We start from the raw sequence: 54,632 nt of genomic DNA on the forward strand, positions 1-54,632 counted from the left end.
GCAAACTGCGCGGCCGATTGCTTGTAGCCAACCGTGTTGGCATTGGCGATGTTGTTGCCAATCACGTCCAGATTGGACGCGGCGGCGTTCAGGCCGCTTACCCCTTGACCGAAACCCATGATTGCTTCCTTTTGACTAGGCTGTCATTGAAGCCGGCCGGCGCCTGTGCGCTGCCGGCACCTGCGTTTTAGAGAATGCGCCGTACGTCGTCGACGTTCGCGGTCTGTCCGTCGCCCAGGTCCACCAGCACGCCGCTGGCGTCGCCGCTGATGCTCTGGACCTTGCCGTAGACCAGCGCCACCGGCTGCACCGAGGTGCCGTTGGCGGTGGCGGTCACCTTGAAGGTGTAGTCGCCGTCGGCCACGGCCGCGCCGGCGTTGTTCTTGCCGTCCCATGCGACGTTGTGCACGCCCGCGGTCTGCCCCTTCATGTCGATGGTGCGCACCACGTTGCCGTCCTTGTCGAGCACGTCGACGGTGACCGCATCCGCGGTCGACGGTAGGTCCAGGCCAAACTTGCCCGGTACGCCGCCTGCCACCGACACCTGCTTGCCCGGCACCATCACGGTATGGCCGATCAGCGCCGCGGAGTCCATGGCGCGGCTGGCGCTGACCTGCGACAGCAACTGCGACAGGGTGGCGTTCATGGTCTGCATGCCGCTGACCGTGCTGATCTGCGCCAGCTGCGAGGTCAGCTGCGCGTTGTCCATCGGGTTGAGCGGGTCCTGGTTGTTCATCTGCGTAACGAGCATGGTCAGGAAGTTGTTCTGCAGCTCGGACGCACTGGCGCTGCCGCTCTTGAGGGCATCGTTGATACCCTGGGTGTTGCTGTTGCTGCCTACCGCGGAGGTGGTTGTCATGTCGGTTCGTTGTCTGCGTGCGGGTGGAGGCGTTGCCGATACAGGCCGGGGCTTGTCACTGGCCGATCGTCAGCGTCTTGAGCATCATGTTCTTGGCGGTGTTGAGCACTTCCACGTTGGCCTGGTAGGAGCGCGAGGCCGAGATCATGTTGACCATCTCTTCCACCGGGTTGACGTTGGGCATCACCACATAGCCCTGGGCATTGGCCATGGGGTGCGTAGGGTTGTGCACCATGCGCGGCGGCGACGGGTCTTCCGACACGCCTCGCACCTGCACGCCGCCGATGTCCGTCTGCCCCGGCGTGGGCGCCATGCCGAACACGACCTGCTTGGCGCGATAGGCCTGGCCGTCGGGGCTGACCACGCTGTCGGCATTGGCCAGGTTGGAGGCGGTCACGTTCATGCGCTGCGACTGCGCGGCCATGGCCGAGCCCGCGACGTCGAAGATGTTCATTGCCGGCATGCGCTCTCTCCCTTACTGCTCGATTTATTGCTGGATCGCGGCCAGCATGGTCTTGATCTTCGAATTCATCACCGTCAGGCCGGACTCGAAGTGCACGGCGTTGTCGGCAAAGGCCACGCGCTCGGTATCCATTTCCACGGTGTTGCCGTCGACGCTGGACTGCAGCGGGATGCGGTAGGCCAGGTCGAATTCCTCGCGCCCCGGGGCCTGCGCGGGCAGATGGCGTATCGAGGTGGTGGACAGCGACATGCCTTCATTGCGGTGGCCGCGTTCGACGCTCTGCGCCAGCGTGCTGGAAAAATCAAAGTCGCGCGCCTTGTAGCCGGGCGTGTCCGCGTGCGCGATGTTGGAGGCAATCACCGACTGCCGCTGGTTGCGCAGGCTCAGCGCTTCCTGCTGGAAACGTAGTGCCGCGTCGAGTCTGTCAATCATCTGGCATCTCCCTGCTCACATGAACGGAGCGAACGACCTTCTTCAGGGTTGCCATCTTAGGCGGCGACCTGTCACGCCAATCGGATGAATAAGGACGGGAAATCCATGCATTTCGGCCTGCCCTCGCGCGAGGGGCTGCCTACAATGGGACCCCGATGACAGATGTAAACGGGCGCGCGGCCAGTCACGGGGCGGTGCGCCAGGCATGCCATCCATGCCGTGCCGTCCTTGCCGGGAAGTCCAGATGAAACAGAATCGCCGCAACGCCCGCAGCCTGGCGCAAGCCCTGCTGGCGGCCTGCCTGCTTGGGCCGGCCGCCGCCGGTGCCGCGCCGGCGCAGGTCATGCCCGTCGCCATGCAGGCGCCGGCCGCGCACGGCCAGCAGCAGGCTGCTTATGCAGGCAACCCCGCTGCCAGCCCCTTTGCCGAAGACCCCGCGCGCGTTGCCGTCGAACGCTTCCTGCTGCAGCAGACCGCCGGCCTGCCGGGCAAGGTCAGCGTGCAGGTGGCGCCGCCTTCGGGCGGCCGCGCGCCGGATTGCCTTGCGCCCGACCCGTTCCTGCCCGCCGGCACGTCGACGTGGGGCCGCGTCTCCGTCGGCGTGCGCTGCGGCGGCGAGCGGCCGTGGGTGCGCTACATGCAGGCGCGCGTGTCGGTGCTGACTGATTACTACGTCGCCGCACGCGCGCTGGGCCCGGGCGAGCCGGTCAGCCAGGCCGATATCGAAGTCCGCCAGGGCGACCTGGGCACGCTGCCACGCGCGGTGATCACCGATCCGGCGCAGCTTGCCGGCGCGGTCACCGCCAACCGTATTGCCGCGGGCTCGCCGATACGCGCCGACCTGCTGCGCAAGGGCATCGCCGTGCGCCAGGGCCAGACCGTCACCGTGGCCGTGGAGGGCGATGCCTTCCAGATCACCAGCGAAGGCAAGGTGCTGGCCGATGCCGCCACCGGCAACACCGTGCAGGTACGCCTGCGCAGCGGCCAGGTGGTCAACGGGCTGGTACGCAGCGGCGACACCGTGGTGCTGCAGTAGCCCACCGTAAGTGCCTTGATCGTGGCCAAAAGACTGGAAACCCGTGGCAAGCGGCATGCGAAAATGCCGCCGAAACCGCTGCGCGTCGAAATCGGGGCGAGCGCCCTAAAGAATTCGCCGGCGCGACCGTAATGCCATAGGAAACCAGCAAGGAACGCCCCGTGAAGATCAACCACACCGCCTCGTCCCGGCCCGCCGACGCCCCCGCGGGCGACGCCGCCGCCCGGCCCCAGGCCGCGCCGGCCAGCGCCGCGGCGCCGTCCGCCGGCCTGAGCGTCAGCCCGCTGGCCGCCCAGGTACGCGACATCAGCGCCCGCCTGATGCAGCCCACGGACGACGATATCGACACCGCCAAGGTCGAAGAGATCCGCCAGGCCATCGCCGAGGGCCGGATCAGGATCGACCCGGGCAAGATTGCCGACGGCCTGCTCGCGACCCTGCGCGAGCTTGGCCAGGCCGAACCCCGCTAGCCCAAATGAACCAGAGCCTGATCCAGTCCCTGCAGCGCGAAACCGAAGGCATCCAGGCCTTCGGCCAACTCCTCGCCGAAGAGCGCGACGCCCTCAAGCGGGGCGACTTCCAGTCCCTGAGCGGACTGCTGACGCGCAAGGTTGAACTGGGCCAGGCCCTGTCCCGCCAGCTCAAGGCCCGCGAAGCCCAGATGGGCACGCTGGGCCTGCGCGCCGGCCCCGAAGGCCAGCTGCTCGGCCGCCAGGTCGACCCGGCCGTGGCCGACGCCTGGCGCCAGCTGATCTTCGCCGCCCGCACCGCGCGCGACGGCAACGCCCTGAACGGCGCCGTCGTCAACGCCCACCTCGACTTCACCCGCGAAGCCATCCAGGCGCTGCGCCAGCATAGTGGCGGGGATGCGGGGTTGTATGGGAAGGATGGGAAGGCTGCGGCTGGAGCGGGTGGGGTGAGTCTGGCAGCGGGTTGAAGCTATCGCCTGATGTTCCGTTCTTTCCTACCGAAACCCCACCACCAACTCATTGCTGCGCCCCTGCAGCACCGGCACCAGGCTACCCTGCCCCGGCACCCGGAACGCGAATACAAAGCCCTTGGTGGCATCATCCCCGAAGAACGCATCGGTCTTGCCTTCCGCCTGCGGCAGCAGCACGCAGCGCTGGGCATTGCAGAGATAGGCTTGCAGTTCCAGGGGTGGGGTTTTGGCGAAGCTGTAGCGCCAGCGCACCGACGTGATGACCCCTTCTGACTGCGGCAAGACGCCGATGGGCAGGATCGGCGGCGACACAGCACGCTGTCCGCGGCCGTAGAGTGCCGGCCCGTTGACCGATCCGGTCCAGGCATGGCGGGTGCCGCCCTCGATGGCGGCCCAGGCGCAGGCCGATACGGCAGCCAGCAGGCAGCAAGCGCCGCGCGCGGCGCGGCCCATCCTCTGCATCACAGCAAGCCGCGCAACTGGTTGCGCAGCCGCGTGATCGCCTGGCCGCGGATCTGGCACACGCGCGACTCGGTCACATCGAGCACCGCGCCGATCTCGCGCAGGTTCAGCTCCTGGTCGTAGCACAGCGACAGCACCAGCTTCTCGCGCTCGGGCAGCCGGTCGATGGCGCGGATCAGCGCCTCGCGCATGCCGCTTTCCATCAGCACGGTCAGCGGGTTGCCGTCATCGCTGCCGCCAAGGTGCCGGTCCAGGAAGTCTTCTTCGCCGGAGCGCTCGAAATCCTCGTAGTGCAGTAGCTGGCAACCATAGACCTCATTGAGCAGCAACTGGTATTCGTCCAGCGCCATCTCCATGGCCTCGGCCACTTCGGAGTCGACCGGCGCGCGCCCGAGCTTCTGCTCCAGCCCTCGCTGCGTGCGCTCGATGCGCCGGGTGAACTGGCGCAGGCTGCGCGACTGCCAGTCGTTGGCGCGCACCTCGTCAAGCATGGCGCCGCGGATGCGCTGGCTGGCATAGGTCTCAAAGCGCGCGCCGTGGGTGTCTTCATAGCGCTTGGCGGCATCCAGCAGGCCGATCATGCCGGCCTGGATCAGGTCGTCGATCTGCACGCTGGCAGGCAGCCTGGCGGCCAGTTGCAGAGCGATGCGGCGCACCAGCTGTGCATGCGCCTTGACCACATCGGCCTGTTCGAGCTTTCCCTGGATCGTGTACATGGTGCAATTCTCGTGAATGCTGGATTGCTGGACCGCCACAACGTGGGCGGGGGCTGGCTCAGGGTCTGGTTCGGTGAGATGGCATGACTGGCAGGCTCACGCCATTGCGGCTGCGGGCACGGGGGCGGACGCGTCCGCGCGCAGCGGCCAGGCGCCGATGCCGCCGGCGGTGCGGCGCAGCGCGGTGGTGGCCGGCGCCGCCGGAAACGCCTCGACCACGCAGCGCCCCAGTTGCACGCCGCGCGCCACTAGCGGGTCGGATGGCAACCAGCCCGCGCACAACGCCTCGACGCCCAGGTACTGGCTGGCCGTGCGCGCTAGATTGCGCAGGATTGCCTGCACCGTGGCCTCGCTCGCCGCCATGTTGACGATCAGGTGGAACTGGCGCCAGGCATACAGGTGATGCAGGCGCTTGATGCAGGCGTAGGCGGCGGTGATCGACGCGAGCTCAGGCCGCATTACGATCAGCACATTGTGCGCGCCGCCCGCGAGCGGCGACAGCGCGCCGTCGGCATCGACGCCGGCATCCACCAGCACGCTGCGAAAGCCACTCGCGGCAGCAGCCGACAAGGCGCTGCCCGGCACAGGCCGGCCAGCCGGCAGTACCGACAGCACGCCACCGGGACCGGTGCCTGCAGCAGCTTCCAGCGGCAGGCGGCCTGCGCTGACATCGGCCAGGGTGCCGGCGGGCCTGGCGCCGGACAGCCGCGTGGCGCGCGCCGCGGCAGCGTCTTCGTCGACCAGCAGCACGCGTTCGCCCTGCATGGCCAGCGCGTGCGATAAGCCCAGGGCCACGGTGGTCGCGCCGGCACCGCCTTCGCTGGCGACCACGGCGATACGGCGCGTCGTGCGCGGCGCCAGCATCCGGCGCAGGCTCTCGGCCTGGTCCATGGCGAGGGCGCTCACTGCAGGACCTCCATGGCTTCAGCGGACACGGCGGTGCCGCGGCCCGGATAGTTTTCCAGCACGTCGAGCAATGCCAGCATGCGGCCCATGCCTTCATTGAGCACCGTGCCCGGCACCGGCGCGCCCTGGCGCGCCGTGCGGCCAGCCAGGCGCGCGAGGAAGGCGGGCGCGGCCGCGGTCGGCGCGTGTTCCAGGCGCAGCACCGAGAGGCCCAGTTGCAGCGCGGCCAGCGCAGCGCCGGCGGCGTGGCCGCTTTCGGCGTCCTGGGCGAAGTGGTCGATGGCGTGGCGCAGCGTGCGCAGGCGCGCATCGGCTGCGTCGGTCCACAAGGCCCAGCGCGCCACCTGCGCGGCCTCCTGCGCCAGCGCCGGGTCGCACAGCAGGTAACGGGTATCCAGCAGTTCGCCGGTGGCGCGGTCGGCCAGGCGGGCCACCACCAGGCAGGCATCGATGCCGCCTTCGGGGGTGCCCTTGCCGCGCACCGGGCTGTCCGGTACGCGCACTTCGGCGCTGGCCAGCCAGCGCACGGCTTCACGCTCGCGCACGGTGTCCTCGCCGACGGCGTGGAAGGTCAGCGTGTCGGCCAGCGCATCGAGCTTCCAGGCGGCGCCGGCGCTGACTACGCGCGCGGTCTTGCGAGCGCTGGCCACCCAGCGCTCGCCGGCCTGCTGCCAGCGTGCCAGCATGGCGGCGGACGGTATGGCATCAATCAGGTTGACCACCTTGCGCGCGGCGCTCATGGCGGCGCGCAGGCTGGCGGCATCGGACTCGGCTTCGCCCAGCGGTTGGCCGGCACGGCCGGTCGAGGTCACGGTGGCGGCCAGCGGCATGCCGTCGCGGTCGGCGAACCACAGCGTGTGCTGCATCGGCTGCGGCGTGCGGCGGCCGGGCACGGCCACTTGCAGCGTGGCGGCGCTGGCCAGCACGTATTGCTCGCACTGGCGGGTCACGTCGCGGCAGACCGCTTCGCGCACCTGCTGCGACATGGCGCGCAGGGCCGGGGCGTCGGCGCCGCGCTGTTGCCACAGCGAGCGGGCCAGGTCGAGGCCCAGGCCCGCGCCATTGAGTTCTGCCACGCACTGGCTCAGCGCGTCCGCGCTGTCGCTCAGCGAGCGCAGCACCTCGTCGGCGCCGCCACGCGCGGGCACCTCGTCATCGGTGCCGGCGCTGCGCCGGCGTGCGGCGTCCGCATCGGCAAATACCGAACCGCGGCGCGGCGTCAGGAAGGCGCGCTCCACCAGCGCGGTGCTGTTGGCCAGCTCAAGGTGCTCGGGCACGCGCTGGCCGGTGGAGGCGTAGAACACCGGCAGGCGATGGCGGATCACCACGTCCAGCACCGAGCCCAAGTGGGTGGCTTCGTCCAGCTTGCTGATGATGCAGCCGTCGATGCCGCCGCCATCGGGCGCGGCGTCATGGCGGTAGGCATGCACCACTTCATTGAGGGTATCGCCGTGGCTGGCGCCGTTGAGCAGCAGCACGCGCTGCACCGGCGCGGGCACGCCGGCCAGCATGGCGATCTGTTCCGACAGGCTGCGGTCGCGCTGGCTCATGCCGACGGTGTCGATGATCACCAGGTGCTTGTCCTTCATCGCCGCCAACGCGAAGCGCAGGTCGGCGGCATCCTTCACCGCATGCACCGGCACGCCGAGGATGTCGCCGTAGATGCGCAGCTGTTCGTGCGCGCCGATACGGAAGCTGTCGGTGGTCAGCAGCGCCAGCTTGTCGGCACCGTGGCGCAGCACGAAGCGCGCCGCCAGCTTGGCCGTGGTGGTGGTCTTGCCCACGCCGGTGGGGCCCACCAGCGCCAGCACGCCGCCTTGCGCGAACAGGCTGTCCTCGTCGCCCAGCACCGGCAGCTTGCTGGCCAGTTCGGTGCGGATCCAGCCCATGGCCGCGGGGCGGTCGTAGCCCAGTGGCAGCCGCGCCAGCAGCGTGCGCGCCAGTTGCCCGGAGAAGCCGGCGCCGACCATCCATTCAAACAGGGATTCGCGCAGCGGGTCGCTGGCGGCCACGCCGTGCGCTGCCGCGCTTGCAACCGCGCTTGGGGCAGGGTTGATCCCGGCCAGCTGGCGCTCCAGCATCGCGCGCATCGATTGCAGCTCACCGCGCAGGTCGCTGATGGCGGCGGGCTCAACCACCGGCGCGGGTGGCACGTAGACCTGCGCCGTGGCCTGCACGCTGCCCAGATCCGTATCGCGCATGGCGACAATCTCCACGCCGCCCTCGATGGTGCGGTTGGACAGCACCACGGCGTCCGGACCCATGGCTTCGCGCACCTGGCGCATGGCTTCGCGGCCGTTGGCCGCGACAAACTTGGCTACGCTCATCTATGACTCCTCACGCGCCGATCATGGCGGTGATGCGGATATTGCGGTTGTCCGGCACCTCGGCATGCGACAGCACCCTCAGCTGCGGCATGGTGCGCCGCAGGAAGCGCGCCATCAGCGGGCGCAGCTGCGACGGCACCAGCAGCACCGGGTCCATGCCCATCTGTTCCTGGCGCGTGACCGCGCCCTGGGTCTGCTGCAGCAACGCATCGGCCAGGCCCGGCTCGATCCCGCCACCATTGGTCAGAGCCTGCGACAGCACGCGCTCCAGGCCGGCATCCAGGCCGATCACCTGCAGGTCGGCGTTGTTCGGGAACAGCTGCTGCGTGATGGCGCGGCCCAGCGCCACGCGCACCATCGCGGTCAGCTCGTTCGGGTCGCTGATCTTGGGCGCATGCTCGGCCACCACATCCAGGATGGTGCGCATGTCACGGATGGGCACGCCTTCGTCCAGCAGGTTCTGCAGGATCTTCTGCAGCGCGGTCAGCGAAATGGCCTTCGGCACCAGGTCTTCGGTCAGCTTGGGCGAGTCCTTGGCGATGCGGTCCAGCAGCGCCTGCACTTCCTGGCGGCCCAGCAGCTCGGCGGCGTGCATGTGGATCAGGTGGTTCAGGTGCGTGGCCACCACCGTGCTGGCATCGACCACGGTATAGCCGTAGGACTGCGCCTGCTCCTTGATGCCCGCGTCGATCCAGACGGCCGGCAGGCCGAAGGCGGGGTCGCGCGTGGCCGCGCCCGGCAGCGTGCCGCTGACCTGCCCGGGGTTGATCGCCATCCACTGCCCCGGCATGGCTTCGCCGCGGCCGATCTCCACGCCCTTGAGCGTGATGCGGTAGGCGTTGGGCTTGAGTTCCAGGTTGTCGCGGATATGCACCACCGGCACCAGGAAACCGATCTCCTGCGCCACCTTTTTGCGGATGCTCTTGATGCGGCCCAGCAGCTCACCGTCCTGCGCGCGGTCCACCAGCGTGATCAGGCGGTAGCCCACTTCCATGCCGAGCGGGTCGACTAGCGTGACGTCGTCCCAGCTGGCTTCAGTGGATTCCTGCGCCACCGCCGGGGTGCGCTCCTCGCGCCGCTTGACCTGCTCCTGCGTGGCGGCGCGGCGCGACATATAACGGCCCATCCACACCAGCACGCCCGCCAGCAGCAGGAAGGCAAAATGCGGCATGCCCGGGATGATGCCCATCAGGCCGATGATGCCCGCGGTCAGGTACAGCACGCGCGGGTTGGCGAAAAGCTGGCCGGTGAGCTGCTCGCCCACGTCCTGCTCGTTCGACACGCGCGACACGATCACGCCGGCGGCGGTGGAGATCACCAGCGCCGGGATCTGCGCCACCAGGCCGTCGCCGATGGTCAGCAGCGTGTAGTTGTGCACGGCGGTGCCGAAGTCCAGGTCGTGCTGCACCATGCCCACCACCATGCCGGCGGCAACGTTGATGAACATGATCAGCAGGCCCGCCACGGCATCGCCGCGCACGAATTTGCTGGCGCCGTCCATGGCGCCGTAGAAGTCGGACTCCTGCGCCACTTCGGCGCGGCGCTTCTTGGCGGCGGCTTCGTCGATCAGGCCGGCGTTCAGGTCGGCATCGATCGACATCTGCTTGCCGGGCATCGAATCCAGCATAAAGCGCGCGCCCACTTCGGCGATACGGCCCGCACCCTTGGTGATCACCATGAAGTTGATCACCACCAGGATCGCGAACACCACGATGCCGACCGCGAAGTTGCCGCCCACCAGGAAGTGGCCGAATGCCTCCACCACCTTGCCGGCAGCGTCCGGGCCGGTATGGCCTTCGAGCAGCACCACGCGCGTGGACGCCACGTTCAGCGACAGGCGCAGCAGCGTGGTGAACAGCAGCACCGCCGGGAAGGCGGCAAAGTCCAGCGGCTTCTGCGTGTACATGCTGACCAGCAGCACCATGATCGCCAGCGCGATATTGAAGGTGAACAGGAGGTCCAGCACAAAGGCCGGCAGCGGCAGGATCATCATCCCCAGGATCATGATGATCAGCAGCGGACCGGTCATGGCCTTGAGCTGGCCGGCGGAGCGCAGGCCGGGCAGGTTGAACAGGTTGCTCAGAGCGTTCATTCGCGCATTTCCGGTACGGCGAGTTCATCGGGCACCGGCAGGTCCGCGGGCGCCTGCGGCTGCGGGCCCTGCGAGTAGTGCCAGTGCTTCAGTTGATAGACCCAGGCCAGCACTTCGGCCACGGCGGTATAGAGTCCGGCGGGGATTTCCTGGCCCAGCTCCACGTGGCGGTGCAGCGCACGCGCCAGCGGCGGGGCCGACATCAGCGGCACGCGGTGCTCGGCGGCCAGCTCGCGGATGCGGGCGGCAATATCGCCGGTGCCCTTGGCCACCACGCGCGGCGCGCCCATGCGCCCTTCCTCATAGCGCAGCGCCACGGCAAAGTGGGTGGGGTTGGTCACCACCACGTCGGCCTTGGGCACTTCGGTCATCATGCGGCGGCGCGCCATGGCGCGCTGCTGCTGGCGGATGCGGCCCTTGATATGCGGGTCGCCCTCGCTTTCCTTGAATTCCTGCTTGACCTCTTCCTTGGTCATGCGCAGCTTCTTGAAGTACTCCCAGTACTGCCACGGCACGTCGATGGCCGCCACCACCAGCAGCGACAGCGACACCACCAGGCAGCAATTCATGACCAGGTCGACCATGTGCAGCAGTGCTTCCTGCACCGGCGCATTCATCAGCGCGATGGCCTCGGGCAGGCGCCGCCACAGCACCCAGGCGCCCACGCTGCCCACCAGCAGCGACTTGGCCACGGCCTTGAGCAGCTCCACCAGCGAATGCGCGGAGAACATCCGGCCCAGCCCCGCCAGCGGCGACAGGCGCGAGAACTGCGGCGCGAAGGACTTGCCCGAGAACACCCAGCCCCCCAGCAGCAACGGCGCCGCCAGCGCGGCAACGCCGAACAGGAACAGCAGCGGCAGGAAGGCCAGCAGGCTGTCCCACACCATCATGGAAAAGCGCGACAGCATGCGTGAGGTATCGAACGCCGTTGCCGGCTCGAATCGCAGCGCCCCCTGCATCACCTGGTTCAGGCTGCGGCCCAGATGGCCGCCCAGCGTCCACAGGCCGGTCACGCCGGCAATCAGCATGACGAACGTGGCGAGCTCGCGCGAACGCACCACCTGCCCCTCCTCGCGCGCCTTTTCCAGGCGCCGGGGTGAGGCGGGTTCGGTTTTCTCGAGGTCGCTTTCTTCGGACATCCATGCTCCGTGCGAAGCGGCAGGCCGCTATTCGTCAGCAGGGATTATCGAAGCGGGACAGCCTTCCCATTCATGGGAAAAGGCGGGGGAATTGGGTGTTGTTTGGGAAATCAGGGGCCTGGTGGCGTTAACGGCGCCTGATTGGGAGGACTTTAGGCGTGGATGGGGAGGCGGGCATCGGGAGATGCCCGCGCGAACTACGTCAGGCCGGTCCCCTCACAAAACCAGAGCCATGATAGTCAGTCCGTGCCGTACTTCGGCGACCGCGGCCCATACAGGATGCCGCCAGGCGTACCCGCCGAGAGCAGTTGCTGGCTCGTCCTGCCGGCCACCCCATAGGCGGCATCCGACACGCTGCTGATCGCGTGCGCAATGGCCGTCCCGATCAGCGCTCCGATCAACCCACCGCCAGCGTTACCCGACTGATTGTTGGCAGCCGACGCCTGTCCGGTCCAGAGCGTCTTGCCCGTCCTCAGGTCCAGGAGCTTCGCTTCGGCGGCGACAACGGTTGTGCTGCTGACGACCTGGAACTTCGAACCATAGTCGGTCACGGTGATGTACAGCGCGGTGTCCGCGCCGAAGATTTCGCGCAGCTTCGCGGGCGCCACCGCGTGGATGTCGCCCGGTATCGTCAGCCCGTTCTGGCGAAAGGTCTCGTCAACCAGCGCGACCGGCAGCACGTAGTAGCCGGATTCCGCCAGCGGCTGTGTGGCCTGCGACAGCATGGCGTAAGTGGCCTTCACGTCCGGCGAGTTGTTCAGCGGCGGCAGCACCACAATCGAGCGGGGGTGGCTTTCCTTGAAGGCGGCGTAATCCACGTTCTTCGTCGGCGCGGCACAGCCGGCTGCCAGCATGGCGACGCCCAGCAGCATCAGGACGCGATGGAACAGCTTGCTCATTTCTTCTCTCCCTTGCGTTTGACGTTCTTCAGCAGGAAGTCCACATAGGCTCCCGACTCGGGAAACAGCGCCTTCTCGGTCTGGAATTCGCGGACCATTTCGTCATCCTTGCCGATATCGACATACAGCATGCCGAGGTGCGCGTGGTAGCCGGGCGGCGGGGTATTGCCGGCCGCCATGATTTTCTGCAGGTCGCGCTCCAGCACCTCGATCTGGGCTTGCTTCGGTTCGCCCTTGAAGTACTGGTAGACCTGCGGCTGGTAGCCTTCCCACTGATACAGGGGCTTGGCGGGAGCCGCGCAGCCTGTCAACAATGCGCTTGCGACCAGGGCAGGCACCGCCAGGCGCTGCGGCTGGAACAATGTCTTCACGATTTGTCCTTGACTGGGTTTTTGGAATCAGGGGGTGACGGGCTTCCAGGCGCCGCTTTCGATGCCGCTGACCAGATTGGTCACGGCTTCGCGCATGGCGAGGTCGAGCACCTTCCCGTTGAGCGTCGAGTCATAGCTGGACGTGCCGCCAAAGCCGACTACCTCCCGGCTCGACAGCGAGTACTCGCCCGCGCCCTGGGCGGTGAACACGACTTCCGAGGTCGCAATATTGACCACGTTGAGCGCGACCTTGGCATACGCCACCTGCGACTTGCCGCGGCCCAGGATGCCGAACAGTTGCTGGTCGCCGGTTTCCTTGCGGCCGAACTCGGTCACGTCGCCGGTGATCACGTAGTCGGCCCCCTTCAAGCGCTGAGCCTGGCTCTTGATGGCTGCCTCGCGCTTGATCTCGTCCATGTTGTCGCGGTCGAGCACATTGAAGCGGTTGGTCTGTTGCAGGTGCGTGATCAGCACGGTCTTGGCCTGGCCGCCCAGCCGGTCGACGCCGTCGGAGAACACGCCGCGCATGTAGCTCGAACGGTTGTCGAATTTACCGACCGAAATCGGCGTGCGGACGCCGGCGTAGGGACGGCTGGCGCTCTCGACCTTCTGCACCGGCAGCGCCGTGGACGATTCGGTGGCACAGCCGCCGAGCATGGCGAGTAGCCCGGCCGCGGCGACCAGGGATATGGCCGTCACTTTGTTCATGCGATCTTCTCCTTCAGTTGGGTCAACACTACATTCATGCTCTGGCACAGCAGCAAGTCGATACTCCGCCCCGTTCGGGCGGGTGACCGGGCAGCCGGGCGTCACCTCGCTGGTCAGTCTTCGACGGCGCGGGAGCGCAGACGATTCGGCGGCGCCCGCCAGAGGAGGCCAAGGCTAGCCACTGTACCCAGCCCAGTCTGGCGTCGGGATCGGAGGATTCCGAATCGGGTGGCGGACATTTCCGCAGTTCGTCGGGGCAATGTGGCAGCCAGTCCGAGCATGACCTAGGCCGTCGCGCACCCGCAATCCGGCGCCGCAAAGGGCTTCAGCCTAGCGCACGCGAGAAGCTCCACCTACACGCCATCACAATCGTTCACATTCCTTGGGCGCCCAGGGCGCCGGCCCGACAGGAGGTGGAGGTTGACGGCAGCGCCCCGCTGAGGGCGGGGCGCCGATAAACGAAATGCCTTGCCGCGAGGCACGCGCCTGCCCTCACGCCCTGCCCCTATCCCGCAGGCGGGAGAGGGGAGCAAACCGGCGGGAGAGCTCAGCTCACCAGGCTCTCAGAACCCCAGACTGGCCAACAGATCATCCACCTGCGCCTGGTCCGAAACCACGTCCGGCTTGCCCTCCGGACTGATCTGCGGCCCGTTCAGCAGCGTGGCGGCCGGCGCTTCCACGCGGCGCTCGGACGGCACGTTGTCGATCAGCACCTGCAGCAGCTCCTGCTCCAGCGCGCGGATCATGTCCATCATCTTCTTGATGACCTGGCCGGTCAGGTCCTGGAAGTCCTGCGCCATCATGATGTCGAGCAGATGGCTGTTGGTGGCGCGGGCCTGGGCGGGCACCTCGGACAGGAAGGCGCGGGTGTCTAGCACCAGCGAACGGGCGTCGGCCAGCTCCACCGGCTGCTCGAACCAGGCGTCCCAGCGCTTGTCCAGGGTTTCGGCCTGCTGCTCGATACCGGACTGGATCGGCTGCGCCAGCTCGACCGCGTTGAGCGTGCGCTCGGCGGCCTGCTCGGTCATGGCGGCGATGTAGTTCAGCCGGTCGCGCGCATCGGGGATGGCCTGCGCGGCGCGTTCGATCTCCTTGTCCAGGCCGAGCTCGCGCATATTGTCGCGCAGCATCCGCGTCAGGTTGCCGATGCGCAGGATCAGTTGCTCGGCGGAATCATTGCTCAGGGTCGGGGTCATGGAAACGCGCCTCCGCCTCAGCCGCCGAGCTTCTCGAAGATCTTGGTGATCTTCTCGTCCAACGTGGCGGCCGTGAACGGCTTGACCACGTAGCCGTTGGCACCGGCCTGGGCCGCGGCGATGATGTTCTCTTTCTTGGCTTCGGCGGTCACCATCAGCACCGGGATCTTGCCGATATTGGCGTCGGCGCGGATCGCCTGCAGCATGGTCAGGCCGTCCATATTGGGCATGTTCCAGTCCGAGATCACGAACTGAAAGCTGCCATCCTTGGCCTTCTCCAGGCCGGCGGCGCCGTCCTCGGCTTCCTCGACGTTGACGAAACCCAGCTCTTTGAGCAGGTTGCGGATGATCCGGCGCATGGTCGGGAAATCATCCACGACCAGGATCTTGATGCTCTTGTCCACTTTGAGGGCTCCAGAAAATACAGTGTTGGCTTGTTGCCAGGACGAGCGCTGCGCGCCGGCATGCGCGCCCCGCTCGGCCCGATTTCGTTTACACTCGCTGCGCGCGCGTGCCGTATGTGGCCAGGCGCGCCATCACGCGCTGGGTCATCGCCGGCAAGGGCACGACTTCATGCACGCCGCCGGTGGCGATCGCCTCCTTCGGCATGCCAAACACAATGCATGTGTGCTCGTCCTGGGCCAGGTTGTAGGCACCGGCCTCGCGCATGCGCAGCATGCCGCGCGCGCCGTCCTTGCCCATGCCGGTCAGAATCACGCCGATCACGTTCTTGCCGCCATGCTGCGCGGCCGAATCGAACAGCACGTCGACCGACGGGCGGTGACGGTTGACCGGCGCTTCCTGCGACAGGTGCGCGACATAGTTGGCGCCGCTGCGCGCGAGCAGCAGGTGCGAATCGCCCGGCGCGATGTACGCATGGCCGGGCAGCACGCGCTCGCCGTGCACGGCTTCCTTGACCGTGATGCGGCACAGGCCATCCAGCCGCTGCGCGAACGAGCGCGTGAAGCCGGCCGGCATATGCTGGACGATCATCACCGCGGGGCTGTCGGGCGGCAGCGGCATCAGGAATTCCTTGATGGCCTCGGTGCCGCCGGTGGAGGCGCCCAGGATGATCAGCTTTTCGGTCGACAGCAGCGGGCTGCGCAGCATCGGCACGGGCTCGGCGCCGGCCGCTGTCGGCGCGGCTGGCTGCGCGGCCGCGCGCACGCGGGCGCGCGACGCGGCGCGCAGCTTGTCGGCGATGGTGTGGGTGTATTCCAGCAGCCCGTCGCGGATGCCCAGCTTGGGCTTGGTGACAAAGTCCACCGCGCCCAGCTCCAGCGCGCGCATGGTGATCTCCGAACCACGCTCGGTCAGCGACGACACCATCAGCACCGGCATCGGCCGCAGCCGCATCAGGCGCTCCAGGAAGTCCAGGCCGTCCATGCGCGGCATTTCGACGTCCAGCGTCAGCACATCCGGGTTCAGGCGCTTGATCAGGTCGCGCGCCACCAGCGGGTCGGGCGCGGTGCCGACCACTTCCATGTCGGGCTGGCTGTTGATGATCTCCGTCATCAGGCTGCGGATCAGCGCGGAATCGTCCACGCAGAGCACCTTGATCTTGGCGGCAGTCATGATTGATCGTGCTTGGTTTGGTTTCAGGGAAGCTGGCGCGCAAAGGACTGCCGCGCAAACAGTTCAGGCGATTGCGCCGGCGCCCGGGCCGAGGTGGCAATGGCGCGGGCCAGGGCGCGCTCGTCGCGCGCCACCGAAACCTGGTCGTCCTGCCGCGTCAGGCGGCGTACCAGCGCCAGCCCGCCGACCGGGAAGTAGCTGACACGGCGCGCATGCGGGCCGCGCAGGTCCTGCGCCGCAACGCGGATCTCCTCGGTCTTCAGGTAGCGCAGCACGAAGTCCGCGTTGCGGTCGCCGATATTCAGCGTGGTCATATTGGCCAGCACCGCCCCGCCGCCGAAGACCTTGGCCTCCAGCCGCTCGCGGCGCGCGCCCATCTTGAGCAGTTCGTTGATCAGCACTTCCAGCGCATAGCTGCCGTAGCGCATCGACGCCGACAGCATGCGGTCGGCGCTGCCGTCGTCATCGGGCAGCATGAAGTGGTTCATGCCGCCCACGCCGGCGCTCTCGTCGCGGATGCAGGCCGCCACGCACGAGCCCAGCACGGTGGTCAGCACCACGTCCTCGCGGGTCACGTAGTACTCGTTGGGCAACAGCTTGATGGCCTGCTTGCCGAACTCGCGGTCGAAATATGTGCGCGTGGCAAGGGCTTCGGGCAGATGGGGCGTGCGCATCACGGCCTTCCCGCCCTGGCCGCATCCGGCGCCAGTTCATAAACGGTCTGCCCGCGCAGCTGGAAGGCGCGCGTGACATAAGAGAAGTTCTCCGAGTGGCCGGCAAAGAGCAGCCCGTGCGGCTTGAGCAGCGGCACGAAGCGCTCCAGGATGCGTCCCTGGGTCGGCTTGTCGAAGTAGATCATCACGTTGCGGCAGAAGATGGCGTCGAACTGCTCGCGCATGCCCCAGTCGGGCGCGAGCAGGTTCAGCGGCTCGAACGCGATGGTGGCGGCCAGCTCCGGCTTGACCTTGACCGAACCGGTGCGCGGCCCGGTGCCCTTCAGGAAGAAGCGCTTGAGCCGTTCCGGCGACAGCCGCGCGACCTGCTCCGCGGAATACACGCCGCCGCGGGCCTTGGCCAGCACCTGGGTGTCGATGTCAGTGGCCAGCACCGTGCCGGCACGGTCGCCCAGCGCTTCGGCCAGCGTGATGGCGATCGAGTACGGCTCCTCGCCGGTGGACGCGGCCGAGCACCAGACGCTGTAGGGGCGCCCGGTCTTCCTGGCATGCTCGGCCAGCAGCGGGAAGTGATGGGCCTCGCGGAAGAACGAGGTCAGGTTGGTGGTCAGCGCATTGGTGAAGAACTCCCACTCCGACGAGCGGTCGTCCGCGTCCAGCAGCGCCAGGTACGAGGCGAAGTCCGACAGCTGCAGCGCGCGCAGCCGGCGCACCAGCCGGCTGTAGACCATCTCGCGCTTATGGCTGCCCAGCGAGATGCCCGCGCGCCGGTGGATCAGCGCGCGGATTTTCTCGAAGTCGCGTTCGGTCAGCAGGAAGTCGCGTGCATCGTCGCGCCGCAGGATGGCGCCCGGCGCAAGGACCGACCCGGTCTGGCCGGGAACGCTGGCGGCGGTGCGGAACGGCGTCATGGGATGTGCTTCAGTGGTGCGTGCGCTGGGTCAGGCCAGCTCGGCCTCGACCAGCGCCATCTCCGCGCTGGTCATCAGGCGTTCGATATCGATCAGCACCAGCATGCGGCCGTCGATGGTGCCCAGCCCGGTCAGGTGCTCGGTTGAGATCGACACGCCGAACTCCGGCGCGGGCTTGATCGCATCGCCCGTCAGCGTCAGCACGTCGGACACGCCATCCACCACGATGCCGACCACGCGGCCGGCCACGTTCAGGATGATGACCACGGTCTGGTGGTCGTAGCGCACGTTGCCCAGGCGGAACTTCAGGCGCAGGTCGACGATCGGCACGATCACGCCGCGCAGGTTGGTCACGCCCTTGATGAAGTCCGGCGCGCTGGAGATGCGGGTCACGGTCTCGTAGCTGCGGATCTCCTGCACCTTGAGGATGTCGATGCCGTATTCCTCCGACCCCAGCGTGAAGACCAGGAACTCCTGGCCCGAAGCGTCGCTTCCGGGGGTATCGATGTGTCCGATGCCGGCCATGATGTCTCGTTCTCCTGTGTTTGGACGATGGGTGTTGGCCGCTTATTGCGCCAGCGCCGGTTCCTGCCGGCGCACGCCGGTGCGCTGCAGCGCGCCGACATCGACGATCAGCGCCACGCTGCCGTCGCCAAGGATGGTCGCCGCCGAGATGCATGGCACCTTGCGGTAGTTGGTTTCCAGGTTCTTCAGCACCACCTGGTGCTGGCCGATCAGCTGGTCCACCAGCAGCGCAAAGCGCTTCCCCTCGGCCTGCAGGATCACAGCGATGCCCTGCGTGGGTTCCTGCAGCGCGCCGGCCACGTTGAACACGCGGTGCATTTCCAGCAGCGGCAGGTATTCGCCGCGCACGTGCATGACGCGATCGGAGTTGGCGGCGGTGTGGACATCCTCGGCCTTGGGCTGCAGCGACTCCATCACGCAGTTCAGCGGCAGGATGAAGGTCTCTTCGCCCACCTTGACCGACATGCCGTCCAGGATCGCCAGCGTCAGCGGCAGCACGATGCGGATGGTGGTGCCCAGGCCCGGGCGCGAGCTGATCTGGACGTGGCCGCCCATCTCCTGGATATTGCGCTTGACCACGTCCATGCCAACGCCGCGGCCGGACACGTCGGTGACGACTTCGGCGGTGGAAAAGCCCGGCGCGAAGATCAGCTGCCAGACCTCTTCATCGGTGATGGCCTCGGACACCGGCAGGCCGTTCTGGATGGCCTTGGCCAGGATGCGCTCGCGGTTCAGGCCGCCGCCGTCGTCGCTGACTTCAATGACGATATTGCCGCCATGGTGCTGCGCGGACAGGATCAGCTGGCCGGTCGCGTCCTTGCCGGCGGCCACGCGCTTGTCAGGGGTTTCGATGCCGTGGTCCAGGCTGTTGCGCACCAGGTGGGTGAGCGGATCGATGATGCGTTCGATCAGGCTCTTGTCCAGTTCGGTGGCCTTGCCGAAGGTGACCAGGTCGATCTGCTTGCCAAGCTTGCTGGCCAGGTCGCGCACCAGCCGCGGGAAGCGCGAGAACACGTAGTCCATCGGCATCATGCGGATCGACATCACCGCTTCCTGCAGGTCGCGCGCGTTGCGCTCGAGCTGGCCCATGCCGGAGAACAGGCGGTCGAACAGCACCGGGTCCAGCGCAGAGGCGGTCTGCGCCAGCATCGACTGCGTGATCACCAGCTCGCCCACCAGGTTGATGATCTGGTCGACCTTTTCGGTCGGCACGCGGATCGAGCCTTCGCCCTGCGCGGCGCTCGCCTGCGGCTTGGCCTTCTCGCGCGCGGCAGCGGGCGCTGCCGCCGCTGCTACGGGGGCCGCCGCGACCGGGACGGGCGCCGGGACCGGCGCCTCGACCACCGCTGGGGCGGCGGCAGGTGCCTCGGCTTCGGCTTCGATCACGATCTGGTCCAGATCGATCACGAAGCAGCACACCGCGATGATGTCGTCGGCGCTGCACTGGGTGTTGAGCCACACCACCAGTTCGCCATTCACCTCCTGCTGGCCGGTGATCTCGCCCAGGTTGGCCAGTTCCTCGCGCAGCAGCGCCTGGTCAGAGGCGGAAACCCGGATCAGGCGGATCTTGAGCCCGCCGCCCGTGGCAGCGGCAGCGGGGGTCATTGCGGCAACAGGAGCGGGCGCCGGGGCCGGGGCGGCAGTTGCGCCAGCATCGCCGGCGGCTTCCTGCGCCAGCTGTTGCAGCACGGCGCAGATGCGCGCCAGCGTTTCCGGATCGGGTTCGGTGCCGTTGCGGTAGGCGTTGAGCTGGTCTTGCAACACGTCCTTGGTTTCCAGAAAGGTGTCGATGATGGTCCTGGTCAACGCCAGTTCCTGCCGGCGCGTGCGGTCCAGCAGGTTCTCGAAAATATGGGTGGTCTCGGTCAGCGCCGCGAAGCCGAAGGTGGCGGCCCCGCCCTTGATGGAGTGCGCCGCCCGGAAGATCGCGTTCAAATGCTCGGGATCGGGCGACTCAATGTCCAGGCCGAGCAGCAGCTGCTCCATTTCGACGAGCAGTTCTTCCGCTTCCTCGAAGAAGGTCTGGTAAAACTGTGTGATATCGATATCGACAGACATGGCGTCCTGAGTCACTTGGTTACTGCACTGGCGCTGCCGCAGCGGCTGCGCGTCATGGTTTGCTGCCCGTCGGCGCAGGCGCGGGCGCGGAGGCCGCTGCTAGCCCCGCCTGCATCTCCTGCACAGCCTTGCCGGCCTGCGCCGCCACCGAGACCTCTGCGGCGCTGGCGTTCTCGGCCTCGAAGCGCGCCTGGGCCTTATGGTTGAGCACCACGATGCTGATGCGCCGGTTCACCGGCGCCAGCAGGTCTTCCTTGTCCAGCGGCATGGTTGCGGCCAGGCCCAGCACGCGCAGCACCTTGCCCTCCTGCATGCCGCCGGCGATCAGCTCGCGGCGCGAAGCGTTGGCGCGGTCGCCCGACAGCTCCCAGTTGCTGTAGGTGCGCTCGCCGTTGGAATAGTTGGCCGCATCGGTATGGCCCGACAGGCTGACCTTGTTGGGCAGCTCGTTCAGCACCGGCCCGATCTCGCGCAGGATGGTGCGCATATAGGTCTCGACCGTGGCGCTGCCGGTGCGGAACATGGGCCGGTTCTGCGTATCCAGGATCTGGATGCGCAGCCCCTCGCTGGTGATGTCCAGCAGCAGCTGCGGCCGGAACTGGCGCAGCACTGGGTTGTTCTCAATGATCTGCTCAAGGCGCTGCTTGAGCGCGCGCAGGCGCTGCGCTTCCTGCTGCTCGTTGCGCCGCTGCTCGTCGCTGGGTTCGTTGGCGCGCGCGCGCATGGTGTCGCCGTCCTTGCGCAGCGCGTCCTGGCCGCCGCCCGGGATCACGCTGGGCGTCTGGCTGCTCCTCTCGCCGCCGACGACGGCCACCTTGAGCGGCATGCGGAAGTACTCGGCAATGCCTTCCAGCGTCTTCTTGTTGGCGCTGGAGAGCAGCCACAGCACCAGGAACAGCGCCATCATCGCGGTCATGAAGTCGGCGTAGGCGATCTTCCAGCTGTGGTTGCCATGCGGTTTGGCGTGCGATTTCGCCCGGCGGACGATGATCGGACGCATATCGTGTGCGCTGCTCATGACGGTGCCCCTTGCTGCTTGCGTGCCTTAATTCAGGCTCTTGACTTCACGCACGTGGTCGTCGAGCTCAAGGAACGACGGCCGCACCGTGGAGTACAGCACCTTGCGGCCGAATTCCACCGCCACCAGCGGCGCGTAGCCGTTGAGCGAGGCCAGCAGCACCACCTTGATGCATTCGTAGACCTTGACGTTCTCGGACACCTGCAGCTCGATGCGCGCGGCCAGCGGCGAGACAAAGCCATAGGCCAGCAGGATGCCCAGGAAGGTGCCGACCATGGCGTGCGCGATCAGCGCGCCCAACTCGGCCGGCGGCAGGTCGGCCGAACCCAGCGCATGCACCACGCCCATCACCGCGGCAACGATGCCGAAGGCGGGCAGCGCGTCGCCGACGCGCGACAGCGCATGGGCGGGGATCTCGGCCTCGTGGCGGAAGGTCTCGATCTCGTGGTCCATCAGGGCCTCAATCTCGAAGGCATTCATGTTGCCGTTGACCATCATGCGCAGGTAGTCGGTGAGGAATTCCATCACCACCGGATCCGACAGGATGCGCGGGTACTGGCTGAAGACGCTGCTGGCGGCGGGGTCCGCGATTTCCTTTTCCAGGAACAGGATGCCCTCGCGCCGTGCCTTGGACAGCAGCACGTACAGCAGCGACATGACGTCCAGGTACAGCTCTTTCTTGTACTTGGAACTCTTGAACAGACCCGGCAGCGCCCTGGCGGTGGCCTTGATGGCCTTTGCTGTATTGGTGGCGATAAAGGCACCGAAGGCGGCGCCCCCGATGATTACAAATTCCGCCGGTTGATATAGCGCGCCCATGTGGCCGCCGGTCATGGCGTAACCGCCAAGCACCGCCACAACCACGACGACATAGCCAAGAACTACTAGCACGATCGGATCCCCGTCTAAAAACGCGCGTCAGCCACGCTCATTTGCCCGTTGCACGGGCGCACGGAGAGAATCCGTCCGCCAGCGCAGCAAGCTTGCCAGCCGGCGGACCTTGACCAGGATCAGGTGTTGGTCTGCACGGCGGCGGCGTCTTTCGAGAGCTTCTTCACTTTCCCTGCGCGTGACGGCGGACGGCACAGGCTGCACACAAAGTTCGCGTGCGGCTCATACGCGTGCGTGACAAACTGCCCGCCGCAACACGTGCACCGGGACAGCTGCAGCATGTTGCTCTCGAAGAACCGTACTAACGTCCAGGCACGCGTGAAACTTAAGACAATTTCGCCGCCGAGCAGCGAAACATGCTCAAGGTACAGGCGGTAGGCAGCCACCACCGCGCGAATGCCCACGGTCTCGCCCTCCTGCACCATGAACTGGTAGGCAGAGAAGAACAGCGAGGAATGGATATTCGGCAGCCAGGTGGTGAACCAGTCCGTCGAGAAGGGAAGCATGCCCTTGGGGGGCGAGACGCCGCGCAACTCCTTGTACAGGCGGATGAGCCGGTCACGCGACAGCGTGGTCTCGGCTTCAAGCACCTGCAGGCGCGCACCCAAGCCGATCAGCTCGATCGCAAGCTGGGTCTGGTTGGCATCCTGGAGCACGCTCTTGCGGCTGGGAACGGAGGTGGCCGTGTAACTCCGGGTCGGCTCGGCCTGCAGGAGCGCGGTCAATTGAGCGACTCCACAGGCTGGCGTGCAAGCAGGATCGCGGCGTGGATCTGCTGCATGTCATGGCTCTTGGCCGTGTGGGTGAGAGTGGACAGAAGCGCATGGTCGTCGAAGCGGAACCTGCACAGCACCATGTTGGATGCCGCCAGCTTGACGAGTTGCGCGGAAGTCAGCTTGGCAAGAATATCCGCGATTTCCTTGCTGACCCCGAGCCGGAACATGGCTTCGACCTGGTTTTCGCGCACCAGGCGTTGCGCGAGCAGCAGATAGGCGAGATTAACCTCCCTGATCTCCTGGAGAACTTCACTGCTTTCCAATTTATCCCCGCTACCAAAAACCCGCCGTGGCCGCTTGTCCGGCGCTTACCGATGCCCTCGCGGGCCCGGCGACCAGATCGTTTGTATGCGGCTGGGCGGGTACAACGTACGACTAAGGAACTACGCCCGTGTCCAACTGTAATCAACCCCGTTACAAGTGTTACAGAGTGTAAGTAAGACTGTTACGTTTATATCGGCAATCCACCCGCAATGCCAATCCCTACTTACGCGGGGGGGGAACCAAATGTCGCATGAAACATACATGAGCGCGCACATTTTGTAACACGTCACATCTCTGACACTTGATCTGGCGCAAGCCAGTCTCGCAAACGTCATATCTGCAAACGCGCGACCAGCGCCCTCGGTAGCCTGCTGGAATCCTCTATTGACGAGTGCCGCCTATTGCGTTTAGCGCGCAAGCACTGTCCGTCATCCCAGTACGAGATTCGTGGCCGGATGCAGCGCGCCGGATGCCAACCGCGCCCTCAGTGCCCAAACATGCGCCGCAGCCACGCCGCCAGCCGGGCGAACACATCGTCGGGCGCTTCGCGGAACAGCGCCGGGCGCATGCGCTCCACCTGCTCCAGCACGCGCGAGGCTTCTTCCGGCCGCACCGAGCCGTATTCCAGGGCCAGGCCCAGCATGCCGCGCAGCTCACCCACGCGGGCGCGGCCCGCGGCTTCGCTGTCTTCGGTCTGCAGCGCGTACATCAGGTCATAGGCGCGCTGGCGCAGGCTTTCGGCCAGGCGCCATGCGGGCGTGCGCATGCGCTCTTCCAGCACGCGCACGTCTTCGGCCGAAGCCGCCACCTGCGTGGCGAGCGCCTCGGTGAAGGCCGCATCGGCGCCGCATTCCGACAGCACCTGCGCGGCCCATTCGCGCGCATGCGCCAGGCGCTGGTCCGGCGTCCAGTCGGGCTGCACTGCCAGCCCGAAGCCAAAGCGCTGGGCATCGCGCATCAGCGCCGCCAGCGCATTGGGCAACTGCTTGTCGAACACGCGGCGTGCCCAGCCGTATTCACCGCCGGACAGCAGCCGCGAGACCGCGCGCTCGGTGAGCGGGCCGTCATGCTGCAGCAGCCGCGCGCGCAGGAATTCCTGGAAATCGGGCGGCAGGAACTCGCGGTCCAGGCCGGTCGAGACCCCGACGAACTGCTCGAATTCCTTGCGCAGCCGGGCCGCATCGTCATGCGGCAGGGCCAGGTTGATCTCGGTCGTCATAGCCTTGCCATCCGGGCCGCCTCGCGGCCCGTTGCCAGTGGGGATCAGAACGCGCTCCAGTCGCCGTTGTCGGCTGCTGCCAGCGCGGGGCGCGCGGTCCTGCCTGCCACCAGCCGCGCCGGCTGCGCGGCGACAGCATCAGCCGCCTCGGGTGCGGCGGCATGGTCCGCCGCAGGCACAGCGGCGGCCTTCGTGCTGGCAGGCAGGGCCTTGGCGACCCGCTTGCCGGCAGGGATGGCGCGCACCGCGCCGGCGGCACGAGACGCCCTGGCCGGCAGCGCCGTCGCCGCAGGCAGGGGCTGGGCCGCGAACGAACCCGCGCGGGCATCCTCAGCCGCCAGGCGGAACGTCGCCACGGCCGCCTGCAGCCGGCTGGCCTGCTCTTCCAGCGCGCCGGCGGCGGCGGCAGCTTCTTCCACCAGTGCCGCGTTCTGCTGCGTGCCCTGGTCCATCTGCGCCACGGCCTGGTTGACCTGCTCGATGCCCGCGCTCTGCTCGGCCGACGCCGCGCTGATCTCGCCCATGATGTCGGTCACGCGCTTGACCGCCTGCACGATCTCGTCCATGGTCTTGCCAGCCTGGCCCACCAGCGCCGAGCCGTTATCCACGCGCTCCACCGTATCGCCGATCAGCCCCTTGATCTCCTTGGCCGCGTTGGCGCTGCGCTGCGCCAGGCTGCGCACCTCGCCCGCCACCACCGCGAAGCCGCGGCCCTGCTCGCCGGCGCGCGCCGCTTCCACCGCCGCATTCAGCGCCAGGATGTTGGTCTGGAAGGCGATGCCTTCGATCACGCCGATGATGTCGACGATCTTCTTCGACGCATCGTTGATCTCGTCCATGGTCTGCACCACCCGGCCCACCACTTCGCCGCCGCGCAGCGCCGTCTCCGACGCATTCGCCGCCAGCCCGCTGGCCTGGCGCGCGTTGTCCGCGTTCTGGCGCACCGTGCTGGTCAGTTCTTCCATGCTCGACGCCGTTTGCTCCAGCGCTGCCGCCTGCTGCTCGGTGCGCTGCGACAGGTCGTTGTTGCCCGCGGCAATTTCACGCGAGGCGCTGCCGATGGATTCCGCCGACACCTTGAAATCGCGCACCATGCGCGACAGCTGCTGCTGCATCTGCTGCATCGCATAGACCAGGCTGCTCTTGTCGCCTGCGCGCGTGGTCACCGGCGAGGAGAAGTCGCCTTCGGCAATGCGCGCGGCAATCGCGGCCGCATAGGCCGGCTCGCCGCCAAGCTGGCGCGACAGCGCCCGCGCCAGCAGCACGCCCAGCAGCACCGAAAGCGCCAGGCCGCCCAGCACCAGGCCCAGCATCCACAGGCGGGAGGCGTTGTAGACGCTGCGCGCTTCTTCCATGTTGTTGCGGGCGCGGTCGTCGCGGCGCTTGACCATCTGGAACATCACCGCTTCCAGCGCATGGCTGTCCTTGAGCAGGTCGGCGCTCTCGGAGAACACCTGGCTTTCAAATTGCGAGGTATCCAGCGGCTGCTTGCTGACCAGTTCGACGTACTTCTCCATGCGTGCGCGGAAAGCCGGCGACAGCTCCTGGTACTGCTTGACCAGTGCCTTGCCCTCAGGCTTGTCGAAAACGCCCGCGACCTGGCGGATGCGTTCGTCCATCGCGCCGAGCGACTTCACGATCTGCTCCTTCTCGGCCGAACGCTCGCCCATGGTCGATGCCGACAGCAGCGCGATCTGCGCACGGCTGGCATAGACCAGGTTGATATTGGCGTCCTGCACAGCCTTCAGCGCCTGCAGGTCGCCGTTGTAGATCTTGCCGGTCCAGTCGGCCATGCGCCCCATGTTGACCACACCCAGCAGCCCCATCACGGCGCCGATCACGGCAACGACCAGGAATCCGGCAACCAGCCTGGTCGTGACGCGCAGTTGATTGAACCAATGCATAGCAACTCCCCCTTGTAACTGAAGCCTCGGGCGCGGCGTGCCGCACCCTTTTTGTACGCATGCAGGTCGGTGTTCCCGCGCCTGCCTCGTCTTTGATTCGGACTGGCCTGGTTCCGTGGACTAGGCCTGTGCCAGTGACTGGGCCGCGTCGGCACGCGCATGGGCCGGCAGGCGCTGCGGACGCACCTCGGCCTGCATGCTGACGCGGAACGTGGCAATGGCGTCGCGCAAGCGCATGGCTTGCTCTTCGAGCGAGCCCGCGGCGGCGGCAGCTTCTTCCACCAGTGCCGCGTTCTGCTGCGTGCCCTCGTCCATCTGCGCCACGGCCTGGTTGACCTGCTCGATGCCCGCGCTCTGCTCGGCCGACGCCGCGCTGATCTCGCCCATGATGTCGGTCACGCGCTTGACCGCCTGCACGATCTCGTCCATGGTCTTGCCAGCCTGGCCCACCAGCGCCGAGCCGTTATCCACGCGCTCCACCGTATCGCCGATCAGCCCCTTGATCTCCTTGGCCGCGTTGGCGCTGCGCTGCGCCAGGCTGCGCACCTCGCCCGCCACCACCGCGAAGCCGCGGCCCTGCTCGCCGGCGCGCGCCGCTTCCACCGCCGCATTCAGCGCCAGGATGTTGGTCTGGAAGGCGATGCCTTCGATCACGCCGATGATGTCGACGATCTTCTTCGACGCATCGTTGATCTCGTCCATGGTCTGCACCACCCGGCCCACCACTTCGCCGCCGCGCAGCGCCGTCTCCGACGCATTCGCCGCCAGCCCGCTGGCCTGGCGCGCGTTGTCCGCGTTCTGGCGCACCGTGCTGGTCAGTTCTTCCATGCTCGACGCCGTCTGCTCCAGCGCCGCCGCCTGCTGCTCGGTGCGTTGCGACAGGTCGTTGTTGCCCGCGGCCACCTGGCGCGTTGCCGTGGAGATGCTGGCCATGCCCTCCTGGATCTCATGCACCACCGACTGCAGGCTGCGCTGCATGGTCTGCATGGCCTGCGCCAGTGCGCCGATCTCATCCGCGCTGCGGTGCTCGAAGCGGGTGGTCAGGTCACCCGCGCCCATGCGCAGCGCAAAGTCCAGCATGTGGCGCACCGGACGGTGCACGCGCGCCAGCAGCATGGTGCCGGCCGCGAACGACGACGCCAGCGCCAGCGCAAAGCCGCCCCACAGCCACGGGCGCACCGCGGCCACGCCTGCGCCGCCCAGGGCTTCCACCGCAACCAGTGCGGCCAGGAACCACACCATGCCGCCGGCCTGCGCCCACAGGATGCGGCGCTTCAGGTTCAGGCGCAGCAGCCCCTGCACCAGGCCGCGCAGCCCGGTGCGCACCACGGCGCCGTGGCGGATCGCCAGCCCCTCCGCGCGGCCGGCGCGCAAGCGTGCGTAGGCGGCGCCGGCGGCTTCCACCTGCTCGCGCGTCGCCATCGACCGCACCGAGGTGTAGCCGACCACGCTGCCATCGACGCACGTGGGCGTCACGGTGGCGTTGACCCAGTAGAAGTCGCCGTTCTTGCGGCGGTTCTTGACCACGCCCATCCAGGTGCGGCCGGCCTGCAGGTCCTGCCACAGGTCGGCAAACGCTTCGGGCGGCATGTCGGGATGGCGCACCAGGTTGTGCGCCGCACCGAGCAGCTCTTCGGCCGCAAAGCCGCTCGCCTCGATAAAGGTGCGGTTGGCAAAGGTGATCCGGCCCTTGAGGTCCGTGCGCGAGATCAGGTAGTCCGATGGGGAGAGCTTGTATTCGCGCTGCGTAACGGGTTGGTTGTTTCGCATCTATGACAATACTGCAGGCCCGGGCGCGGCAATGTGCTGCACCCTGGGCGGGTTCGGTCCGGCAGGCGGGTGCCGGCCGGACAACGTTGGCGCTGCCGCGGGATCAGGCCACCGCGTCGAGCGCGGCGAGTTCTTCGGTGTTGAGCAGCTTCTCGATGTCGACCAGGATCAGCATGCGTTGCTCGACCGAGCCCAGCCCGCGGATGTAGTCGGTCGCCAGTTCGCCGGAGAAATGCGGCGTGGGCTTGATCTGCTCGGCGGCAAGGGTCAGCACGTCGGACACGCCATCCACCACGATGCCGGTGGTGCGGTCGTTGAGGTCGACGATGATGACGACCGTGTACTGGTCGTAGCTGACGTTCTGCTGGCGGAACTTGATGCGCAGGTCGATGATCGGCACGATGATGCCGCGCAGGTTGATCACGCCCTTGATGTAGTCCGGTGCGTTGGCAATCTGGGTGACCGACTCGTAGCCGCGGATCTCCTGGACCTTCAGGATGTCGACGCCGTATTCTTCCCGGCCCAGCGTGAAGGCCAGGAACTCCTCGCCCGCGCCGTCTGCCTTGTCGATGTGCTTCATCGTCTAGCCCCCCAAAATTGGCTCATGCTGGTTTGCTGGCGCTGCTGCGGCCAAGGCCGCTGGCTGGCACCGGGGCATGACTTCGCCCACCAGTGTTTACGGCAGCAATCCGGCTGACTGAAGGGCGACGCCCGGCTTCCCTTACCCTTCCGAGGTAGGGGGCGCGGTGGACAGCAGCGCCGTCACGGCCTGCATCAGCTGGTCAGGATCGAAGGGCTTGGGCAGGAAACCCGAGGCGCCGGCGGCGCGGGCCTGCTCGCGGATGCTGCCGTCCTGCTCGGTGGTCAGCATCAGGATGGGAATGCACGCATAGCGCTCAGTGGCGCGCAGGCTGCGGATCAGCGTGAGGCCATCCATGCCGGGCATGACCTGGTCGGTGACCAGCATGCCGAAGCTGGCGCCGGCTGCGAGCGCATGTGCCTGATCGCCGTCAGCCGCCTCGGTCACGTCAAACCCTCCTGCGCGCAGGCAGGCGCCGATCATGCGGCGTAGAGAAGGAGAATCGTCGACGACGAGGATGCTGGGCGATGACATGGGCGCCTCCGGTTTGCAGGACTCGATTGATCCGCCAGGATGGACACACGGGCAGCGCAGCCGGCGACGGACGGGCCGGCGCAGGGCTGCGCCGCAAACGCTGGCAGCCTGCCAGACCGGTTATCGGCCGCGTTGCGGGCGAACTTTAGCCGTCAGGCGCCGCCGCCCTGCTCGCGCAAGGCATCGGCAAAACCGGCAGCATCCAGCGGCAGCGACAGCAGGTAACCCTGCACCTCGTCGCACCCCATCTCATTGAGGATTTCCAACTGCGATGCCGATTCAACGCCCTCGGCCACCACCTTCATGCGCAGTTCGTGCGCCAGCGCCACCATCGAGCCGACGATGGCGCGGCCCTGCGCATCGGTGTCGAGCCCGCCGATCAGCGTGCGGTCGATCTTGAGCGTGCCCACGCGCAGGCGTTTGAGATAGCCCAGGCTGGAATAGCCACTGCCAAAATCGTCCAGCGCCACCTGGATGCCGAGCGACTGCAGCTCAGCCAGCGTTTCCAGTGACTTGCCGATATCCTTCATCGCCGCGGTCTCGGTGATCTCCAGCGTGATCGCCGAGGGCGGGATGTCGTGCTGGTGGATCTGCTCGAGCAGGTATTGCGGGAAATTTCGGCTGGCAAAGCGCAGCCCCGAGACATTGATCGCCACCGGCACGGTGGGCACGCCGGCGTCCCGCCACTGGCGCACCTGGCGGCAGACGCTGGTCAGGACCCAGTCGTCGAGCTTGTCGATCTGGCCCGACTGCTCGGCCACGGTGATGAACTCGGCCGGGCTCACCTGGCCCAGCGCGGGATGGCGCCATCGGCATAGCGCTTCCGCCCCCACCAGCGTGCGCCGGCGCGCATCGTACTTGGGCTGGAACTGCAGCGACAGTGCGTCGTCCTGGATCGCCAGCCACAGGTCGCGCCGGATCACGCGGGTGCGGCGCGCGCGTTCGCCGGCGGCGCTGTTGAACAGGCGCACCTGGTTCGAGCCGCTCTGGCGGGCCTCGGCCAGGCTGACGCGCGCGGCCTGCATCAGCGCCTCTGAGGTCTGCGCATCGCGCGGATAGATGGCAATGCCGATGTTCACGCCGATCTGCATCTGCAAGCCGCGCGCGGCGATGAACTCGGCCAGCGAGCCGAGCATGCGCGAGCCCAGTTCCTGCGCGCGGCCATGGTGGACCAGCTCGGGCACGCCCACGGCAAACTCGTCGCGCGCCAGCCGGGCCAGGAAGTCGTGCGGCTCCAGCACCGCCTGCGCCAGCGCGCCGGCGTCCTGGGCCAGGATATCGTCGGCGCGGATCTCGAAGACCTCGTCGACCTCGCGGTAGTCGGCAATATGGATCAGCAACACGGCGCAGCCGGTCTCGGCCAGCCGCGCCTGCGCGATCGCCTGGTCCAGCCAGCGGCCGAAGGCGACGCGGTCAGGCATCGTCGTTGCCACGCTGTACTCGCCCACCGTGCCCTGCCCGCGCGCGGCGGCACGCACGGTAAGACGGCCGGGGCGGCCGGGAATGCGCGCGCCGCGCCGCGCCAGCCGGGGCTCGTGCCCGCGCGGCAGGCCATGCGCCTCGTCCGCCAGCTCATCGGCCAGGCCGGCTTCGTGGTGCGCCGGCAGCAAGCCACGCGACTGCGCGCGGTGGACGGCGAACATCAGCGCGCACAGCGCGGTCAGTCCGCCCGCCAGCCAGGCGGGGTGCGGCAGGCCGGCGGCATCGATGCAGGCGCGCGCCGAGGCCGAGCCCGCGCCACAGGCGCGGCCCAGGTGCGTGCCAGCCGCCGCCACCAGCCCGGCGCCAGCGACGACCGCCATGATCGCCGCACCACGCCACAGCCGCGTACCCTGGCGCAGCCACTGCACCAGCAGCTTGGCAGCCGCGGTGGCGGCCGCGGCGGCAGCGAAGCTGGCCGCCATCTGCGCCGTGTCGTTGGCCGCCGGCACGCTGCCCGACAGCATCACCACCAGCACGGGCACGCTTACGCTCAGCTGCGACAACAGTGCCGCCGACCAGGTCAGCGTGCGCAGCGAGCGGCCACCGGCTGACTGGTCCGCACGCCCGGCACGAACGCCAAGGGCGGCGGCCACGCCCAGCAGGGCAGCCAGCAGCAACAGGACGGAACTCAGGGCAATCATTGGGCTGCGCGATGATGAAGAGAATGCGCGAAGAAGGTCAGGACGCGGGGCAAACCCCGCATCATGGCATCTTGCAGTCGCCGTGTGAACAAGGCAATGGTGGGGACAATAGTCTAGAACGCGCTCCAGTCATCATCGGCCCCGGCAACGGCCAGCGCGGGCCTCGCCGCCGGACGGCCTGCCGGCAGCGCCGCCGGCCGCACCGACATGGTGCGTGCGGTGCGGCCAGCGACAGCCGTCGCGGCCGCGCCTGCCCCCACTCCCGTACCCGTGCCAAGGTTGAACACCGAGACCACGTTCTTGAGCTTCTGCGCCTGTTCTTCCAGCGCCCCGGCTGCGGCGGCGGCCTCTTCCACCAGCGCGGCATTCTGCTGCGTCACCTCGTCCATCTGGGTCACCGCCTGGTTGACCTGCTCGATGCCGCTGGTCTGTTCCTGCGACGCGGCGCCGATCTCGTTCATGATGTCCGTCACGCGGCGCACGGCCTGGACGATCTCGCCCATGGTCTGGCCGGCTTCGGCCACCAGCCGGGTGCCGCTCTCCACGCGCTGGCCCGACTCGCCGATCAACGCCTCGATCTCCTTGGCGGCCGAGGCCGAGCGCTGCGCCAGGCTGCGCACCTCGCCCGCCACCACAGCAAAGCCGCGGCCCTGCTCGCCGGCACGCGCGGCTTCCACCGCCGCATTGAGCGCCAGGATATTGGTCTGGAAGGCAATGCCCTCGATCACGCTGATGATCTCGACCACCTTGCGCGAGGCGCCGTTGATCTCGTTCATGGTGTCGACCACGCGCCCACCACGTCGCCGCCCTTGAGCGCGATCTGCGAGGCCTCGTTGGCCAGCACGCCAGCCTGGCGCGCGTTGTCGGCATTCTGTCGCACCACCGTGGTCAGCTCTTCCATGCTGGCCGCGGTCTGCTCCAGCGACGAGGCCTGTTCCTCGGTGCGCTGCGACAGGTCCAGGTTGCCGGTGGAAATCTGCTGCGTGGCCGATGCCATCGAATCGGCGCCGGTGCGCACTTCGGCAACGATGCCCGACAGGCTGGCCTGCATCGCGGCCAGCGCCTGCATCATGCGGCCGATCTCGTTCTTCGAGACGCTAGCGATGCGCGAGGTCAGGTCGCCGCGGGCGATGCGCTCGAACACAGCCAGCGCCTCTTGCACCGGCGTGACGATGGCGCGGTTCAGCGTGACCGTGCACAGCACAGCGACCGCCAGGCCCAGCACGATCAGCACGATCGACAGCATGCGGATGCGCGCAAAGCTGGCCTGCGCGGCATCGAAGTTGGCCTGCCCGGCAGTCATCTGGAACTTCTGCAGCTTCTCGTGCACGCCCGACATGCTGCGCTGCAGGTCAGGCAGCACCTTCTTCGCCAGCCGCAGGGCCTCTTCCTGGTTGCCCGCCAGCGAGGCCGCCTGCAGCGGCAGCACGCCCTGCTCCATGAACACCTGGCGCTGCTTGCCCAGTTCCGCGGCGAGCGCCTTTTCCTCAGGATTCTGCGGCAGGCTCATATAGCGCTTCCAGGCAGCCTCCGAAGCCTCAACGAACACCCTGGAGCGGTCCACGTGAACCTTGGGATCGTCCTGCTCGCCCTGCATCACGTTGCGGTCCAGCGCCAGGCGCATGCGCGTGGTGGCCTGCATCGCCTCGCTGAGCGCGACGGTGGAGCCGAGCTGGTTGGCATAAGTCTCCCTGAGGGCATCATTGCTTTGTGAAATACCGTGCAGGCCGGCACCGCCGACCAGCAACAGCAGCAGCGACAGCATTCCCATGGCGCCCCGCAGCAGGGTCTTGATCTGGATATTGTTGTGGAAGGACATGAATGAAAGAAGACTGTGCAACCCGCGGGGCACACCCCTGGCCCCGTTCCGGCAGGATCGACGCCCAGATGATCCGCCCTGCCCGGATAACGGCGCCGCCTCCTGGTACTTGAGGCGCCGCGCCGGTGGCGACGCAATTAATCGGCCATAACCGGCGTGTCGGATATACGCCACGTGGCTTGCCGCGCGATCGCCACGAACGCCCTGGCGAATTTGCCGCCGCAGATTATCGCGATTTGATTTTGGCGGCGGCTGGCTGCCGCCGGGCCGGTTTGCATACGGCCGCACCATTTGCGGGCCTGAGCCGCGAACTGCGGCCGGGCAACACCGACGAGGACGGAAATCCCGGCGACAGACCACGACACCGAAAGTTCACACAATTATCGGCGCCAAGAATTTTCGCAAAAACAGCATCCGATTACTACGGCAGGATTTGCAGCGGGCGGCGACCTCGTTATAATTGTTTTCAGCATTTTCACCCCCGCACACACCCACCGCATTCCACTCCACCGGAAACCGAGGACCCAATGGCGACTTATCAGGAAATCGTTCAGAAAATCAGTGAACTGCAGAAGCAGGCCGAGGAAATCAAGGCACGCGAACAAGCCACGGTGATCGCGGATATTCGCGAGAAAATCGAGCAATATGGCCTGACCGCGGAAGACCTGGGTTTTGGCGCAAAGGTGCCGGCCGGCAAGAAGGCGGTCAACCGCAAGGTGCCGGTACGCTATCGCGACAGCGCCGGCAATACCTGGACCGGCCGCGGCAAGCGCCCGGGCTGGCTGACTCAGGCCCTGGCCCAGGGCAAGGCAGTTGAAGACTTTCTGATCCGCTGAAACACGCGATCCGGCAGATGGCAAAACGCCACGGAATTGATCCGTGGCGTTTTTGTTTTCTGGCCTGCCGCGGCGCCCGTGCAACACCGCGGCACCGCCTGCCCCGGCCGTCAGGCGTCGAACCCCTGCGGATTCATCGACTGCCAGCGCCATGAGTCCTCGCACATGCGGTCGATGTCATGGCGCGCGCGCCAGCCCAGCAGCTGGTTGGCCAGCGCGGGATCGGCGTAGCACGAAGCGATGTCGCCCGGGCGCCGCGCCACGATGTCATGCGGCACCGGCTTGCCGCTGGCACGCTGGTAGGCCTGCACCACTTCCAGCACGCTGTAGCCACGGCCCGTGCCCAGGTTCACGGTCATGCTCTTGCCCTGCGCGCGCAGGTAACCCAGCGCCGCTAGGTGGCCGTCGGCCAGGTCGCAGACGTGGATATAGTCGCGCACGCCGGTGCCGTCCGGCGTCGGGTAGTCGCCGCCGAATACCATCAGCCTTTCACGGCGCCCGCCGGCCACCTGTGCCACATAAGGCATCAGGTTGTTTGGAATACCGCGCGGATCCTCGCCGATCAGCCCGCTTTCATGCGCGCCGACCGGATTGAAATAACGCAGGTAGGCAATGCGCCAGTCCGGATCCGATGTTTCCAGGTCGCGCAGGATTTGCTCGCCCATCAGCTTGGTCTGGCCATACGGATTGGTGGCCGACAGCGGGAAATCTTCCAGGATCGGCACCGCATGCGGATTGCCATAAACCGTGGCCGAAGAACTGAACACCAGCTGTTTCACCCCGGCCGCACCCATTGCCGCGCATACCGTCAGCAGCCCACCAAGGTTGTTGCTGTAATACTCCAGCGGCTGGCTCACGGATTCGCCCACTGCCTTGAGCGCGGCAAAATGAATCACCCCGCTGATGCGGTGTTCGGCAAAGAGCCGGTCCAGCAACGCGCGGTCGCGCACGTCGCCCTGCACAAAATGCGGGGTCTGGCCGGTAATGGTGGCGAGCCGCTCCAGCACCACCGGGCTGCTGTTGCATAGATTATCCAGGCCGATCACGTGGTAGCCGGCATTGAGCAGCGCAACCCAGGTATGCGAGGCGATATAGCCGGTGGCACCGGTCAGGAGCAAGGTTTCAGGCATGGAAAATACGCGTCGGAATTCGATTCAGGGCCGGGCCTTGGCCTGGCGGATTCAAAAAGTTACTCAAGCACAACTTTCAGCAGCGTAAGCCGGTGAAGCAGCTTATTATCCACGATCTGCCGTTGCGCCCAGGTTAGCCGGCGCAGAGCGCGGGCAATGCTAGGCCCGGCTTGCCGGCGCTTCCGCCACCAGCCCTGCCCGCGCCTGCCAGGCTTCATAGGCGGCGCGCAGCCGCCAGCCGGACTCCAGGTCGCGCATGCCCAGGCATTGCGCCACCTCGGCCGGCGCCGTGCCGGCCTCGAAATGCATCGCGGCGCAGGTATTGCGCAGCGTCTGCGGCGACGCGCGTTCGCTGCGGCTGGCCAGCACACCGGCCTCGTCCAGCAGGATCTCCACGCGCCGGTAGACCGAGGCGGCATGCATCGGCCGCCCCGACGGCATGGCGGGAAACACCAGGCCGCCAAGCGTGCCGGAGGCTTCGCGCAATGCCAGCCAGGCCCGCAGCGGCGCATGGGCCAGGCTGAACAGCGGCACGGTATAGGCCCGGCCGTTGTCCGCGCGGACCATGCGCAGCGCCATCCGGCCGGGTGCGCCAGCTTCGATAGCATCGACCCGCAGCGCCCGGGCTTCGCCTACCTTCAGGCCGCCGCCGAGCAGCACCGCCAGCAGGGCCGCATCGCGGGCGCGCTTCCATTGGGTGGGCGATGCCGCGGTATGCGTGTCGCCGGCCAGCATGCCGGCCGGGCCGAGTATCCGCGCCACCAGCAGGTCGCGCTCGCCCGGCAGCAGGAAGGCGGTGGGATCGTTCTCGCCATCGGCCAGATGGGCGCGCACCGCCTGGCTGGCCGGGTTGTGCATGCCCTCGCGCAGCCGCGCCAGGTGATGGAACACCCGTTCGATCAGCCGCGTATAGCGATAGCGGTGCGATTTGTGCAGCTGCTGCGCGTCCAGGAACTCACCGATCTGCTCCGCCGACCAGCTCAGCGGCGGCAGCCCGCGCTCGGCCGACCAGCGCAGCAGCTTGCCCCACATGGCGCGGTACACCACGCTGGTGCCGTGCCGGAAGCCATGCCGTGCCAGCCAGCCGTCGAACGCGCGCTCCGGATGGTCACGCCAGGCGGCCAGGTCGGCATCGAACAAGGCCGCCTGTTCAGGATGGGCAGCGGAGGGCTTAGTGGTCACTGACTCTCCTGCCGGGGGCCGGCGTGCGGGGTTGGGATCCCGCCTATTGTAGACAACCCGTCACTGCGCGGCGGGGGCGCCGGCACCGTTGGCCCCGCATCGCTTGCACAGTGCCCCGGCGCATGCTACCTTTCCATCCACTATGCAACTGGTTGCATAAACCCCGCAGCCAGACCCCGTCAAACGAGACGCCCGCGCATCGACGCCAGCCAAGGAGACCGACGTGACCACCACCAACCTGATTCCCGCCGCTCAGGCCTCACTTGAAGCCTGGCACCAGATGCTGGCCAACGGTTCGATGGCCGGGCTCGACGCCATCGTGGCCGATGAGGTGGTGTTCCGCTCTCCGGTCGCGCACACCCCCTACCCCGGCCGCGCCGCGATTGGGCTGGTGCTGACCACGGTGAACCAGGTGTTCCAGGACTTCCGCTATCACCGCAGCTTTGTCAGCGAGGACGGCCACAGCGTGGTGCTGGAATTCAGCGCGGCCGTGGACGGCAAGGCGCTCAAGGGCATCGACATGATCCGCTTCGACGACGCCGGCCGCATTGCCGAGTTCGAAGTCATGGTGCGCCCGCGCTCTGGCCTGGAGGCGCTGGCCGCCGCCATGGGCGCGCGCCTGGCCAGCCAGAGAGACGTGCTGACCGGCACGGCCTGACGCAACCCTGTTTCGCAGCACCGCTTTTTCGTTTTACCGGATTACCCAGGAGACTTCACCCATGGCCCTTCCCGCCCAACTCCAGAACCGGCTGTCGCTGCCGGTGGTCTGCTCGCCGCTGTTCATCATCTCCAACCCCGACCTGGTCATCGCCCAGTGCAAGGCCGGCGTGGTGGGCTCGTTCCCCGCGCTGAATGCGCGCCCGGCACCCAAGCTGGAAGAATGGCTGGACCGCATCACCACCGAGCTGGCCGAACACGACGCCAAACACCCGGACCGCCCGTCGGCGCCGTTCGCCGTCAACCAGATCGTGCACAAGTCCAACGACCGGCTTGAACATGACCTGGAGCTGTGCGTGCGCTACAAGGTGCCGATCGTGATCACCTCGCTGGGCGCGCGCAAGGAAGTCAACGACGCAGTGCACTCGTACGGCGGCATCGTGCTGCACGACGTGATCAACAACACCTTCGCGCGCAAGGCCATCGAGAAGGGTGCGGACGGACTGGTCGCGGTTGCCGCTGGTGCCGGCGGCCATGCCGGCACGCTGTCGCCGTTCGCGCTGCTGCACGAGATCCGCGAATGGTTCGACGGCCCGCTGCTGCTGTCCGGCTCGATCTCCAGTGGCGACGCGATCCTGGCCGCGCAGGCCGCCGGCGCCGACCTGGCCTATATCGGCTCGGCCTTTATCGCCACACAGGAAGCCAACGCGCAGGACGGCTACAAGCAGATGATCGTCGACAGCAACGCCAACGACATCGTCTACTCCAACCTGTTCACCGGTGTGCACGGCAACTACCTGCGCGGCAGCATCGAGCGCGCCGGCCTGGACCCGAACGCGCTGCCCGAATCGGATCCGTCGAAAATGAATTTCGGCTCCGCCAGCGTCAAGGCGTGGAAGGACATCTGGGGCGCCGGCCAGGGCGTGGGCGCGATCAAGCGCGTGGTGCCCGCGGGCGAGCTGGTGCGCCGCTTTGCCGAGGAATATGCGCTGGCACGCCGCCGGCTGGGGTTGGGTGAGGCCATTCAGGCCGGCACGCGTGCCGTCGATCTGGCCTGACGCTGCCAGTCAGCTGGCCTGGCAGGCTGTAGCCGCCGCCCGTGGGGGGCGCGGCTACAGCAGCGGCAGCAGTTCCTCGCCCCAGGCCACCCAGTCCTGCTCGAAGCGGATGCCGCGCTGCAGCAGCGCATAGCGCAACTGTTGCGCGCGGTCCATGTCCGGCGCAGAAAAATCGCGCCGCTCGATCGCCAGGTAAGTCTCCAGCCGGGCCCGGTGCAGCGCGATCAGCCGCCGCATCTCGTCGCCCAGGCCAAGCGGCCCGATCACCGCATCGGCGCGCAGCTTGACCAGGATTTCCTCGCGCTGGTCCAGGCTGGCGCCGGGGGTCAGCACCCAGCGTGCCAGTTCGTCACGGCCGGCCGGCAACACCCGGTAGACCTTCTTGCGGTTCTTGCGATCGCCGGCACCGGTCTCGCCTTCCGCCGCCTCGGCTTCATCCGCGGCAATCCAGCCACTATCAGCCATCCGTCCCAGCTCGCGATAAATCTGCTGGTGCGTGGCATGCCAGAAATAGCCGATGGAACGGTCAAAGCGCCGCGCCAGGTCATAACCGGACGACGGTTTTTCGATCAGGGAAATCAACAAGGCGTGCTGGGTCGACATGCGTCTGGGCAGTGGCCCGTCGGGGGGCGATGAAAAATGGTTGGAAGCGGATGCGGCAGACCCGGAACCGGAACGCGCCGGTAGCCGCACTTCGCCGGGCTGGCGCTATGGTATCGCAATGCCGGCCTTGCGCAGCACCCTCTGCGATGTCGTCATCGGCGTCGCCAGCAGATGCCATACATTCATTAAATTTGTCAGTTTCGAAATTTCCTGGCAGACAGAATTAAAAAACGCTGAATGGCATTTCTGCGCTTGATGCAATACATTCCATACATTGAAATCCAGTGCGAGCGCATATCCGCCCCCGGCCGCACCTTGCAGCAATCCTGGAGTGTGTCCATGACCGGAAGAATTTTGCTTGCCGAAGAGCGCGACGTGGCCTGGGAAGCCGACGCCGGCGAGCTCCCGTTCGGCATCCTGCCGCCCATGCGCGACAAGGCGCCCATTTACTACCGCCTGCCCGATACGCCGGACGGGCACCATATCAAGGAATACGCCAGCGGGCTGCGCCAGCTGGTGCGCTTTGTCGGCGTCGAAGAACAGGTTGTCAAATTCAGCCTGGGCTGACCAGGCACGTAACCGTTTCCCTGTGGTTGTCTCCTCCGAGCCCGTTCCTGCGGGCAGGGACTTGAACCCGTGAATTTCGCGGGTTTTTTCTTGGCCGGCCGAATCAGAGCTGCGGCGCCAGGCAGGCCGCGCCGTCCGGGTTGGCTGTTTCCGCCATGCCGAACACCGCCCTGGCGCCGCATTGCGAGCCGAACATACGCGCCTGGTCGTGGCCAACGCCCACCACTTCATAGGCCTGGTGGCGGATCACCAGCCCGGGGCTGGCCAGATAGCGCTCATAGCGCAGGTAGCCGCGGGCCCGCTGCAGGCGCGTGGGGCCTTCGGCCTCAGCGCCGCACGCCTTGTCGAGTACGCGGTGGTTGGGGTCGTTGTCTTCCGTGCCGGCCAGGTAGGTCACCTGACGCCCGGCGTAGCGCTGGTACAGCGACGGGCCATTGGCTCCCTTTGCGTAGGGCACGATGTCCTGCATGCCATAGCGGTACTTGTCGTAATCCGGGCACGCCGCCTTGTCGTAAGACGCAAACGAGCGGCCGTCCGCGCCGGCCGGGCGCACCGGCGTGAAGTACAGGTAGGACGAGGGGTTGGCCACCACATAGCGCAGGTCGATGCCGCGCGCGCGGATGCGCTCGTCGACATTGTTCAGCACGGCATAGCGATGCACGATCTGCGCACCGCCCGAATGCCCGGCCACGGTCACCCTGGCCACCTGCGGCAGGCGCGCCTTGTCGGTGACGAAGGCCATCAGGTCATCGAGGACCTGCAGTGAACTGACCGTGAACGGCGAGTTGACCGCGTTCTGGCCACTCATCCAGCCCTGCACCGACCATTGCGGCATGCCATCGAAGCCCTTGCCGTGGTCAGGCGTGCCGGGGAAGTTGGGCGCGACCAGCAGCACCTCGTCCGGATTGCGGCCGCTGGCCTTGAGCAGTGCAGCACCGGCGGCGTAGTAGTCATCGCCGTTGCGCTGCAGGCCGTGCTGCACGAACACCACCTCGCGGATGCGCGACAGGTCTGCGTCGAGCTGATGGTTGGCGTAGACCGGGAAGTCATAGCCCGCGCCCGTGCCCAGGTGCACGCGCTGCCAGTGCGGCTTCGTCTGGGCCGGCGTGGCCGCCGCCTCTATCGCCCTGGCGGCGGAAGGCGTGTCAGGTGCGCTGGCGCAACCGGCCAGCACGGCCATGGCGATGGAGGCGCCGGCCAAAGCCCGGCATGGTTTCCTTGGCACAACGAGAGCAATGGCTTGCAGCATGGGGAAGCGACTCCTGTGGGAATGTTCTGCCGGCGACGGACCCGGACGCGCTGCCCTGGTCAGCCCAGGCGCCTGACCAGCGCCGCCACGTCCGGCCAGGTCACGCGGCGGACCATGACCCGCAGGTCCGGACCGTGGAAGTCATCCTCGAACGCCTCGGATTCCTCGCCGCCCAGCCGCTGGTAGAACTCGCGCGCCTGCGTATTGGCTTCCAGCACATAGAGGAACAGCGGCCGCCCTGGCCAGCGCGCGGCCACGCGCTGCGCGCAGTGGGCCAGCAAGCGCTTGCCCAGGCCCTGACCGTGGAAGGCGGGCAGCACGTGGAGGTTGTCGAGATAGATGCCGAACCGGGGCTCCGCCTCGGGCAGCAGGCAGGCAAAGCCAGCGGCTTCGCCGTCGACCATGGCCAGCGTGACTTCCACGGGGCCGTCGGCGCCGTCGTGCATGCGGGCGCGCCAGGCGGCCAGCCGTTCCGGGTAGGCCTGGTCCCGCAAGTAAGCGGCTGGCAGCATGCCGGGATAGGTGTGCTGCCAGCTGGCGGCGTGCATGGCGGCAAGCCGTTCGGCATCGGCAGCGGTGGCGGGGATCAGCGCAAGATCGGACATGATAGGCGGCACGAATCTGAAGGCCGGGCTCGCCACACACCCGGCGAGGCATCGGGAAGTGCCCATTGTGCCTGCGGCAAGCCCAGGCTTGCAAAATCCGGATGCAGGGATTGCAATTGGCATGCCGGGAACGCAGGATGCAGCACCCGGCACGTGACCCGGCACAATGAAGAGGAAGCCCCCATGTACATGGTCTACTGGTCCGAAGGCGACGGCACCGGACTCAGTCCCCACGCGCAGTCATTCCCCAGCGACGCCATGCGCGAAGCGCTTCGTTTTACCGAAGCGCTGCGCCAGCGCCAGCACGCGGGCGAGCCGGTGAGCTTTGTCACGCTGTGCTCGGAGAATCCCAACTCGGTGGGACGAGCCGGGGCGGCGGATCCGCCGCCCGACTACGAGTGGAAGAAGAGGCGGCCCTGAGGATTCCCAGGCCGCCATGCCCCCTCAGGCCCGCGCGGCCGCAGGCCGCAGCGCGGCGCGCACCACGAAGGCCATCAGCACCGCAAACAGCAGCATCACCGCCAGGAAGTACAGGCCGGCAGCGAGACTGCCGGTGGCGTCCTTGATCACGCCGATGCCATACGGCCCGAAGTAGCCACCGAGATTGGCCAGCGAATTGATCGTAGCGATGCCCACCGCGGCGCTGGCGCCGGTCAGGAACTCGCCCGGCAGCGCCCACACCACCGCCTGGATCGAATAGATCGAGAACGCCGTCAGGCAGATAAACAGGAACTGCAGCACCGGCGACTGCACCCATGCGCTCAGCGCCATGGTTACCGCGGCCATGCCGGACACCACCACAATATGGCCGTAGCGCTCGCGCTTGCGATCCGAATGGCGCGGCACCAGGTAAAGCCCGACCACGGCGAACAGGTAGGGCACGGCCGACAGCATCCCGGTCATCACATCGGTGACGCCGAACTGCTTGATGATGGTCGGCAGCCACAGCGACAGTCCGTAGATGCTCAGCGGGAATGGCAGGAACAGCAGCGACAGCAGCAGCACGCGCTTGTCCTTGAGCGCCTGCAGCGGATTGCCGTGGGATTTCAGCGCATAGGCGGCCTGGTCGGCAGCCAGCTCACGCTCGATCCAGGCGCGGTCGCCCGGCGCCAGCCACGCGGCGCTGGCCGGCGACTCCGGCAGCAGCTTCAGCGTCGGCAGGCACAGCAGTACCGCGGGCAGGCCGCTCAGCACGAACAGCGTCTGCCAGTTGTTCATGCCGAACAGCCCATGCGTGGACAGCACCAGCCCTGCCAGCGGACCCGTGATGATCAGTGCGATCGGCTGCGCCAGCACGAGCAGACCGATGATGCGCGCGCGGTGCCGCATCGGGAACCACTTGGTGAGGAAGTAAAGGATGCCCGGGTAGAGGCCCGCTTCGGCCGCACCCAGCAGGAAGCGCAGCGCATAGAAGCTGTAGGGGCCGCTGGTCAGCGCCATCGCCATGGTAATGACGCCCCACGTGAGCAGGATGCGCGCGAACCAGCGGCGCGCGCCAAAGCGCTCCAGCGCCAGATTGCTCGGCACTTCGCACAGGAAGTAGCCGATGAAGAACAGGCCCGCGCCCAGGCCGTAGGCCGCATCGCTGATGCCGATGGCCGCGTTCATGTGCAGCTTGGCGAAACCCACCACCGAACGGTCGATATACGCGACCACGTAGATCAGCGCAAGGAACGGAATCAGCCGCCGCACCAGCATGCCGATGATGCGGCTTTCCTCTATCGCTTGTGAATCTTCACCCTGTGTCGGGGCGGCGCGCTCCATCGGCGCGGTCTGGGTGCCATGCATGGCAAGTCTCCTCTTATTGTGGCAGGCAGGATCGCGCCGGCTGCGCGGCGGCAGCCGGCGCCGTGGTTCAGTGCGAGTGGCGCGGCACCTCGCGGCCGCGGCAGCCCACCAGGAAGTCGAGGTCGCAGCCCTCGTCCGCCTGCAGTACGTGGTTGACATAGAGCTTGCGATAGCCGCCGTCGGCCGGGGCTTCCAGCGGCTGCACGTCGGCCATGCGGCGCGCGAACTCGGCCTCGTCGATATCCAGGTGCAGGCGCCCGGCCTCGCAGTCGAGTTCGATCCAGTCGCCGTCGCGCACGATGGCCAGCGGGCCGCCGGCGGCGGCCTCGGGCGCCACGTGCAGCACCACGGTGCCGTAGGCGGTGCCGCTCATGCGCGCATCGGAGATGCGCACCATATCCTTGACGCCCTGGCGCAGCAGCTTGGGCGGCAGGCCCATGTTGCCCACCTCGGCCATGCCAGGGTAGCCGCGCGGTCCGCAGCGCTTGAGCACCAGCACCGAATTCTCGTCGACGTCGAGCGCTTCATCGACGATGCGTTCCTTGTAGTGTTCCAGGTTCTCGAACACCACCGCGCGGCCGCGATGGCGCAGCAGCCTCGGCGTTGCCGCCGACGGCTTGAGCACGGCGCCGCGCGGCGACAGGTTGCCGCGCAGGATGCGGATGCTGCCGTCGCGGATCAGCGGCTGGTCGAGCGGGCGGATGACTTCGTCGTTGGTGATGGGCGCGTCCCTGACGTTGTCCCAGATCGCCTTGCCGTTCACGGTCAGCGCCCCGGGGTGCGGCAGCAGGCCGGCCTCGCCCATGCGGCGCAGCACCGCCGGCAGGCCGCCCGCGTAATAGAACTCTTCCATCAGGAAGCGGCCCGACGGCATCAGGTCGACGATGGTCGGCGTGTCGCGCCCCACCTTGCTCCAGTCTTCCAGCTCCAGCGGCACACCGATGCGGCCCGCGATGGCCTTCAGGTGGATCACAGCGTTGGTGGAGCCGCCGATCGCGGCATTGACGCGGATCGCGTTCTCGAAGGCCTGGCGCGTCAGGATCCTGGAGAGCGTCAGGTCCTCGCGCGCCATCTCGACGATGCGGATGCCGGACATGTGGGCCAGCACGTAGCGGCGCGAGTCCACCGCCGGAATCGCGGCATTGTGCGGCAGCGAAGTCCCCAGCGCCTCGGCCATGCAGGCCATGGTCGAAGCCGTGCCCATGGTGTTGCAGGTGCCGGCTGAGCGCGACATGCCGGCCTCTGCCGACAGGAACTGGTGCAGGTTGATCTCGCCCGCCTTGAGCGATTCATGCAGCTGCCACACCGCGGTGCCCGAGCCGATGTCCTTGCCGTCGAGCTTGCCGTTGAGCATCGGCCCGCCGGTGACGACGATGGCCGGCACATCGCAACTGGCCGCGCCCATCAGCAGCGCGGGCGTGGTCTTGTCGCAGCCGGTCAGCAGCACCACCGCATCGATGGGGTTGCCGCGGATGGCTTCCTCGACATCCATCGCGGCCAGGTTGCGCGTCAGCATCGCAGTCGGGCGCAGGTTGGACTCGCCATTGGAGAAAACCGGAAATTCGATCGGAAAGCCGCCGGCTTCATACACGCCGCGCTTGACGTGCTCGGCCAGCTTGCGGAAGTGCGCGTTGCAAGGGGTCAGCTCCGACCACGTATTGCAGATGCCGATCACGGGGCGCCCGTCGAAGGCGTGGTCGGGGATGCCCTGGTTCTTCATCCAGCTGCGGTACATGAATCCGTTCTTGTCCGCGCTGCCGAACCACGCCGTCGAGCGCAGCGGCTTGCGTTGCTTGTCCTTGGAATCCGACATGTTGTTCCTGATGCGATGGCCGCCATGGCTGGCGGCCGGAATGGCAGGGACGACGGATCCAGCGGCGTTGCGTCATGGCGGCGCGGCGCCACGCTGTCTCCGGTCGTTTTTCTTTTGTCGGACGGAGTGTATGCAGCTTGCCGATATGCTACTAATGAAGAGTTCAGCCATTGCCATATCAATTCCGGCATTGGTATTAACCCTAGTCCTTATGCAAGCCCCCGCCAATTCCCCTGCCCCCGACGCCGCGCCGCTCTGGCAAAGCCACACCCGCCTCAAGAGCCGGCAATTGTTGCTGCTGCTGGCGGTCGCCGACGAAGGCAGCATCCATCGTGCCGCCGAGCGGCTGGCAATGACGCAGCCGGCCGCGTCGAAACTACTGCGGGAACTGGAAGAGATGTTGTCGGTGCTACTGTTCGAGCGCCTGCCGCGCGGCATGGCGCCGACCGACTACGGACGGGCGATGATCCGGCATGCGCGCGCGGTGATCGGCAGCCTGAACCAGGCGCGTGAAGAGGTGCTGGCATTGAAGGCGGGGCGGCTCGGCCATGTGGCGATCGGCGCCATCACGTCGCCAGGCGTGCGGCTGCTGCCGCCGGCGATCGCGCAGATCAAGGCGCGCTACCCGGGCCTGCGCGTGTCGGTGGAGATCGACAACAGCAACGTGCTGCTCGACCGCCTGGGGCAGGAAAAGCTGCACATGGTAGTGGCGCGGCTCTTTCCGGAGCACGACAAGGGGCGGCTGCGCTATGAACCGCTGTCGGAAGAGCCGGTGTGCGCGGTGGTCAGACCGGGCCACCCGATGCTGTCGGCGCAGGGCCTGTTGCTGGCCGACACCACCGAGGCCGCGTGGCTGATCCCGCCGGCGGGCACGGTGCTGCGCCACCGCTTCGAGCTGATGTTCCAGCGCGCCAGCCTGGCGCCGCCGGTCAACGTGGTGGAAACCGCCGCGCTGCTGTTCCTGACGCGCATGGTGACGCAATCGGACATGATCGCGGTGCTGACCGCCGATGTGGCGCAGTATTACGCCGCGTTCGGCATGGTGGAGATCCTGCCGATGGAGATGCCCTGCCATATGGACGATTTCGGCCTGATCACGCCGACCGACCGGCTGATGTCGCCGGGCGCGCTGCTGGTGGCCGACGCGCTGCGCGAGAGCGGGCAGCAAATCTACGGCGCTCAGCCCTGAGGCACTGCAGTATCGGCTGCGAGGCTGTAGATTCGGCAGGCGTTGTCGTGGAACATCGCGCGCTGCTCGGCCGGCGTAAAACCGGCGGTGATCACCTTGAAGCCGCTGAAGATCTGGTCGAAGCTGGCGCACAGGCCGTCGACCGGGAAATTGCTGGCGAACATCACGCGCGCGGGTGAGAACAGTCGGATGCAGGCCAGCACGATCCGCGCGTTGGCCGCCGCCGTCCACGGCTGGCCGGCCTGTCCCAGCCCCGAAACCTTGATGACGACGTTCGGGCATTCCGCCAGCATCGCCATCGCGTCTTCCCATGCAGCAAGCGCTGCAGGGCTGCGATCCGCAGGCAGGCCCGCGTGGTTGAGGATGATCGTCGTCGCCGGGAAATCTCGCGCCAGCCGCACCGCTTCCTGCGCATGCCACCACGGCACCTGCAGGTCGAAATGCAGCCCATGGCGCCCGAGTTCGGCAAAGCCGCGGCGCCAGCGCTCGTCTTCCATAAGGCTTGGCATGCGCGCTGCCGACAGCGCATCGGGGGCGCCGCCCGGCTTGTGCCGCACGCTGCGAACCAGCGGAAATTCCGCCTGCCGCGACAGCACGTCGGCCGCGTCATCGTGATGCAACCACGCCTGCGCCACCACCGCATGCGGCGTGCCGTGTTCGGCGGCCACGCGCGAGATGAACGCGGTCTCACCGATCGGATCGCATGGATCCCATTCCGTTTCGACGTAGACGGTCTTGCGCACGTCATGCCCGCCCGCATCGGCAAAGTAGTCCGCCGGGTAGTAGCGGCGCTTCAGCGCGCTGTAATCGCCGTAGCGGAACGGGATCAGGCCGGGGTCGGACAGCCACGGATGATAGTTCGTGACCGGATCCCAGAAATGGTGGTGGGCGTCGACGATGGGGCCGTCGTAGCGCGTGGATGCGTTCACCGCGGCTCCTTGTTTAGTTTGCCGCTGCCAAGATCGATCAGCAGCGTGCAGGCAACGAACACCACCGCGCAGCCCGCAAAGAAGTGCAGCACGGTCTGGTAGCTGCCCAGATGCTGCAGGATCAGCCCGACCAGAATCGGCACCACGATGCCGCCGAGGCTCCCAGCTAAGTTCATGGTGGCACCGACGATGCCGACGCGGTGGGCGGGCGCCAGGATTGCCGGCAGGCTCCAGTACAGGCTGCCCCACATGGTGATGAACGCGGCCAGGCACAGCAGCACCACGGCCTCGACCGGATCGTCGATGCGCGGCAACAGCAGGAACACCGCGCAGATCACCAACCCTGAGACGGTCAGCATGCCCTTGAGCACCAGTGCGCGCGGCAGCCGGCGCATCAGCGCGTCGGCGCCGAAGCCGCTGGCGAGCGACCCCACCGCACCGGACAAGAAGATGAAGAACATGGCCATGCCGATCTGCTTCAGGTCGAAGCCGCGCGCATGCGCCAGGTAGTTAGGGCCCCACGTCAGCAGGCCGAAGAACACCATCGCCCAGCAGGCGCGGCCGATGGTAAGGCCGCACCATGAGCGTGGCGCGATGCGCCTGTCTTGCGCCGCAGCGGCCGCATTGCCCGCGGTGGCGCGGATATGCGCAAGCTCGCCATCATTGACGCCCGGATGCTGTGAAGGTTGGTCACGCAGGTAGCGCCACGACACCCAGCTCATCACCACGGTCACCGCGCCCGCGATAAAGAACGCAGTCCGCCACGAACCGAACGCGACGATCAGGTAGGAAATCACGATGCCGCCGATGGCCGCACCGAGCGGACTTCCCGCGTCGACCAGCACCGCACCACGGCTGCGTTCGCCCGCGGACAGCCACAGCGCATTGAGTTTGGCGCCGGCCGGGAACAGCGGCGCCTCCGCCGCACCCAGTGCCATGCGAGTCGCCATCAGCGAGATGCCGCCGGTGGCAAACGCCGCCAGCGCCTGGAACGCGCCCCACAGCGCGGTGGAACCGGTGATGACCTTGCGCGGCCCGAAGCGGTCGATCAGCCAGCCGCCCGGCACCTGCAGCAGCGCATACGACCAGAAGAAGCTACTCAGCACCAGCCCCTGCATCGTCGGCGACAGGCCGAACTCCTTGCCGATGGTCGGCATGGCGATCGACAGCGAAATGCGATCGAGCAGGTTCATCACCACCAGCACGAACACCACGGCAAAGATGCGCCAGCGCACCCGGCTCGGTGCCTCGGCGCTTGCAATGGCCGCTGGCGGCGAGGCCGCGGCCTCGGGAGTGACGGATGTCGTCATGGTGTCTCCTGTCCTCGGTGTCGGTGGGACAAGCGGCGCGCGGTATCTTCCGCGCTGCCGCGTAGGCTGGTGCGTTTAGCCGATGATGTTGAACTGGCTGAAGTATTCCTCATTCAGCTCCAGGCCCAGCCCCGGCAGGTTGTCGTCGAGCTGCAGGTAGCCGTTGTCCGGCGCCGGATCGCCCTTGAAGATGTAGTAGAACAACTCATTGCCCACCTCCACGTCGTGCACCGGGAAGTACTCCGACATCGGCGAAGCGGTCGAGGCCATGGTCAGGTGGTAGTTATGCATCTGCCCGGCGTGCGGGATCACCGGCACCGACCAGGCCTCGGCCATGGCGTTGATCTTCTGCGCCGCAGTGATGCCGCCGACGCGGTTGGTGTCGTACTGGATCACGTCCACCGCGCGGCGCTCCAGCAGGTCCTTGAAGCCGTAAGAGGTGAATTCATGTTCACCGCCGGAGATCGGGAACGGGCTCACCTTCTTCAGCTCGGCATAGCCTTCGATATCGTCGGCGATCACCGGCTCTTCCAGCCAGCGCGGGTTGAACTCGGCCAGGCGCGGCAGCATGCGGCGCGCGTACTCCAGGGTCCAGCCCATGTAGCACTCCAGCATGATGTCGACGCCGTCGCCGACCAGCTCGCGCAGCAGGCGCACCTGCTCGATGTTCTTCTGCATGCCGGCGGGGCCGTCCTTGGGGCCGTAGCCGAAGCGCATCTTCATCGCGGTGAAGCCCTGGTCGAGGTAGCCCTGCGCTTCGGCCAGAAACGCGTCGCGGTCGTCGTTGTTGTAGAGCTTGGAGGCGTAGCACCAGATCTTCTCCTTGGTGCGCCCGCCCAGCAGCTTGAATACGGGCTTGCCGACCGCCTTGCCCATCAGGTCCCACAGCGCGATATCGACTGCGGAGATTGCCGCCATACCGATGCCCTTGCGGCCCCACGCATGGGTGCGGCGGTACATCTTCTGCCACAGGTATTCGTTGTCGAACGGGTCCTGGCCGATCACCACCGGTGCGAGGTACTGGTCGACGATCTCCTTGGCCACGCGCGGCGCCAGCGCGCAGTTGCCGATGCCGACCAGGCCGGTATCGGTTTCCACTTCCACCACCAGCCAGCCATGGAAGCGGAACGAGCCCATGGCGTCGCCTCGCTCAAAGAGGATGTCGGTGGCGTTGGTGCAGAAATGCGCCTGCGGCGGCACGGTCTTGCCCTTCCATTCAAAGACGCGGGCGCGGACGTTGGTGATCTTCATGTTCAGCTCCTGATGGCGATGTGTTGGCGCGAACGCTCCCCGGCCGCACCGGGGGCGGTCTTGCTGGATTTGGTGTGGTGAAGGTGGTGGCTAGGGCGCGGCGCGCCGCTGCGCACCCATGCGGCAGGCGATCTGGAATGCCTGCAGCGTGGCGCCCGGATCGGCGCGGCCCTGCTGCGTGATGTCGAACGCGGTGCCGTGCGCGGGCGTGGTGATCGGCACCGGCAGCCCGCCCTGCACCGTCACGCCGCGCGAGAAGCCCATCAGCTTGATGCCGATCTGGCCCTGGTCGTGGTACATGGTGACGATGGCATCGAACTGCCGCTGCGACGGCCCGCCCTGCACCTTCAGGAAGATGGTGTCGGCCGGGAACGGACCGTCGGCCGCCACGCCGCGCTCACGCGCCGCGGCCACCGCCGGGGCGATCACGTCGATCTCTTCGCGGCCGAAAGCGCCGTTGTCGCCATTGTGCGGGTTCAGGCCGCACACCGCGATACGCGGGCGCGCCATGCCGGCGCGGCGCAGGGCGTGGTCGATCAGGTCGATGGCGCCGCCCACGCGTTCCTGCGTGATCATCGCCGGCACGTCCTTGAGCGCCACGTGCGAGGTCACGCGCGAGGTCCACAGCCCGTCCAGAACATTGAACTCGCAGAAGTTGCCGTGGTAGCCAAGCTGCTCGGCAAACCAGTGCAGCTCATCGCTATGCGCCATGCCGGCGGCGTGCAGCGAGCTCTTGTTGAGCGGCCCGAACAGGATCGCGTCGGCCTGGCCCGCTTGCGCCAGCTGCAGTGCCAGCGCCAGCGTGCCCAGGCTGTAGCGCCCGCCCTCGGCACTGGCTTCGCCGCGCGCAAATGCCGGGCGCTCCGGCAGCTGCCAGTGGTACAGGCGCGGCTTGCCATCATCGGCAAAGGCGGGCGCATCGGTCTCGGCCAGCGCCAGCTCGACGCCTGCGATCCTCATGCCGTGGCGCCATTCGTCGCGGTCGGCAATCAGCAGGATCTCGGCCTGCGCGGCGGTCGCGGGGTCGGCCAGCAGCCTGGCGATCAATTCGGGGCCGATGCCGGCGGGGTCGCCCAGCACCATGGCGATTCTTGGACGGGAATTCATTGGACTTCCGGGTAGTTATTGGTCGAGCTTGACGCCCAGTTCAGCGATCAGCTTGCCATAGCGCACATACTCGGCACGCGAGAAGGCATCGAACTGCGCCGCGGTCAGCGCGCCGGGCACCGCACCCACATCGGCCAGCCGGCGCACGGTGTCAGGGTCCTTGATCACCGTGGCCAGCGCGCTGCTCAGCTTCTGCAGCGTCGCGGGCGGCGTGCCGGCCGGCGCATAGACACCGTACCACGCACTCATCTGGATGCCGGGCACGCCAGCTTCAGCCAGCGTGGGCACGTTGGGCAGCAGCGCCGAGCGCTGGTCCGCGGTGACCGCCAGCGCGCGCAGCTTGCCGGCCTTGATATGGCTGATGACCGACGGCATGGTCTCGAAGCTCATGTCCACCTGCCCGCCCATCAGGTCCACCAGCGCGCTGCTGCTGCTCTTGTATGGCACGTGCAGCAGCTTGCCCTTGATCTGCCGCGCGAAGGACGCGCCGGCCAGGTGCTGGGTGCTGCCGACCCCGGACGAGCTGTAGCGGAACTTGTCCGGATTGGCCTGGATCTGCGCCACCAGCGCCTTGACGTCGCGCGCCTGCACCTGGTTGTTGACCACCAGCACATTGGGCACCGACGACACCAGCGCCACCGGCGCCAGGTCCTTGAGCGGATCGAACTGCAGCTTGAGCAGGTGCGGGGCAATCGCTTGCGAAGTCACCACGCCCATCAGCAGCGTGTTGCCGTCCGGCGCCGCCTTGGCGGTCAAATCCGCGGCAATGGTGTTGGACGCGCCGGGGCGGTTGTCCACCACGACGGGCTGCTTCAGCTGCGCGGCGAGCTTGTCGGAGACGATGCGCGCCATCACGTCGGTGCCGCCGCCGGGCGCGGCGCCCACCATCAGCCGCACCGGCCGTGTGTCCTGCGCCCAGGCATTGCCCGTTACTGCCGCCACCGTGACCAGGCCGGCGAGTGCGCCGGCGATCCATGTCTTCATTGCTGTCTCCGTCGTTTTGCTGTCCGGCTCTGCGGCACGGATGAGCAGACTATAGGAGCATCAGTGATTCACCACTACTGATGTTTTTTGAACTGGCGATCACCTGGCGTTATACCTCGGCAGCCGCCTGCTGCGCGGTGCGCGGCAATGCCTTCAGGATCGCGACGAGCTGCCGCGCCGACGCGGACAAGGTGCCGCCGCGCCGCGTCACGATGCCAAAAGTCTGCTGCCGCGACTGCAGCCGCACGGGCAGGATGCGCAGCATCTTCTGGCGCTCGAACATCGCAGCCACGCCGGTCGGCAGCAGCGACACCAGCCCGGGGTCGCCCTGCAGCATGGCAACGGTGACCAACGCCGACGAGGTCGAGATCGCATTGGCGGGGAAGCTCATGCCGGCCAGGTCCAGCTCGCGCTGCAGCAGCGCATGCATCGGCATATGGCCGGCATAGGTGATCCAGCGATAACCCGCGAGGTCGGCAAACCCCATCGCCCGCGCGCGCGGCGCCGGATGCGCATGGCCCGCCACGACCGCTACCTGCTCGTCGCCAAGCGGGTGGTAGTGGTAGCGGGCCGGCTCATCACTGACCAGCGAGCGGCCGATCACCAGGTCGAGGTGGCCGTCGTCGAGCAGCCCCAGCAGGCGCAGGCTGGTGTCCTCGATGATCTCCAGCGCCAGCTCCGGCTGCGCCTCGCGCAACTGCGCCAGCGCCGGCACCAGCACCTCCGGCACCGCGCCCATGATCACGCCGATGGCCACGCGCCCGCCGCTGCCCGCGCGGATGCCCGCCACCTCCTCGCACATGGCGCCCAGGTCGGCCACCAGCTGGCGTGCGTGCCGAATCACGCAATGGCCAAAGGCATTGGGACGCATGCCGCGCTTGGAGCGCTCGAACAGCGGCGCTTCCAGCATGCTTTCCAGTTCCTGCAGCGACTTGCTGGCCGCCGACTGGGTCATCGCCATCGCCGCGGCAGCCTGGTGCAGGGAGGAATGCTCGTCCAGCGCGATCAGCAGTTGCAGCTGTTTCATGCGCAACCGGCCGGTCAGGGTGTCGAGGGTGGATTTCATGAAGGGTCTGTGAGTCGCAAAAGCGATCACCAGATGGAAAGGTTTCAATATACAGCCCGCGGGTCGGCTCGTATATTGGCCCGATCCAATTCATAAGCAGCCGGAGGAGACCATGACCCGCACCCCATCCCCCAACGTCTACCGCGGCGTATTCCCGGTAGCGCCCACCATCTTCGACGCCCAAGGCGGCCTCGACCTCGACGGCCAGCGCCGCTGCATCGACTTCATGATCGATGCGGGTTCGCACGGCATCTGCATCCTGGCTAACTTCTCCGAGCAGTTCGTGCTGAGCGACGACGAGCGCAACGTGCTGATGAAGACCGTGCTGGAACACGTGGACGGCCGCGTGCCGGTGATCGTCACCACCACGCATTTCAGCTCGCGCCTGTGCGCCGAGCGCAGCCGCGCGGCGCAGGACGCGGGCGCTGCCATGGTGATGGTGATGCCGCCCTACCACGGCGCCACCATCCGCGTGCCTGAGCGCAGCATTTACGAGTTCTTCGCCACGGTCTCGGATGCCATCGACATTCCCATCATGATCCAGGACGCGCCGGTCAGCGGCACCATCCTGAGCGCGCCGTTCCTGGCGCGCATGGCGCGCGAGATCGGCAATGTGTCGTACTTCAAGATCGAAGCGCCGCAGGCCGCGGCCAAGCTGCGCGAGCTGATCGAACTGGGTGGCGACGCCATCGTCGGCCCCTGGGACGGCGAAGAGGCCATCACGCTGATGGCCGACCTGGAAGCGGGCGCCACCGGCGCCATGACCGGCGCGGGTTTCCCCGACGGCATCCGCCAGATCCTCGATGCCTGGCAGGCCGGCGACGCCGAACTGGCCGCGCAGCGCTACCAGCAGTGGCTGCCGCTGATCAACTACGAGAACCGGCAAGGCTGGCTGGCCACCAGCAAGGTGCTGATGCAGGCAGGCGGCGTGATCGCATCGGACGCGGTGCGCCATCCGCTGCAGCCGATGCACCCGGCCACCCGCGAAGGGCTGCTGAAGATTGCACGCCGGCTCGATCCGCTGGTGCTGCGCTGGGCCCGCTGATCTCATTGAAAGGACAAGGCATGACTCTCTCAGGCGAACTCCTGATCGGCCGCCGCGCGGAACGCGGCGGCAACGGCACCATCCGCGCCATCGACGCGGCCACCGGTGCCACCCTCGAACCGGCATTCGGCGGCGCCACGGCTGCGCAGCTCGACCGGGCCTGCGCACTGGCGTGGCAGGCATTCGACGCCTACCGTGAGACCGCGCCCGAGCGGCGCGCCGATTTCCTCGAGGCCATCGCCGCCAATATCCTGGCGCTGGGCGATGCCCTGATCGAACGCTGCACCAGCGAATCCGGCCTGCCGCGCGCCCGCATCGAAGGCGAGCGCGGCCGCACCGTGGGGCAGTTGCGCATGTTCGCAAGCCTGCTGCGCCAGGGCGACTTCCTTGAACTGCGCGTCGACCCCGCGCAACCTGAACGCAAGCCGCTGCCGCGCGTCGACCTGCGCCTGCGCCATATCCCGCTGGGGCCGGTGGCGGTATTTGGCGCCAGCAACTTCCCGCTGGCGTTCTCGGTGGCCGGCGGCGATACCGCCTCGGCCCTGGCCGCGGGTTGCCCGGTCGTCGTCAAGGCACATCCGGCACACCCCGGCACATCGGAGCTGGTCGGCCGCGCCATCCGCAAGGCCGTTGACGACATGGACCTGCCCGAAGGCACTTTCTCGCTGCTGTTCGATGCCGGGCTGGAGGTCGGGCAAGGGCTAGTGGCCGACCCGCGCATCAAGGCCGTCGGCTTCACCGGCTCACGCGCCGGCGGCATGGCGCTGATGGCGATCGCGGCCGCACGGTCCGAGCCGATCCCCGTGTTTGCCGAGATGAGCAGCATCAACCCGGTGTTGCTGTTCCCGCACGCACTGGCCAATCGCGCCGAAGCCATCGGCACGGCGTTCGCTGATTCCCTGACGCTGGGCGCGGGGCAGTTCTGCACCAACCCTGGCCTGGTGCTGGCGGTTGCGGGGGATGACCTGGATCGCTTCCTGCATGCCGCGGCTGCGCGGCTGGGTGTGCTGCCGGCTGCGACCATGCTGACGCCCGGCATCCATCGAGCCTATTGCGCCGGCGTCGATACGCTCGCC

55 protein-coding genes and 1 pseudogene (2 of these 56 cut by a window edge) are annotated in these 54,632 nt (G+C 67.3%); 12 read left to right on the forward strand and 44 right to left on the reverse strand.

The window, feature by feature from the left end:
• The 4 genes from flgE to flgB all read right to left on the reverse strand — a co-directional run.
• Positions 1-119, reverse strand: partial view of a flagellar hook protein FlgE gene (gene flgE, locus AC1Q7H_RS07425; RefSeq protein ID WP_013951959.1) — the 5' end (the start) only. It extends 1,123 nt beyond the left edge of the window; the window shows 119 of its 1,242 coding nt (coding positions 1-119); it begins with the start codon at positions 117-119; the stop codon falls past the left edge of the window.
• Positions 120-187: 68 nt separating this feature from the next.
• Positions 188-859 (reverse strand): flagellar hook assembly protein FlgD, encoded by a 672-nt coding sequence (gene flgD / locus AC1Q7H_RS07430; protein WP_013951958.1) that lies wholly within the window; start codon positions 857-859, stop codon positions 188-190.
• A 55-nt stretch (positions 860-914) separates the two neighbouring features.
• Positions 915-1,322 carry a flagellar basal body rod protein FlgC gene (gene flgC / locus AC1Q7H_RS07435; RefSeq protein WP_010812667.1) on the reverse strand — a complete coding sequence of 136 codons (408 nt, stop codon included), beginning with the start codon at positions 1,320-1,322 and terminating at the stop codon, positions 915-917.
• A gap of 24 nt (positions 1,323-1,346) precedes the next feature.
• Positions 1,347-1,754, reverse strand: a complete 408-nt coding sequence (gene flgB / locus AC1Q7H_RS07440) for a flagellar basal body rod protein FlgB (protein WP_013951957.1) — start codon at positions 1,752-1,754, stop codon at positions 1,347-1,349.
• Between the two features lie 244 nt (positions 1,755-1,998).
• Between flgB and flgA the strand changes: the two genes are divergently transcribed.
• The 3 genes from flgA to AC1Q7H_RS07455 all read left to right on the forward strand — a co-directional run bounded on the left by flgA (position 1,999) and on the right by AC1Q7H_RS07455 (position 3,727).
• Positions 1,999-2,790 carry a flagellar basal body P-ring formation chaperone FlgA gene (flgA, locus tag AC1Q7H_RS07445; protein WP_492381085.1) on the forward strand — a complete coding sequence of 264 codons (792 nt, stop codon included), beginning with the start codon at positions 1,999-2,001 and terminating at the stop codon, positions 2,788-2,790.
• Positions 2,791-2,951: 161 nt separating this feature from the next.
• Positions 2,952-3,260 (forward strand): flagellar biosynthesis anti-sigma factor FlgM, encoded by a 309-nt coding sequence (gene flgM, locus AC1Q7H_RS07450; protein WP_013951955.1) that lies wholly within the window; start codon positions 2,952-2,954, stop codon positions 3,258-3,260.
• Between the two features lie 5 nt (positions 3,261-3,265).
• Positions 3,266-3,727 (forward strand): flagellar protein FlgN, encoded by a 462-nt coding sequence (locus AC1Q7H_RS07455; RefSeq protein ID WP_013951954.1) that lies wholly within the window; start codon positions 3,266-3,268, stop codon positions 3,725-3,727.
• A gap of 27 nt (positions 3,728-3,754) precedes the next feature.
• On the opposite strand, the gene AC1Q7H_RS07460 is transcribed toward AC1Q7H_RS07455, so the two are convergent.
• The 27 genes and pseudogenes from AC1Q7H_RS07460 to AC1Q7H_RS07590 all read right to left on the reverse strand — a co-directional run bounded on the left by AC1Q7H_RS07460 (position 3,755) and on the right by AC1Q7H_RS07590 (position 33,187).
• On the reverse strand, positions 3,755-4,192 hold the full coding sequence (locus AC1Q7H_RS07460; protein WP_041228771.1) for a flagellar protein FlhE: 438 nt from the start codon (positions 4,190-4,192) through the stop codon (positions 3,755-3,757).
• Positions 4,192-4,908, reverse strand: coding sequence for an RNA polymerase sigma factor FliA (locus AC1Q7H_RS07465; protein WP_013951952.1), 717 nt, complete (start codon positions 4,906-4,908; stop codon positions 4,192-4,194). The genes AC1Q7H_RS07460 and AC1Q7H_RS07465 overlap by 1 nt, the downstream gene beginning before the upstream one ends.
• Before the next feature lie 96 nt (positions 4,909-5,004).
• Entirely contained in the window at positions 5,005-5,799 is a 795-nt protein-coding gene (locus AC1Q7H_RS07470) for a MinD/ParA family ATP-binding protein (protein ID WP_492377795.1), read from the reverse strand.
• Between the two features lie 11 nt (positions 5,800-5,810).
• On the reverse strand, positions 5,811-8,141 hold the full coding sequence (gene flhF, locus AC1Q7H_RS07475; RefSeq protein ID WP_492377771.1) for a flagellar biosynthesis GTPase FlhF: 2,331 nt from the start codon (positions 8,139-8,141) through the stop codon (positions 5,811-5,813).
• Between the two features lie 10 nt (positions 8,142-8,151).
• The gene (flhA, locus tag AC1Q7H_RS07480) at positions 8,152-10,233 is read right to left on the reverse strand and encodes a flagellar biosynthesis protein FlhA (protein WP_492377772.1); all 2,082 of its coding nucleotides are present in this window, start codon (positions 10,231-10,233) and stop codon (positions 8,152-8,154) included.
• Positions 10,230-11,372 (reverse strand): flagellar biosynthesis protein FlhB, encoded by a 1,143-nt coding sequence (flhB, locus tag AC1Q7H_RS07485; protein WP_013951948.1) that lies wholly within the window; start codon positions 11,370-11,372, stop codon positions 10,230-10,232. Before flhB ends, flhA begins: the two co-directional genes overlap by 4 nt.
• A gap of 239 nt (positions 11,373-11,611) precedes the next feature.
• Entirely contained in the window at positions 11,612-12,271 is a 660-nt protein-coding gene (locus tag AC1Q7H_RS07490) for a DUF799 domain-containing protein (RefSeq protein ID WP_211979571.1), read from the reverse strand.
• Positions 12,268-12,642 carry a DUF4810 domain-containing protein gene (locus tag AC1Q7H_RS07495; RefSeq protein WP_211979570.1) on the reverse strand — a complete coding sequence of 125 codons (375 nt, stop codon included), beginning with the start codon at positions 12,640-12,642 and terminating at the stop codon, positions 12,268-12,270. Before AC1Q7H_RS07495 ends, AC1Q7H_RS07490 begins: the two co-directional genes overlap by 4 nt.
• A 27-nt stretch (positions 12,643-12,669) precedes the next feature.
• Positions 12,670-13,350 (reverse strand): CsgG/HfaB family protein, encoded by a 681-nt coding sequence (locus tag AC1Q7H_RS07500; RefSeq protein ID WP_211979569.1) that lies wholly within the window; start codon positions 13,348-13,350, stop codon positions 12,670-12,672.
• 563 nt (positions 13,351-13,913) lie between these two features.
• Positions 13,914-14,546, reverse strand: coding sequence for a protein phosphatase CheZ (gene cheZ / locus AC1Q7H_RS07505; protein ID WP_013951944.1), 633 nt, complete (start codon positions 14,544-14,546; stop codon positions 13,914-13,916).
• Positions 14,547-14,563: 17 nt separating this feature from the next.
• On the reverse strand, positions 14,564-14,950 hold the full coding sequence (gene cheY / locus AC1Q7H_RS07510; RefSeq protein WP_011616433.1) for a chemotaxis response regulator CheY: 387 nt from the start codon (positions 14,948-14,950) through the stop codon (positions 14,564-14,566).
• Between the two features lie 88 nt (positions 14,951-15,038).
• Positions 15,039-16,121 (reverse strand): protein-glutamate methylesterase/protein-glutamine glutaminase, encoded by a 1,083-nt coding sequence (locus AC1Q7H_RS07515; protein WP_013951943.1) that lies wholly within the window; start codon positions 16,119-16,121, stop codon positions 15,039-15,041.
• Between the two features lie 23 nt (positions 16,122-16,144).
• Positions 16,145-16,795, reverse strand: a complete 651-nt coding sequence (cheD, locus tag AC1Q7H_RS07520) for a chemoreceptor glutamine deamidase CheD (RefSeq protein WP_013951942.1) — start codon at positions 16,793-16,795, stop codon at positions 16,145-16,147.
• The gene (locus AC1Q7H_RS07525; RefSeq protein WP_492377775.1) at positions 16,795-17,706 is read right to left on the reverse strand and encodes a CheR family methyltransferase; all 912 of its coding nucleotides are present in this window, start codon (positions 17,704-17,706) and stop codon (positions 16,795-16,797) included. Before AC1Q7H_RS07525 ends, cheD begins: the two co-directional genes overlap by 1 nt.
• A 30-nt stretch (positions 17,707-17,736) precedes the next feature.
• Positions 17,737-18,231: a chemotaxis protein CheW gene (locus AC1Q7H_RS07530; protein ID WP_010812708.1), complete on the reverse strand. Its 495-nt coding sequence runs from the start codon at positions 18,229-18,231 to the stop codon at positions 17,737-17,739.
• A 42-nt stretch (positions 18,232-18,273) separates the two neighbouring features.
• Positions 18,274-20,289, reverse strand: coding sequence for a chemotaxis protein CheA (gene cheA, locus AC1Q7H_RS07535; RefSeq protein WP_492381104.1), 2,016 nt, complete (start codon positions 20,287-20,289; stop codon positions 18,274-18,276).
• 52 nt (positions 20,290-20,341) lie between these two features.
• Positions 20,342-21,307 carry a flagellar motor protein MotB gene (gene motB / locus AC1Q7H_RS07540; RefSeq protein ID WP_013951939.1) on the reverse strand — a complete coding sequence of 322 codons (966 nt, stop codon included), beginning with the start codon at positions 21,305-21,307 and terminating at the stop codon, positions 20,342-20,344.
• A 27-nt stretch (positions 21,308-21,334) separates the two neighbouring features.
• On the reverse strand, positions 21,335-22,198 hold the full coding sequence (gene motA, locus AC1Q7H_RS07545; protein WP_013951938.1) for a flagellar motor stator protein MotA: 864 nt from the start codon (positions 22,196-22,198) through the stop codon (positions 21,335-21,337).
• A gap of 119 nt (positions 22,199-22,317) precedes the next feature.
• Entirely contained in the window at positions 22,318-22,923 is a 606-nt protein-coding gene (gene flhC, locus AC1Q7H_RS07550; protein ID WP_013951937.1) for a flagellar transcriptional regulator FlhC, read from the reverse strand.
• Positions 22,920-23,237: a flagellar transcriptional regulator FlhD gene (gene flhD, locus AC1Q7H_RS07555; protein ID WP_010812713.1), complete on the reverse strand. Its 318-nt coding sequence runs from the start codon at positions 23,235-23,237 to the stop codon at positions 22,920-22,922. The genes flhC and flhD overlap by 4 nt, the downstream gene beginning before the upstream one ends.
• A 485-nt stretch (positions 23,238-23,722) precedes the next feature.
• Entirely contained in the window at positions 23,723-24,457 is a 735-nt protein-coding gene (locus AC1Q7H_RS07560) for a DUF4088 domain-containing protein (RefSeq protein ID WP_316155191.1), read from the reverse strand.
• A 44-nt stretch (positions 24,458-24,501) separates the two neighbouring features.
• Entirely contained in the window at positions 24,502-26,361 is a 1,860-nt protein-coding gene (locus tag AC1Q7H_RS07565) for a methyl-accepting chemotaxis protein (protein ID WP_211979566.1), read from the reverse strand.
• A gap of 120 nt (positions 26,362-26,481) precedes the next feature.
• Complete coding sequence (locus AC1Q7H_RS07570; RefSeq protein ID WP_492377776.1) at positions 26,482-28,131, reverse strand: methyl-accepting chemotaxis protein; 1,650 nt, start codon at positions 28,129-28,131, stop codon at positions 26,482-26,484.
• A 103-nt stretch (positions 28,132-28,234) separates the two neighbouring features.
• Complete coding sequence (locus AC1Q7H_RS07575) at positions 28,235-28,711, reverse strand: chemotaxis protein CheW (protein ID WP_013951933.1); 477 nt, start codon at positions 28,709-28,711, stop codon at positions 28,235-28,237.
• Positions 28,712-28,852: 141 nt separating this feature from the next.
• A complete protein-coding gene (locus AC1Q7H_RS07580; RefSeq protein WP_013951932.1) occupies positions 28,853-29,245 on the reverse strand; it encodes a response regulator in 393 nt (130 codons plus the stop codon).
• A 152-nt stretch (positions 29,246-29,397) separates the two neighbouring features.
• Positions 29,398-31,368 carry a putative bifunctional diguanylate cyclase/phosphodiesterase gene (locus AC1Q7H_RS07585; protein WP_013951931.1) on the reverse strand — a complete coding sequence of 657 codons (1,971 nt, stop codon included), beginning with the start codon at positions 31,366-31,368 and terminating at the stop codon, positions 29,398-29,400.
• A gap of 113 nt (positions 31,369-31,481) precedes the next feature.
• Positions 31,482-33,187 (reverse strand): annotated as a pseudogene (locus AC1Q7H_RS07590) (methyl-accepting chemotaxis protein).
• A gap of 527 nt (positions 33,188-33,714) precedes the next feature.
• Here AC1Q7H_RS07590 and AC1Q7H_RS07595 point away from each other — a divergent pair.
• The gene (locus AC1Q7H_RS07595; RefSeq protein WP_010809859.1) at positions 33,715-34,023 is read left to right on the forward strand and encodes an H-NS histone family protein; all 309 of its coding nucleotides are present in this window, start codon (positions 33,715-33,717) and stop codon (positions 34,021-34,023) included.
• A 110-nt stretch (positions 34,024-34,133) separates the two neighbouring features.
• Here the strand turns inward: AC1Q7H_RS07595 and galE are convergent, their stop codons facing one another.
• Positions 34,134-35,153 carry a UDP-glucose 4-epimerase GalE gene (galE, locus tag AC1Q7H_RS07600; protein ID WP_013951929.1) on the reverse strand — a complete coding sequence of 340 codons (1,020 nt, stop codon included), beginning with the start codon at positions 35,151-35,153 and terminating at the stop codon, positions 34,134-34,136.
• Positions 35,154-35,312: 159 nt separating this feature from the next.
• Positions 35,313-36,335 (reverse strand): tyrosine-type recombinase/integrase, encoded by a 1,023-nt coding sequence (locus AC1Q7H_RS07605; RefSeq protein WP_013951928.1) that lies wholly within the window; start codon positions 36,333-36,335, stop codon positions 35,313-35,315.
• Between the two features lie 223 nt (positions 36,336-36,558).
• Here AC1Q7H_RS07605 and AC1Q7H_RS07610 point away from each other — a divergent pair, with 223 nt between their 5' ends.
• Positions 36,559-36,993, forward strand: coding sequence for a nuclear transport factor 2 family protein (locus tag AC1Q7H_RS07610; RefSeq protein WP_013951927.1), 435 nt, complete (start codon positions 36,559-36,561; stop codon positions 36,991-36,993).
• A 61-nt stretch (positions 36,994-37,054) separates the two neighbouring features.
• Positions 37,055-38,050: an NAD(P)H-dependent flavin oxidoreductase gene (locus AC1Q7H_RS07615; RefSeq protein ID WP_492381086.1), complete on the forward strand. Its 996-nt coding sequence runs from the start codon at positions 37,055-37,057 to the stop codon at positions 38,048-38,050.
• Positions 38,051-38,104: 54 nt separating this feature from the next.
• Here the strand turns inward: AC1Q7H_RS07615 and AC1Q7H_RS07620 are convergent, their stop codons facing one another.
• Positions 38,105-38,653: a PadR family transcriptional regulator gene (locus AC1Q7H_RS07620; protein ID WP_013951925.1), complete on the reverse strand. Its 549-nt coding sequence runs from the start codon at positions 38,651-38,653 to the stop codon at positions 38,105-38,107.
• Here AC1Q7H_RS07620 and AC1Q7H_RS07625 point away from each other — a divergent pair.
• Both AC1Q7H_RS07625 and AC1Q7H_RS07630 read left to right on the forward strand, forming a co-directional pair.
• The gene (locus AC1Q7H_RS07625; RefSeq protein WP_148271640.1) at positions 38,652-38,909 is read left to right on the forward strand and encodes a hypothetical protein; all 258 of its coding nucleotides are present in this window, start codon (positions 38,652-38,654) and stop codon (positions 38,907-38,909) included. The two genes, AC1Q7H_RS07620 and AC1Q7H_RS07625, sit on opposite strands and share 2 nt — an antisense overlap.
• 83 nt (positions 38,910-38,992) lie before the next feature.
• A complete protein-coding gene (locus AC1Q7H_RS07630; RefSeq protein ID WP_013951924.1) occupies positions 38,993-39,220 on the forward strand; it encodes a hypothetical protein in 228 nt (75 codons plus the stop codon).
• A 103-nt stretch (positions 39,221-39,323) separates the two neighbouring features.
• Here the strand turns inward: AC1Q7H_RS07630 and AC1Q7H_RS07635 are convergent, their stop codons facing one another.
• Positions 39,324-40,469 carry a hypothetical protein gene (locus AC1Q7H_RS07635; RefSeq protein WP_492377778.1) on the reverse strand — a complete coding sequence of 382 codons (1,146 nt, stop codon included), beginning with the start codon at positions 40,467-40,469 and terminating at the stop codon, positions 39,324-39,326.
• Between the two features lie 59 nt (positions 40,470-40,528).
• Entirely contained in the window at positions 40,529-41,074 is a 546-nt protein-coding gene (locus AC1Q7H_RS07640; protein ID WP_013951922.1) for a GNAT family N-acetyltransferase, read from the reverse strand.
• Between the two features lie 183 nt (positions 41,075-41,257).
• Here AC1Q7H_RS07640 and AC1Q7H_RS07645 point away from each other — a divergent pair, with 183 nt between their 5' ends.
• Positions 41,258-41,494, forward strand: a complete 237-nt coding sequence (locus AC1Q7H_RS07645; RefSeq protein WP_013951921.1) for a hypothetical protein — start codon at positions 41,258-41,260, stop codon at positions 41,492-41,494.
• A gap of 24 nt (positions 41,495-41,518) precedes the next feature.
• Here the strand turns inward: AC1Q7H_RS07645 and AC1Q7H_RS07650 are convergent, their stop codons facing one another.
• Together AC1Q7H_RS07650 and AC1Q7H_RS07655 are read right to left on the reverse strand one after the other, a co-directional pair.
• Positions 41,519-42,862 (reverse strand): MFS transporter, encoded by a 1,344-nt coding sequence (locus tag AC1Q7H_RS07650; protein WP_492377780.1) that lies wholly within the window; start codon positions 42,860-42,862, stop codon positions 41,519-41,521.
• Positions 42,863-42,929: 67 nt separating this feature from the next.
• A complete protein-coding gene (locus AC1Q7H_RS07655) occupies positions 42,930-44,675 on the reverse strand; it encodes an IlvD/Edd family dehydratase (protein ID WP_013951919.1) in 1,746 nt (581 codons plus the stop codon).
• Between the two features lie 211 nt (positions 44,676-44,886).
• Here AC1Q7H_RS07655 and AC1Q7H_RS07660 point away from each other — a divergent pair, with 211 nt between their 5' ends.
• A complete protein-coding gene (locus tag AC1Q7H_RS07660) occupies positions 44,887-45,864 on the forward strand; it encodes a LysR substrate-binding domain-containing protein (protein WP_492381087.1) in 978 nt (325 codons plus the stop codon).
• On the opposite strand, the gene AC1Q7H_RS07665 is transcribed toward AC1Q7H_RS07660, so the two are convergent.
• The 6 genes from AC1Q7H_RS07665 to AC1Q7H_RS07690 all read right to left on the reverse strand — a co-directional run bounded on the left by AC1Q7H_RS07665 (position 45,855) and on the right by AC1Q7H_RS07690 (position 52,511).
• Positions 45,855-46,793, reverse strand: a complete 939-nt coding sequence (locus AC1Q7H_RS07665) for an amidohydrolase family protein (RefSeq protein WP_492377781.1) — start codon at positions 46,791-46,793, stop codon at positions 45,855-45,857. The two genes, AC1Q7H_RS07660 and AC1Q7H_RS07665, sit on opposite strands and share 10 nt — an antisense overlap.
• Positions 46,790-48,103 carry an MFS transporter gene (locus tag AC1Q7H_RS07670; RefSeq protein WP_492377782.1) on the reverse strand — a complete coding sequence of 438 codons (1,314 nt, stop codon included), beginning with the start codon at positions 48,101-48,103 and terminating at the stop codon, positions 46,790-46,792. The genes AC1Q7H_RS07665 and AC1Q7H_RS07670 overlap by 4 nt, the downstream gene beginning before the upstream one ends.
• A gap of 75 nt (positions 48,104-48,178) precedes the next feature.
• Positions 48,179-49,354, reverse strand: coding sequence for an L-rhamnonate dehydratase (locus AC1Q7H_RS07675; RefSeq protein ID WP_492377783.1), 1,176 nt, complete (start codon positions 49,352-49,354; stop codon positions 48,179-48,181).
• A gap of 90 nt (positions 49,355-49,444) precedes the next feature.
• Positions 49,445-50,461 (reverse strand): 4-hydroxythreonine-4-phosphate dehydrogenase PdxA, encoded by a 1,017-nt coding sequence (locus AC1Q7H_RS07680; protein WP_211979559.1) that lies wholly within the window; start codon positions 50,459-50,461, stop codon positions 49,445-49,447.
• A 15-nt stretch (positions 50,462-50,476) separates the two neighbouring features.
• A complete protein-coding gene (locus AC1Q7H_RS07685; protein ID WP_153954566.1) occupies positions 50,477-51,445 on the reverse strand; it encodes a Bug family tripartite tricarboxylate transporter substrate binding protein in 969 nt (322 codons plus the stop codon).
• A gap of 109 nt (positions 51,446-51,554) precedes the next feature.
• Positions 51,555-52,511: a LysR substrate-binding domain-containing protein gene (locus AC1Q7H_RS07690; RefSeq protein ID WP_013951912.1), complete on the reverse strand. Its 957-nt coding sequence runs from the start codon at positions 52,509-52,511 to the stop codon at positions 51,555-51,557.
• A gap of 112 nt (positions 52,512-52,623) precedes the next feature.
• On the opposite strand from AC1Q7H_RS07690, the gene AC1Q7H_RS07695 reads away from it, so the two are divergent.
• Together AC1Q7H_RS07695 and AC1Q7H_RS07700 are read left to right on the forward strand one after the other, a co-directional pair.
• Positions 52,624-53,556, forward strand: coding sequence for a dihydrodipicolinate synthase family protein (locus AC1Q7H_RS07695; protein WP_492381088.1), 933 nt, complete (start codon positions 52,624-52,626; stop codon positions 53,554-53,556).
• Positions 53,557-53,576: 20 nt separating this feature from the next.
• A protein-coding gene (locus tag AC1Q7H_RS07700) for an aldehyde dehydrogenase (NADP(+)) (RefSeq protein ID WP_492377785.1) crosses the window boundary here: on the forward strand, positions 53,577-54,632 show its 5' portion. The gene runs 528 nt beyond the window's last position; only the first 1,056 of its 1,584 coding nucleotides appear in the window; it begins with the start codon at positions 53,577-53,579; the stop codon falls past the right edge of the window.

It is taken from the genome of Cupriavidus sp. GW823-FHT06D04 (assembly GCF_058795055.1).

What these genes read in the sequence shown, in the direction of transcription:
- AC1Q7H_RS07615 (WP_492381086.1), top strand. Translation starts at nt 37,055, where the DNA reads ATGGCCCTTCCCGCCCAACTCCAGAACCGGCTGTCGCTGCCGGTGGTC.
- AC1Q7H_RS07695 (WP_492381088.1), top strand. Translation starts at nt 52,624, where the DNA reads ATGACCCGCACCCCATCCCCCAACGTCTACCGCGGCGTATTCCCGGTA.
- AC1Q7H_RS07630 (WP_013951924.1), top strand. Translation starts at nt 38,993, where the DNA reads ATGACCGGAAGAATTTTGCTTGCCGAAGAGCGCGACGTGGCCTGGGAA.
- flgA (WP_492381085.1), top strand. Translation starts at nt 1,999, where the DNA reads ATGAAACAGAATCGCCGCAACGCCCGCAGCCTGGCGCAAGCCCTGCTG.
- AC1Q7H_RS07620 (WP_013951925.1), bottom strand. Translation starts at nt 38,653, where the DNA reads ATGTCGACCCAGCACGCCTTGTTGATTTCCCTGATCGAAAAACCGTCG.
- AC1Q7H_RS07635 (WP_492377778.1), bottom strand. Translation starts at nt 40,469, where the DNA reads ATGCTGCAAGCCATTGCTCTCGTTGTGCCAAGGAAACCATGCCGGGCT.
- AC1Q7H_RS07655 (WP_013951919.1), bottom strand. Translation starts at nt 44,675, where the DNA reads ATGTCGGATTCCAAGGACAAGCAACGCAAGCCGCTGCGCTCGACGGCG.
- AC1Q7H_RS07575 (WP_013951933.1), bottom strand. Translation starts at nt 28,711, where the DNA reads ATGAAGCACATCGACAAGGCAGACGGCGCGGGCGAGGAGTTCCTGGCC.
- flgD (WP_013951958.1), bottom strand. Translation starts at nt 859, where the DNA reads ATGACAACCACCTCCGCGGTAGGCAGCAACAGCAACACCCAGGGTATC.
- AC1Q7H_RS07585 (WP_013951931.1), bottom strand. Translation starts at nt 31,368, where the DNA reads ATGATTGCCCTGAGTTCCGTCCTGTTGCTGCTGGCTGCCCTGCTGGGC.
- flhA (WP_492377772.1), bottom strand. Translation starts at nt 10,233, where the DNA reads ATGAACGCTCTGAGCAACCTGTTCAACCTGCCCGGCCTGCGCTCCGCC.
- galE (WP_013951929.1), bottom strand. Translation starts at nt 35,153, where the DNA reads ATGCCTGAAACCTTGCTCCTGACCGGTGCCACCGGCTATATCGCCTCG.
- AC1Q7H_RS07470 (WP_492377795.1), bottom strand. Translation starts at nt 5,799, where the DNA reads ATGGACCAGGCCGAGAGCCTGCGCCGGATGCTGGCGCCGCGCACGACG.
- motB (WP_013951939.1), bottom strand. Translation starts at nt 21,307, where the DNA reads ATGAGCAGCGCACACGATATGCGTCCGATCATCGTCCGCCGGGCGAAA.
- AC1Q7H_RS07675 (WP_492377783.1), bottom strand. Translation starts at nt 49,354, where the DNA reads ATGAAGATCACCAACGTCCGCGCCCGCGTCTTTGAATGGAAGGGCAAG.
- cheD (WP_013951942.1), bottom strand. Translation starts at nt 16,795, where the DNA reads ATGCGCACGCCCCATCTGCCCGAAGCCCTTGCCACGCGCACATATTTC.
- cheA (WP_492381104.1), bottom strand. Translation starts at nt 20,289, where the DNA reads ATGTCTGTCGATATCGATATCACACAGTTTTACCAGACCTTCTTCGAG.
- cheZ (WP_013951944.1), bottom strand. Translation starts at nt 14,546, where the DNA reads ATGACCCCGACCCTGAGCAATGATTCCGCCGAGCAACTGATCCTGCGC.
- AC1Q7H_RS07650 (WP_492377780.1), bottom strand. Translation starts at nt 42,862, where the DNA reads ATGCATGGCACCCAGACCGCGCCGATGGAGCGCGCCGCCCCGACACAG.
- AC1Q7H_RS07645 (WP_013951921.1), top strand. Translation starts at nt 41,258, where the DNA reads ATGTACATGGTCTACTGGTCCGAAGGCGACGGCACCGGACTCAGTCCC.
- flhB (WP_013951948.1), bottom strand. Translation starts at nt 11,372, where the DNA reads ATGTCCGAAGAAAGCGACCTCGAGAAAACCGAACCCGCCTCACCCCGG.
- AC1Q7H_RS07460 (WP_041228771.1), bottom strand. Translation starts at nt 4,192, where the DNA reads ATGCAGAGGATGGGCCGCGCCGCGCGCGGCGCTTGCTGCCTGCTGGCT.
- AC1Q7H_RS07625 (WP_148271640.1), top strand. Translation starts at nt 38,652, where the DNA reads ATGCGTCTGGGCAGTGGCCCGTCGGGGGGCGATGAAAAATGGTTGGAA.
- AC1Q7H_RS07640 (WP_013951922.1), bottom strand. Translation starts at nt 41,074, where the DNA reads ATGTCCGATCTTGCGCTGATCCCCGCCACCGCTGCCGATGCCGAACGG.
- AC1Q7H_RS07685 (WP_153954566.1), bottom strand. Translation starts at nt 51,445, where the DNA reads ATGAAGACATGGATCGCCGGCGCACTCGCCGGCCTGGTCACGGTGGCG.
- AC1Q7H_RS07680 (WP_211979559.1), bottom strand. Translation starts at nt 50,461, where the DNA reads ATGAATTCCCGTCCAAGAATCGCCATGGTGCTGGGCGACCCCGCCGGC.
- AC1Q7H_RS07530 (WP_010812708.1), bottom strand. Translation starts at nt 18,231, where the DNA reads ATGGCCGGCATCGGACACATCGATACCCCCGGAAGCGACGCTTCGGGC.
- AC1Q7H_RS07595 (WP_010809859.1), top strand. Translation starts at nt 33,715, where the DNA reads ATGGCGACTTATCAGGAAATCGTTCAGAAAATCAGTGAACTGCAGAAG.
- flhF (WP_492377771.1), bottom strand. Translation starts at nt 8,141, where the DNA reads ATGAGCGTAGCCAAGTTTGTCGCGGCCAACGGCCGCGAAGCCATGCGC.
- AC1Q7H_RS07660 (WP_492381087.1), top strand. Translation starts at nt 44,887, where the DNA reads ATGCAAGCCCCCGCCAATTCCCCTGCCCCCGACGCCGCGCCGCTCTGG.
- AC1Q7H_RS07490 (WP_211979571.1), bottom strand. Translation starts at nt 12,271, where the DNA reads ATGAGCAAGCTGTTCCATCGCGTCCTGATGCTGCTGGGCGTCGCCATG.
- AC1Q7H_RS07670 (WP_492377782.1), bottom strand. Translation starts at nt 48,103, where the DNA reads ATGACGACATCCGTCACTCCCGAGGCCGCGGCCTCGCCGCCAGCGGCC.
- AC1Q7H_RS07565 (WP_211979566.1), bottom strand. Translation starts at nt 26,361, where the DNA reads ATGCATTGGTTCAATCAACTGCGCGTCACGACCAGGCTGGTTGCCGGA.
- AC1Q7H_RS07560 (WP_316155191.1), bottom strand. Translation starts at nt 24,457, where the DNA reads ATGACGACCGAGATCAACCTGGCCCTGCCGCATGACGATGCGGCCCGG.
- AC1Q7H_RS07465 (WP_013951952.1), bottom strand. Translation starts at nt 4,908, where the DNA reads ATGTACACGATCCAGGGAAAGCTCGAACAGGCCGATGTGGTCAAGGCG.
- flgB (WP_013951957.1), bottom strand. Translation starts at nt 1,754, where the DNA reads ATGATTGACAGACTCGACGCGGCACTACGTTTCCAGCAGGAAGCGCTG.
- AC1Q7H_RS07515 (WP_013951943.1), bottom strand. Translation starts at nt 16,121, where the DNA reads ATGACTGCCGCCAAGATCAAGGTGCTCTGCGTGGACGATTCCGCGCTG.
- AC1Q7H_RS07455 (WP_013951954.1), top strand. Translation starts at nt 3,266, where the DNA reads ATGAACCAGAGCCTGATCCAGTCCCTGCAGCGCGAAACCGAAGGCATC.
- AC1Q7H_RS07525 (WP_492377775.1), bottom strand. Translation starts at nt 17,706, where the DNA reads ATGACGCCGTTCCGCACCGCCGCCAGCGTTCCCGGCCAGACCGGGTCG.
- flgC (WP_010812667.1), bottom strand. Translation starts at nt 1,322, where the DNA reads ATGCCGGCAATGAACATCTTCGACGTCGCGGGCTCGGCCATGGCCGCG.
- AC1Q7H_RS07690 (WP_013951912.1), bottom strand. Translation starts at nt 52,511, where the DNA reads ATGAAATCCACCCTCGACACCCTGACCGGCCGGTTGCGCATGAAACAG.
- AC1Q7H_RS07580 (WP_013951932.1), bottom strand. Translation starts at nt 29,245, where the DNA reads ATGTCATCGCCCAGCATCCTCGTCGTCGACGATTCTCCTTCTCTACGC.
- AC1Q7H_RS07570 (WP_492377776.1), bottom strand. Translation starts at nt 28,131, where the DNA reads ATGCGAAACAACCAACCCGTTACGCAGCGCGAATACAAGCTCTCCCCA.
- AC1Q7H_RS07500 (WP_211979569.1), bottom strand. Translation starts at nt 13,350, where the DNA reads ATGAACAAAGTGACGGCCATATCCCTGGTCGCCGCGGCCGGGCTACTC.